The following is a 57671-nucleotide window of genomic DNA, read 5'->3' as shown; positions in this document are numbered from 1 at the left end:
CCTACGCCAAGCGAAGCGAGGGCGGAGGCTGTCCTCCGAAGCCTGGGCGAAGGAGGACATTTCACTTCCGCTCGCCCCCGAGTGGCTACGGCTGGCAGGCCAGCCCGGCATTCGTGGCTTTTTTACCCATGGCCCTCTTTTTACTAATCGGGGTTGAGTTTTGCCGCGGATGGCCAAAAGTCGCGCCACTCCTGTCCCGCCGCCCTTCCCTCCGTCACCTGTGCCCACACTCATTTCAGCCAAACGCATCGTCATCATCGAGGACCAGACCGCCATCCGCGAGATGCTGGCGGAAATCCTCCGCATCGACCCGGCCTATAAGATTGTCGGCGAAAGCGGCGACGGCCAGCAGGCCTGCCAGCTCTGCCTCGATCTGAAGCCCGACCTGCTCGTGCTCGACGCCCGCCTGCCGGGCCTCAGCGGCGTGGACATCCTCCGCCGCATCAGCAAGCAGCTCAAAAACACCCGCGTGCTGGTATTTTCCGCCTACGAGAGCCCCGCCCTCGTCCGCGAGATGCTCGAGGCCGGCGCCCACGGTTTTGTCGAGAAGACCGCCGGCCTGGGCGAGTTCAAGAAGGGCCTCGAGACCATTGCCAACGGCGGCACCTATTTCGGCCCCGGCGTGGCCGCCCTGCTTCGCACCGTCGTCGCCAACAACAGCCCGGCCTCCGGCGTCGACACCCTCACCGACCGCGAGCGCGAGATCCTCAAGCTCGTCGCCGAGAGCAACAGCACCAAGGAAATCGCCCAGAAGCTCGGCATCAGCGTCAAGACCGTGGACAACCACCGCACGAACCTCATGCGGAAGCTCAACCTCCACGACGTCGCCAGCCTCACCCGTTACGCCCTGGAGATCGGCCTCATCGACCACCGCGCCCAGACGTGGTGAGCTTGAAGATTCGTTCTTGCCCGCCCTCGGGGATTAACCAATAACGAGGCCACTCTTTCCCTGCACTTACATGAAGAACTTCGCCAAACTCCTCGGCCTCACGCTGGCCCTCTCCGCCCTCGTCCTTTCCGGCTGCAAAAAGAAGCCGGTCCGTGACGCCTCGACGCTCCCCGCGACGGGCGGCCCAAGCAACACGATCGACCCGAACGCGGTCGCCTTTGCTCCGGACCAGACTCCCATTCCTCAGCGCAACGAAGGCACCCCGGACAGCGAGAACAAGAGCGTTGTTGACTCCGTCTTCTTCGGCCTCGATCGCGCCGCCGTCGCTCCCGCCGAGCGCCCGAAGCTGGCTGCCGCCATCAAGTGGCTGAAAGACAATCCCGAGAAAAACATGGTGCTCGTCGGCCATTGCGACTGGCGCGGCACCGCCGAATACAACCTCGGCCTGGGTGACCGCCGCGCGAATTCCGTGAAGCGTTTCCTCGAGTCCATGGGCGCCGACGCCAAGCGCCTCGAGACCCTCTCGAAGGGCTCGACCGACGCCAAGCAGGGCGGCGGTGAATCCGAGTGGCAGAAGGACCGTCGCGTCGACTTCATCGAGCTCAAGAAGCAGTAAGCGTCGGGCGAGATCAAATTTCAAAGGCCGCGGAGCAATCCGCGGCCTTTTTATTTGGAGGGCCCGCGTCCCTGCGGGCCGGCTTCGTCTGTAGGGTCGCCGCTGGCGGCGACCTCACCCGCGGCATTCAAATCAAAGGTCGTCGCAAGCGACGACCCTACATCCGGAAAAACTACCCCTTCGCCAGCTCGGCCAGCACGCGCTCGGAGGTATCGATGCCCTTCTTCATCACGCCGAGGTGGAAGCTCTCGTTCGGCGCGTGCAGGTTGTCCTCCGGCAGGAAGAGCCCCATCATCACGGCGTCGAGCCCGAGCACTTCCTTCAGGTCGGCGAGCAGGCCGACGCTGCCGCCCTCGCGGAGATAGATCGGCGGCTTGCCAAAGACCTCGGTCGCCGCCTTGTCCACCGCGCGGAAGCATTTCGCCAGCGCCGGCGACTGGTTCTTCGGCGTGTTCGACCGGTCGGGCGGGATGACCACGTAGGGTGTGGCATTGTGCTGCGGCGTGATGGCCATCGTCACGCCCTTCGGGCAGCGCGCCTTGATGGCGTTGAAGACCGCTTCCTTCATGTTGTCCGGCGTCTGGTTCGGCACGAGGCGGCAGGTGATCTTCACCTTGGCCTTGCTCGGGATGACCGTCTTGGTCCCCTCGCCCTGGTAGCCGCCGCTGAAGCCGTTGAACTCGAGCGTCGGCAGGAAGCGGATGGCCTCGAACGGCGTGTAGCCGGGCGGCGTGTGGAATTCCTTGATGCCGAGAAAGGCCGCGTAGTCCTTCTCCTGGAGGCCCGCCTTGGCGAGCTGCTCGCGCTCCCAGGGCTCGGGCTGGACCACGGCGTCGTAGAAGCCCGGGAGGTTGACCCGCCCGTCCGGCGTGTGCAGCGAGGCGCAGAGCTCGGCCAGCGCCTGCAGCGGATTCATCAGCACGCCGCCGTGCATGCCGGAGTGCAGGTCCGAGTTCGGCCCGGTCAGCTCGATCTCGAAGGCCAGCATGCCGCGCAGGCCGACGGTGATGATCATCTGGTCGGGCGAAAGAATACCGTTGTCCGACATATAGATGAAGTCGCCGCGGAGCTTCTCCTTGTTCTCCTTGAGGAAGGTTTTGAAATTCTTGCTCCCGATTTCCTCCTCGCCCTCGACCATGAAGGTCAGGCGCAGCGGCAGGTGGGGGTTCTTCTCCAGCAGGCGCGCGACGGCCGTGATGTGCACCAGCAGCGGGCCCTTGTTGTCGGCCGTGCCGCGGCCGTAGATGCGCTCACCCCGGATGGTCGGCTCGAACGGCGGCGTGACCCACTTGTCGAGCGGGTCGGGCGGCTGCACGTCGTAGTGGCCGTAGATGATGACATGCGGCCAGGCCGGGTTGTCGCCGCGCTTGGCGAGCAGCACCGGATGCAGCGCGGTGGGCACCAGCTCCACCTTGAAGCCGATTTCCGTCAGCAGCCTGGTCAGGAACTGCTGGGCGCCCGCCATGCCCGCCTTGAACTGCGGGTCGGCCGAGACGCTGCCTTGGCGGACGTATTCCTTGAGCTTTTCAACAGGGTCAAACATGCCGCAGGTTGCACCAACTCTCCCCGCGGCGCTAGCCAATTAAAGGTGGAAGGATGAATTACGAATTAAGAAGTATGCTCGATCAGACAATCCAAAGCCGGGGTCTAATTTCCTAATTCTTCATTCTTACTTCTTAATTCCCATACTTCAGTTTCGCCGCCTCGTAGAGCGGCAGCACCTGCGGCATCCAGCCCTGGAGGTCGGCGACCCGCCGCTCATGCGTGGGATGCGTCGAAAGGAAGGCCGGCACCGCGCCGGACGAACCCTGCTTTTCCATTTTCTGCCAGAAACTGACCGCCGCGCGCGGGTCATAGCCGGCCTTGGCGGCGTAGCGGATGCCGATGAAGTCGGCCTCGCTCTCGTTGTCGCGGGAAAACTTCAGCATCGCGCCGCCGGCACCCACGCCGTAGGCGACCAGCAGCAGGTCGTGGTTCCGATTCTCTTTCAGGCCGACATCCAGCGCCACGCCGAGGAGGGCCGCCGCCACGCCCTTGCTCATGCGTTCGGCGCCGTGGCGGGCGGTCACGTGCCCGATTTCATGCCCCATGACGATGGCGATCTCATCGTCGGAATCGGTCAGCGCCAGCAGACCGGAATAGACGCCCACCTTGCCGCCCGGCAGGGCGAAGGCGTTGACGGTCTTCGGTGCGTCAAACACCACAAACTCCCACTTGGCGCCCGGCAGGGCGTCGCCCACGGCAGCCGCGATCCGCCGGCCGATCCGGGCGACGCGCTCGTTGGCCGCCGGGTCGTCCGAAATCTTTTCCCTGGCCTTGAGGTCGGTGAAAGCCGCCGTGCCCTGGGCCACGTCGTCGACAAAGGGCATGATAAAGGAGCTGCGGCCGGTTTCGGGCACCGTGTAACAACCCGCCAGCAAGAGGACTCCCGTCAGCAGACCCAGGCCCAAGCGCGACTTCATGCGCCGACCCTAGCCCATCCGCCGCCGGCTCCAAGGCAAAGTTCGCCTGCGCGTCCCGGTTTTTGCTTCCCACGCCGCCAAAGCCACCCGTAGCCTCTGCGCGATGACACCCAACTTGGCGGATGGCCTCCTCTGGTATGGCGTCTTTCTTTTCTCCACGATCTGTCACGAAGCGGCCCATGCCTGGAGCGCACTGAAGCTGGGCGATGACACCGCCGCGCGGGGCGGTCAGGTCTCCCTCAATCCGGTGCCCCACATCCGGCGCGAACCCTTCGGCATGGTGGTGGTGCCCATTCTTTCCTGGCTGGCCGGCGGCTGGCTCTTCGGCTGGGCGAGCGCCCCGTATGATCCCCAGTGGGCGCGGCAATATCCCCGCCGCGCCGCGCTCATGGCCCTGGCCGGGCCCGCCACCAACCTGCTCCTGGCCGCCAGCGCCGCGCTGCTGATCCGCGTCGGCTACGAATGGGATTTCTTCCGGGCGCCCTCCTCGCTTTCCGCCGCCCACCTGGCCGTGGCCGCACACGATGGTCCCGGCGGGATCCTGGCGCCGCTGCTGAGCGTCCTGCTTTCGCTCAACCTGCTGCTGGCCCTTTTCAACCTCGTGCCCCTGCCGCCGCTCGACGGCAGCAGCGCCCCGCTGCTCCTGCTGCCGCCCGCGGCCGCGGAGAAATATTCCGCCGTGATGCGCAGCCCGTGGCTCCGGTATGCCGGCATTTTGCTCGCCTCGCGGATCGTTTCGCCCATCCTGCCAAGGTTGCTGCTGGGGGCCGCCAGCGTGATCTATCCGTCGATCCATTATTGACCCATGAGAAACCTGCGTCTCGTCCCCGCCCTGCTCGGCCTTTTCGCCGCCAACGCCCTTTTCGCCGCGGACGCCCCGCCGCCCGACCCGGCCGCCGCCGCGGAAAAGGCCGGGAAACTCGCCGCCACGCTCAAGTATGAAAAGGGCGTGATCACCCTGCGCGACGGCCTCGCCCGGATCAGCCTGCCCGAGAATTACCGCTACCTCAACCCGGCTGACACCGAGACCCTGCTGACCAAGCTGTGGGGCAATCCCGGCGGCGGCGCCACGCTCGGCATGATCGTGCCGGCGGGCTTCGACCCGCTGGGCGGCGCCGACTGGGCCGTGGTCCTGAGTTTCAGCGACGACGGTTATGTGAAGGACGATGACGCGGCCAAGATCGACTACGCGGACCTCCTGAAGAAGATGAAGGAGGACACCACGGGCGCCAACAAGGAGCGCACCGAGGCCGGTTACCCGCCCATCGAGCTGATCGGCTGGGCGGCGCCGCCGCGCTACGACGCCTCGACCCACAAGCTGTATTGGGCCAAGGAAATCAAGTTTGGCGACGAGAAAGAGCACACGCTGAACTACAACATCCGCATGCTGGGGCGCCGCGGCGTGCTCGTGCTCAACGTCGTGGCGGTGATGCCGCAGCTGAAGGTGGTCGAGGCGGCCACCCCCGCCCTGCTCGCCATGGTGGACTTCCAGGAAGGCCACCGTTACGCCGACTTCAACACCAGCACCGACAAGGTCGCCACCTACGGCCTGGCCGCGCTGGTGGCTGGAGGCCTCGCGGCCAAGGCCGGGTTCTTCAAGTTGCTCTGGGTGGGCATCCTCGCGTTCAAGAAGGTCATTCTTCTCGCGCTGGTCGCGGCCGCCAGTTCCCTGAAGAAACTCTGGAACTGGATGCGCGGACGCAAAGCGGAGGAAGCCGCCGCGCCCACCCCGCCGCCCCCGGCTAGTGCTTGAAGTGCCGGACGCCGGTGAAGACCATCGCCAGACCGCGCTCGTCGGCGGCCTTGATGACCTCTTCGTCGCGCACCGAGCCACCGGGTTGAATCGCTGAGGTGGCCCCGGCTTCGGCGGCGGCGATCAGGCCGTCGGCGAACGGGAACAGCGCCTCGCTGGCCACGACGGAGCCCTTCAGGTCCAGCTTGGCCTCCCCCGCCTTCCACACCGCGATGCGCGAGCTGTCCACCCGCGCCATCTGGCCGGCGCCGATGCCCAGCGTCTGCTCGCCCCGGCAATAGACGATGGCGTTCGACTTCACGTGCTTGCCGACCTTCCAGCCGAACAGCATGGCGGCCATCTCCTCCGCCGTCGGCTGGCGCTTCGTCACCACTTTCCAGCCGGCGGGTTTTTCCATGGAGCGGTCGCGATCCTGCACCAACACGCCGCCGACCACGGAGCGCACCTCCTGCAGCGCGTCGGCGCCGAGGCCCTCCTTGGCGATCATGAGCCGCAGGTTCTTCTTCTTGCCGAAAATCTGCCGCGCCTCGTCGCTGAACCGCGGGGCGATGATCACCTCGGTGAAGATCTCGCTGATGATCTTCGCCAGCGCGCCATCGAGCGTGTTGTTGACGATGATGATGCCGCCGAAGGGCGCCTGCCGGTCCGTGGCATAGGCCTTCTCCCACGCCTCGAGCAGCGTATCGGCGCTGCCGACGCCACAGGGATTGGTGTGCTTGAGGATCGCGACCGTCGGGCGCTCGAACTCGCCGATCAGGTAGGTCGCCGCCGTGATATCGAGAATGTTGTTATAGCTGAGTTCCTTGCCCTGCAGCTGCGAGAAATGTTCGTGGAAGGTGCCGTAGAGCGCGGCCTTCTGGTGCGGGTTCTCTCCGTAACGCAGGCTCTGGGCCTTCTTGAGCGACAGGCTGAAGTTCGCCGGAAAGCCGCTGAGCGCCTCGAGATCGGGCTCGGCCTGCTGGCCCTCGAGATATTTCGCGATGGCCGTGTCGTAGGCGCCGGTGCGCTGGAAGACCTTCAGCGCAAGTTTGCGGCGGAGCTCGCTGAGTTTCGCCGGCTCCGCCAAGGCCGCTAGCACCGGATCGTAGTCCGCCGGGTCGCACACGACGGTGACGCTCTCATGGTTCTTGGCCGCGCTGCGCAGCATGGACGGTCCCCCGATGTCGATGTTCTCGATCGCCTCCTCGAACTCGACGTGCGGCTTGGCCACCGTCTGCTCGAAGGGATAGAGGTTCACCACCACGAGGTCGATCAGGTCGATGCCGTGCTGCTTCGCCGCGGCCAGATGGTCGGCCTTGTCGCGCCGGCAAAGCAAACCGCCATGGATCTTCGGATGCAGCGTCTTCACGCGGCCCTCCATCATTTCGGGGAAACCCGTATGCGCGCTGACCTCGGTCACGGGCAGCTTGGCCTCGGCCAGGAGCTTGGCGGTGCCGCCGGTGGACAGCAACCGGTAGCCGTGCTGCTTGACGAGGGCCGTGGCGAATTCCACCAAGCCGCGTTTGTCACTGACCGAAAGCAGGGCGAGCTTTTCCATAGAATCAGGCCTTTGTGCGCCCCGGGCTTTTCCGCGGCAAGCGGGAAAGTTTATCCCCAAGGCTTGGCACCACTAATCCACACTAATGAGGCACTAATCCCAGACTGCCCAACCCGGCTTAATTAGTGACTTATTAGTGTGGATTAGTGGTTAAAAAAGCCTGCCGGTATTTTCTTCGTGCCCTTCGTGCCTTCGTGGTTCAAGTCAGTCCCACCACATGTCTGCTCCGCTCGAACTGCCCGGCCTGAAGGTCGAATTGGACAAGCTCGTCTATCACCACGGGGGCAACCTGCCGCCCGACCAGCCGCATGCCTTCGTCTATTACCTGACCATCCGCAACGATTCGGAGCGCACGGTCACCCTGCTGGGCCGCAAATGGGTCATCGAGCACGCCGACGGCACCCGCCTGGTGGTCGAGGGCGACAAGATCGTCGGCGAGACCCCCACCCTGGCCCCCGGCGGACACTTCTCCTACAACAGCTACCACGTGTCCGGCCAGCCCGGTCGGGCCCACGGCAGCTTCCACGGCCTCGACGACCAGGGTCGCCGCGTCTTTGTTCGCATCCCAGCGTTTGAGATGGAGATTCCGCCGAGCGATTGAAATCACCAGGATGTGTCTTCAAACCTCCGAAAAGGACCACTAATGGAATTTCACCAAAGGTGAAATCCACGGAAACCGCTCCGGCTGATCGCCTGCACGGTGGGTTTCGGGGGCCCGCTAATCGCGGGCAGAGAGAGGGCGGCGATCAGCCGCCCCCTGAACCTGTCGGCGGAGGCGATTAGCCGGAGCAGTGAAAGTAGATTCCGCCGTTGGCGGAATCCCATTAGTGGCCTCTCAAAAACCACCTTTCTCTTGCACCCGCCAACGCATCCCGCCTGTCTCATCTTGACCTAATGAAGATTATCGACCTCAACGCGGACGGCGGCATCGGCGCCAATTCGCTCTACGTCCAACTGGGCGATTTCCACCTCGTCGTGGACAGCGGCCTGCACCCGAAGAAGATCGGCCGCGTCGCCGCGCCAAACCTCCGCCCGCTGCAGGGTGTGAAGCTGGACCTCATCCTCATCACGCACTGCCACCTGGACCACATCGGCTCGCTGCCGCTGCTGATGCGCGCCTACCCGAACACCCCGGTGATCATGACGCAGCCGAGCCACATGCTGATCGAGCGCATGCTGCACAACTCCGCCAACGTCATGCTGCGTGAGAAGGAGGAGAAGAACATCCCCGACTACCCGCTCTTCACCCACGAGGAAATCGACCGCGTCGCGCCGCGGATGTATCCCCTCGCCTTCAACAGTCCGAAGAAGTTCGCCGGCGCGCGCGATGAGATCGAGTTCACCTTCCATCCCGCCGGGCACGTGCCCGGCGCCGCCGGCATCGAGATCCACCACAAGCACCGCCGCATCTTCTTCACGGGCGACGTCCTCTTCCAGGTCCAGCGCATCCTCGCCGGCGCCAAGTTCCCGACCGGCAAGTTCGACACACTCGTCACCGAGACCACCCACGGCGCCACCGAGAAGCCGCCGGGCATCACCCGCTCCAAGGAGATGATCCGCCTCGTCGAAACGATCAACGCCACCATCCAGCGCGGCGGCTCGGTGCTCATCCCGGTCTTCGCGCTCGGCCGCATGCAGGAGATCATGGCCATCCTCCACGACGCCCGGAAATTCGACCGCCTCGCCGAGTGCCCGATCTTCGTCTCCGGGCTGGGCATGGACATCGCCGATTACTTCGACCAGATCAGCAAGAAGACGGGCATGGTCCACTTCACCCGCAGCATCCTCAAGGACCTCAAGGCCAAGAAAGCCCCCCGCGACCTCAAGCCCGGCAAGGAGCCGCCCATCCAGGGCATCTACGTCGTCAGCGCCGGCATGGTGGCGGAGAACACGCCCTCCTACACCATCGCTTCCTGCCTGCTCGGCAACGCCAAGCACAGCATCCTGTTCGTCGGCTACTGCGACCCCGACACCCCCGGCGGCCACCTGCTGGCGGCCAACAACGGCGACCAGTTCCTCTTCGACGCCGTCAACGTGAAGACCCGCGTCCGCGCCCACATCGAGCGCTTCGAGTTCAGCGGCCACGCCACGCGCGACGAACTCCTCAATTTCGCGGTGAAAACGCAGGCCCGTTCCATCGTCCTGACCCACGGCGACCCGCCGGCCCGCGCCTGGTTCATGGAGCAGCTCACCGCCAAGATGCCGAAGTCCAAGATCCTCGACCCGGTTCCGCTCCAGACGTATCAGGTATGACAGAGAAATCGCTCAGCACCGCTGGTCGGCATTCGCTGTAGGTTCAAGTTCCTCGGCCTGTCATTCTGAGCGCAGCGAAGAATCCAGTCCTTCGCTAAACCAATCAGTGCTCAGGTCCTTCCAATCGGGATTCCCTCTCTCGATCAGCTCAAGCTTTCGTTGCCGGTTCCATCCTTTGAGGTGCTTCTCGCGGTCGATGGCTCGGCGCACATCGCGAAATTCCTCATAGTAAAGCAACCTCTTCAATCCATACTGCTTGGTGAAACCCGGAATCGCACCGGCCCTGTGTTCCCAAATGCGGCGCTTCAGGTCGTTGGTTACGCCAACATAGAGGGTGCCATTCCAGCGATTAGTCAGAATGTAGATCCAGTAAGCATGCGTAGTCATTGCGTCGGCCCACGACTGGATTCTTCGCTTTCGCTCAGAATGACAAGGCAGGAGCTGATAGCTCCAGTCCCCCGAGTATCCTATCTCCCGATCACTTCCCGCAGCTTCGCCACCATCGCCGGATTGCCCGCGGCGTATTGGATGCGCTTGGCCTTGAGCGTGAACTCCGTCATCGGGAACGGCGGGTTTTCCAGGTAGTGGATCTCGACGCCGGCCTCCGTCAGCAGCGCGCAGGCGGCGGCGATGTCCCAGACCTTGTTGTTGTGGTCCACCACCCCGTCGAGCAGTCCGATGGCCGCATAAGCCAGGTGCAGCGTGCTGCTGCCGAGCCCGCGGATCTTGAAATTTTCGATGAGCTTCTTGCCTTCCGCCGCATAGACCTTTTCCACCGGGGAATGAAACCCAACCAGGCTGTGGCTGTTCGGCGCCTCCGCCCGGGCTTTCGCCGGCTTGTCGCCGTCCCACACGCCGCGGCCGGGACCGCCGTGGATGAGAACGCGCCGCGCCATGTCGTAGATGATGCCGTAGATGGGTGTGCCGTTTTCCAGCAGCGCGAGTGAGATGGCGCAGTAGATGATGCCGTTGGCGTAATTGTTCGTGCCGTCGATCGGATCGCACACCCAGCAGAAGCGGGACGTGAGCGGCACCGGCACCGCGGTGGGCGTCAGCTCCTCGCTGAAAAACTGGTCGGCGGGAAAGGCCTGGGTGATGGCGTCCTGCAGGTGCTGCGAGATGGCAATGTCCACCGGCGTGACCTTGGTGCCGTCGTGCTTGATGACGGGCTTGGCGTGCCCGAATTCCCGGTGCAGCAGCGCCGTCTCGGCCATGACGACCTGCTTGGCGGTGGCAATACGTTGATCTAGTTCATTCACCACCACGACACCACGGCACGACGCTCCTAAGACCAAGCTTAAAAGCTCGTGGTGACGTCGTGTCGTCGTGGTTAATCTTCTTTTTGTATTTGATGCCCGTGGCGGACGATGCCGGCCTGGCCCTTGGCGTTCAGTTTGTCCATGACCGCGGCCAACCGGCGTTTCTTCTCGTCGGTCTGGGCGAACATCTCGAGCTGGCTGCCCTTCTCCTCCACGCCGGAAAACCGCACGCTCACCAGGCGCAACGGCCGGCGCTGCGTCCACGCCGCCTTCAACAGCGGCTGCACCAGCGGATAAAACGGCGCCTCCAGGTCCGTGGCCTCGGCCAGGCTTCGGCCGGCCGTGCTGTTTTCCATGCCGGGGTAGCGCACCTTGACCGTCATCGTCTTCACCCGTTTCCCATCGCCGCGGATGGCGGGCATCAGCTCGTCGATCATTCGCTTGGCGATGCGCTCAATCTCGGCCAAGTCGCTGATGTCCTCGCCGAAGGTCTCCTGCACCGAATAAGACTTCGCGTCCTCGTGGTCGGTATGCACCGGCCGGTCGTCCTCGCCGCGGGCGGTTCGCAACATCTCCTCCCAGCCGCTGCCGAAGAGGTTCTTCAGTTCGCGCTCGCTCCGCGTAAGCACGTCGCTGACGAGCCGGATGCCGGACGCCGCCAGCCGTTCCTCGCTCTTCTTGCCCACGCCGGGAATCACACTGATCTTCAGCGGCGCCAGGAACGCCGCTTCCTCCCCGGGTGGCACGACCGTGAACCCGCGCGGCTTGCGGGCCTTGCTGGCGATGGCGGACACGAGCTTGTTGGCGGCGATACCGAAAGAGGTCGGGATCTGCAGGTCGTCCCAGATGCGCTGCTGCAGGGCGCGCACGCGCCGCTCGATCTCCGGCAGCGTCTTGAAGCCGCACGGCCCGATGTCGAGGTAACCCTCGTCGACGGAATTCCGCTGCACGACGGGCGTGAGCGTCTCGCACAGGTCGAACATCTCACGGGACTTCTTGCTGTAGATGCCGGCGGTGTGCGGCAGCAGGATCAGGTCGGGGCAGACCTTCAGCGCCAGCTTGGTGGGCATCGGCGTGTAGACCCCGCAAGCCCGCGCCTCGTAACTCGCCGAGGAGATGATGCCCCGCTCGCGGCCGCCCACGGCGCACTTGGTGCCGCGCAGCTCGGGCTTCAGCGACAGCTCGCACGACACGAAGAACGCGTCGGCGTCGAGGTGGACGATGGTCGGCAGCGGGAGCATGGAACCACTTTTGTAGGAGCCTGCTTGCAGGCGAATCAATAAACAATCGCCTGCAAGCAGGCTCCTACAAGGAGGCCAAAAACAAAGGCGGGGGCAGAGCGACCCCGCCCTGCACTGACTGGCCTTCGCAAAACTTGGCGTCCTTCGCGGATATCAAGGTAGGGCGGGCAGTCCCTTGCCCGCCGCGGCGCGGAACGGAGTCCGCGCCCTACCCATTAAAACCCGAGCTTCGCGAAGCGAAGGCGCCCTTTCACATCGGTGCCCGTGTGCTGCGCCACCAGTTCGCCCAGGGCGGTCGCGTCCACCGTGGTGGAGGCCACGACCATTTCCTTGTCCTTGACGACGGCCACGCAGATTTCCACCGGTTCGTCGTCGGCCAAGTCATTCTGGACGTAGACCAGCACGGTTTCCTTTTGGTCGACGACGCCCACCAGGCGGGACCAGCCGCGTTTTTGCATGGCGCGGTCGGTCTCCGTGAAAAGCCGCTCACGGGACCAGTCGGTTCCGCCGGAAGTGCGCTCATAGACCCCCACGCTGGCGTGTTGGACGGCGCGCAGGGCCAGCCGGGCGTCGGCCACGTCCTTGGCGTGGACAAAACGCAGCCCCTGCCCGATCGCGCCCAGGGTGGCCCGGCCGAGGCTCATCTGGACTTTGGTGTGCCAGCTGGCATCGGTCGCAGCCATCAGGTGCTGGCGCAGCACCCGCACGTCACTGTCCAGCGTCAGGTAGCTGAGGGCCACGGCGCCGAGCACCAGAAAGGGCGCGAGGCAGATGCCGACCCCGAGCAACACCCACCGCCAGACAGGGCGGCGGGGCGCGGGAGCTTGGGGCGGAGGATTCATGGTAGTGGGGAGAAACCTGAAACTTGAAACCTGAGACCTGAGGATGGCTTCAAGCGCGTCGCTCGGTGTAAGGAAAGTCAGGTTTCAGGTTTCTGAATTAGACTTCCTTCGCCTTCTTCTTGGCCTCGATCTTCAGGTGAAGCTTGCGCAGGGGCTCGATGTCGAACTTGTCGGCGATCTGCGCGAGCTGGTCGGCGTTGATGTTACCGACGATGTTCACGAAGACGGCCTCGCCCTTCTTGTCCAGCACGGTGACGACCAGGCCATCGATGGATTCCTCGCCGTGCTGCTTGACGTGGATGTCGACGTTGTCGCCGCCGTCCTGCTCGCGGACGGTGACCATCTTGGTCCAACCCTGCGTCTCCAGCTTGCGTCGGACACCCTCGATCTGCTCGGTGGTGGCGGCGCGGTTGGAGTCATCGAGTCCGACGACATTGACGCGGATGCTCTTGAGGTTGCGGATAAGCTCGGCGGTCTCGGGCTCCTGGCGGGCCGCGATGCGGGCCGCGAACTTGAGCAGGGCCGGGGAAAGGTTGATCTCGACGAACTTGCCCTTGGCGGAGGGCATCAGCTGGCCGATATCGATGGCGCCGGTTTCAACTTCGGCGGCGGAGGCAAACGCGGTCAAAGCCAGCGACAGGGTCGCGGCGGCAAAGGCGGAACGGATCAGGTTTTTCATGGCGGATTGGGTTGGGGAGAACGTTGCGACTCCCCTAGCACACCGCCGCCGGGCCCAAAGTTGCAGGGTTCTATGGGTAGGGCGAGTCGTCCTCGACGAGCCGCGGCTCATCCGGAGGATTCGCCCTACCCTTTCACCGCCCGCCCCGTCAGGGAGCGTGGCTCCTTCGCAAGTCCATCCACCGGCCCGGCATACACGATCTCGCCGCCGTCCGGGCCGCCGCCCGGGCCGAGGTCGATGACCCAATCGGCCAGCTTGATGACGTCGAGGTTGTGCTCGATCACGACCAGCGTGTTGCCGGCGTCGCGCAGCTTGAAGAGCAGGTCCATCAGGCGCTGGATGTCGGTCCAGTGCAGCCCCGTCGTGGGTTCGTCGAGGATGTAGAGCGTGGTGCCCTGCTCGCGCTTGCTCAGCTCGAGCGAGAGCTTGATGCGCTGCGCCTCGCCGCCCGAGAGCGTGGTGGCGGACTGGCCGAGCTGCAGGTAGCCGAGGCCGACGGCGTCGAGCGTTGCCAGCTTCTCTATGATGCGCGGCACGGCGCGGAACAGCTCCATCGCCTCGCGCACCGTCAGGGCCAGCACGTCGGCGATGCTCTTCCCGTGGAAGCGCACCTCCAGCGTCTCGCGGTTGAAACGCCGGCCGTCGCAGCTCGGGCACGGCGCGTAGGCGTCGGCCATGAACTGCATGTCCAACCTGATCTGGCCGTCGCCCTGGCAGCGCTCGCAGCGGCCGCCGCGCACATTGAAGCTGAAACGGTTCGCCTTGTAGCCGCGCACCTTGGCGAGGGGCAGCTTCGCGAACAGATCGCGCAGGAGGTCGAGCAGGCCGACGTAGCTCGCCGGATTGGAGCGCGGACTGCGACCAATGGGCTCCTGGTCCACCACCACCGCCTTTTCAAAATACTCGAGCCCGGTGAGGCCGCGATGGCGGCCCGGCAGCGTCTTCGCGCCGTTGAGCTTCCGCGCGGCGGCGGTGGCGAGGATGTCGTTCACGAGGGAACTTTTGCCCGAGCCGGAGACGCCCGTGACGCAGGTCAGCAAACCGACGGGAAATCTCGCCTCGGCATTCTTGAGGTTGTGCTCGGTCGCGCCCTTGACTGTCAGCCAGCGGTCGTCGGGCGGCTTGGTCTTGCCGTCTTTCACGACGCCGAGCTTGCCGGCCAGATAGGCGCCCGTGCGCGACGCCGACGCCGGCAGCTTCGCGCAGTCGGCCGGCGAGCCCTGGAAAAGGATCTGGCCGCCCTCGGTGCCCGCGCCGGGCCCGAGTTCGATCAGTTCGTCGGCGATGCGGATCGTGTCGGCATCGTGCTCGACCACCAGCACCGTGTTGCCCCGATCGCGCAGTTCGCGCAGCGTGGCCAGCAGCCGCTGGTTGTCGTGGGCGTGCAGGCCGATGCTGGGCTCGTCCAGCACGTAGATCACGCCGACCAGACCCATGCCGAGCTGTGTCGCCAGCCGGACGCGCTGCGCCTCGCCACCGGAGAGCGTGGGATATTCGCGGTCGAGCGTGAGATAGCCGAGGCCGGTCTCGTCCAGGAAGTGCAACCGCTGGGTCACACCGTCCAGCACCTCGCGCACGGCGTCGGTGGCCGGCAGGACGGTCCGCAGGCCTTGTGTGAATTGCAGCGCATGCCGGATATCGAGCGCCATGAACTGCGCGAAACCGATCCCTGTAGGGTCGTTGCTTGCGACGACCTTGCCTGCAGCTGGAAGCGCGGTCGGCGCAAGCGCCGACCCTACACCCAGGCGCACCGCCGCGCTGCGGGCGTTGAGCCGCAGGCCGTGGCACGACGGGCAGTCGCCGCTCGTCATGAAGGTCGCGAGGCGGGCGCGGTAGCCGTCGCTGCGCGATTCGCGCCGCCCGGCCTCGAGCAGCGCGATGACCCCGGGAAACGGCCTGGACTCGGCCCGCTGCGTGCGGCGCACCCGGAAGCTGAACAGCCGCTCGCCGGCGCCGTGCAGGAGCGTGTGCCGGATTTCCGCCGGCAGGTCCTGCCACGGCGTCTCCGGGTTGTAGGGCAGCTGTTCGGCGAGCTGCTTCAGAATGGAACTGTGGCGGATGATCAGGTTCCGGCCGCCGATGCGCCAGGGCTTGATGGCGCCCTCGCGCACGGACTTCTCCGGTTTCGGCACGATCAGCTCCTCGCTGAACGTCATCTGCCGGCCGAGTCCGCCGCAGGTCTCGCAGGCACCCTCGGCGTGGTTGAAGGAAAAATGCCGCGGCGTGAGCGGCTCGAACACGTCGCCGCAGATGGCGCAGCTGAGGCTCTGGCTGAGATTGATCTCGCGCCACGGCGCGTCGGGGCCCTTTTGCGCCAGCACGAGGGCGCGGTTGCCGCCCTCCCGGAAGGCCAGCTCGAGCGAGTCGGCCAGCCGGCTGCGCTGCTCGGCCGTGACCTGCACGCGGTCGACGACGAGCTCCACCACCAGCTCCTCCGCGCCGTTGGGCACGAGGCGCGGCTCGTCGAGGGACCTGATCTCGCCGGCGATGCGCACGCGTTGGAAGCCCCGCTGGTGGAGGCGCGGCAGTTCGTCGCGCAACACCGATGGCTTGGCGGTCATCCACGGAGCGAGGATGATGGCGCGTTCGCCGGGAGCGTCGCGGAAAAGCTGGTTGAGGCAGTCGTCGAGCGAGCGTTTCTCCACGCGGCCGCCGTCCTTCGGGCAGCGCTGTTCGCCGCAAAGCGCCCAGAGCAGGCGCGCGTAGTCGGCCACCTCGGTGACCGTCGCCACCGTGCTGCGGGGCGAACCGCCGCCGGTGCGCTGCTCGATGGCCAGCACGGGCGACAGGCCGTGGATGAAGTCGACATCGGGCCGCTTGAGCTGCTCGAGGACCTGGCGCGCCGACGCGGAGAGGCTCTCCATGTATTTGCGGTAGCCCTCGGCGTAGATCGTGTCGAACGCCAGCGACGATTTGCCCGAGCCGCTGGGCCCGGTGAGCACGACGAGCCTGCCCCGCGGGATGCGCAGCTCCAGGTTCCGGAGATTGTGCTCCCGGGCTCCCTTGATGTGGAGGTGCGTCGTGGCGTCCATGGCCTCCCAAGGTTGTCGTTTTGAGCCGGGCGTCAAAAGGCTAATCAAAAAAGAAGCCCCTGCCTGGCTGCGGTTTAGCACTTGAAGTCACGGTCTAAAGCCAGCTTCATGGCCGCCAGCAAAATCCAAGCCGCCGGTCGGCTTGTTCCCCACCCCACCCTAACCCCGCCTCCCCTGAGGCGCATTGTGTAATCCGCTATGAACCTACGCAAAGCCACCCCCCGTTGCCTGCGCCTCCCGGTCGCCGTCAGCCTGATCCTCGCTCTCGGCATCGCGCCCACCGCCCGGGCGTTTCTCTTCGAGCTCGGCGAGGCCAAAGGCAGCTTCGACACGACCATCTCGGTCGGCAGCCTCTTCCGTTTGAATGCCCCCGACCCGAACTTCTACGGCCTCGCCAACGGCGGCCTCCAGCGCTCGGTCAACGCCGACGACGGCGACCTCAACTACAAACAGGGCTTTGACTCCTTCCTGGTGAAGGCCAACCACGACCTGCTCATCAAATACCAGCAGGCCGGCCTGTTCGTGCGGGGGTTTTATTTCAACGACCTCATGAACTCCAACGGCGTCCGCCCGCACACGCAGCTGACCGATCAGGCGCAGAAAGTCGTCGGCGCGGGCGCCGAGCTGCTCGACGCCTACGCCTACTTCAACGCGAATATCGGCAGCATGCCGGTGAGCTTCCGCGTCGGCCGCCAGGTGCTGAGCTGGGGCGAGAGCACCTTCATCCCCAATGGCGTCAATTCCATCAACCCGATCGACGTCGCCAAGCTCCGCACCCCCGGCTCCGAGCTCAAGGAGGCACTGCGCCCCCTCATGATGGCCTCCGGCTCGATCACCCTGACGGAATCGCTCAGCGCCGAGGCCTTCTACCTCTTCGACTGGCAGCGCACCCGCATCGATCCGCCGGGCACCTATTTCAGCACCAACGATTTTGTCGCCCAGGGTGGCACGAAGGTCTACCTGGGCTTCGGGGCCATCGGGGACAGCTCCGGCCTTGGCGCCATCTATCGCGGCACGGACCGCGAGCCGGGCAACGCCGGCCAGTATGGACTCAACCTCAAGTGGCTGGCCCATGGCCTCGGCGACACGGAGTTCGGCCTCTACTACATGAACTACCATAGCCGTCTGCCGGTCATCTCCGCCATGACGCCGACAGTGCCGGTCAACGGCGCGAAGGTCGTGTCCGATTCGGCCGCGGCCCTCCTGGGCAACGCCGCCTTCATGGGCGGACTGGTGCCGTCCGCCACCGCCGCGGGCGTGCCGCCGGCCCTCGCGCTCCAGGTCCTCATCGGCGCCTCGCTCGGTGATCCGACCGCGACGCAGACGCTCGCCGTGCTCACGCCCCTGCAGGCGCTGCTGCCCACGGTCGCGGGCGTCACCGGACAGATCGGGCAGCGCGAACTGCTCGTCGCCGCCGCCACCGGCCAGTACATCATCGAATTCCCGCCGGACATTCACCTCTGGGGCGCCAGCTTCAACACCAGCGTCAAGGGCGTCGCGATCCAGGGTGAGATCAGCTACCGGGACAACCAGCCGCTGCAGGTGGATGACGTCGAACTCCTCTTCGCCGCGCTCTCCCCGCTCAGCGCACGCTTCGGCGCCAACAACCAGCTCGGCGCCTATGCCCTCAACACCTACATCCCCGGCTTCCGCCGCACCAAGGTCTGGACCGGCCAGATGACGGCCACCAAGGTCACCCGCGGCTTCTTCGGCGCCGACCAGAGCACCTTCATCGGCGAGGTCGGGTTCGTGAAAGCCGACCTGCCGAGCAAAAGCACGCTGCGCTTTGACGGCTCCGGCACCTTCGTCGGCGGCGACATCAACTATATGAACAACTCGGGCAGCAACGCCTCGGGCGTCCTGCCGCTGTCCGAGCCGGCCTCGGCCTTCGCCGACACCTTCTCGTGGGGCTACCAGCTGGTGGGCCGCCTCGACTACAACAACGCCTTCAAAGGCGTGAACGTATCGCCCCTGCTGGTCTTCAGCCACGACGTCGGCGGCAACACGCCGCTGCCGATGGGCAACTTCATCCACGGGCGCAAGACGATCACCCTCGGCGCGGACTTCAACTTCCAGGACTCTTGGGGCGTCGAGCTGCGCTACGTGAGCTTCTTCGGCGCCGGCCGCTACAATCTGCTCAGCGACCGCGATTACGTCTCCTGCAACCTGAAGTATTCGTTCTAACCCGCCGACCCCTCACTACATGAAAACGAAAAATCTTCTGTCCGTCCTCTGTCTTCTGCGCAGCCTCGCCGTAGCACTCCTGTGCGTAGGCGGGTCCGTCGCTCTCAGTTTGCACGCCGGCATCTCCGCCGCCGACGCCAGCCGCCTCGGCAACGACCTTACGCCCCTCGGCGGCGAGAAGGCCGGCAACGCCGATGGCTCCATCCCTGCCTGGACCGGCGGCATCACCACCCCGCCCGCCGGCTACACCCCGGGCATGCACCACCCCGATCCCTACAAGGACGACGCGGTGCTCTTCACCATCACGGGGGCCAACGCGGACAAATATGCCGACAAGCTCACCGCCGGCCAACTCGCCCTGCTGAAGGCATATGCGGACTACAAGATGCCGGTCTACCCGACGCACCGCAGCGCCTCGAACCCACAGCGCATCTACGACGCCACGAAGCAATACGCCACCACCGCCGCGCTCACCGCGGGCGGCAACGGCATCACCGGCGCCGTCATCGGCATCCCGTTCCCGATCCCGCAGAACGGCCTCGAGGTGATCTGGAACCACCTCACCCGCTACCGCGGCGTCGCGGCCAGCCGCCACATCAGCCAGGCGGCCCCGCAGCGCAACGGCAGCTACAACCTCGTGAATTTCGATGACGAGTTCCTTTTCAACTACGTTCGCGATGGCATCCACGAGAAGGACCTCGACAACGTCCTCATCTACTTCAAGCAGGCCGTCATCGCGCCCGCCCGCCTCGCCGGCTCCATCCTCGTCGTGCACGAGACGATGGACCAGGTGAAGGAGCCGCGCCGCGCCTGGCTCTACAACACCGGCCAGCGCCGCGTCCGCCGCGCGCCCAATGTCGCCTACGACAATCCCGGCACCGCCGCCGACAACATGCGCACGTCCGACCAGTTCGACATGTTCAACGGCGCGCCCGACCGCTACGACTGGAAGCTCGTCGGCAAAAAGGAAATGTATGTGCCCTACAATTCCTACAAGCTGCACAGCGATTCGCTCAAATACAGCGACATCTTGAAGCCCCTCCACATCAACCAGGACCTCACCCGCTATGAGCTCCACCGCGTGTGGGTCGTGGACGCCACCCTGAAGGCCGGCACCAACCACGTTTACAGCCGGCGCACCTTCTATGTCGACGAGGACAGCTGGCAGATCCTCGCGGTCGACCAATACGACAGTCGCGGCCAGCTGTGGCGCGTCTCCGAGGCCCACTGCATCAACTACTATGATGCCCTGACCTTCTGGAGCACGCTGGAGGTCCACACCGACCTGCTCGCCGGCCGCTATCTCGCCATCGGTCTCGACAACGAGGCCAAGATGTATGACTTCAGCCTGGTCCGCACCCCGGCGGATTACACCCCGGCCACCCTGCGCCAGGAAGGTGTGCGCTGACCCAACTTAAGCCCAAGGGCGGCCCTCACCGGCCGCCCTTTTTCTTGTGTGTCATTCGGCCCCACGGAGAATCATTCACTCAGCCATGCCGAGCCAGTCGAATCCTGTAGCGGCGGTCTGTGACCGCCGTTTCCGTTTGTCGGCGGTCATAGACCGCCGCTACAGGGCATGGCTGTTTCTCACCCTTACTCTCACTTTCACTCTCACTTCGGGCGCCGCCGAGACCTCGGAGTTGGCCCCGCTGGCCTCGAAGTCACTCCTGCTCGCGGTCGCCTACGCCGGGGACCGGCTCGTCGCCGTCGGCGAGCGGGGGCACGTGCTGCTCTCGGCCGACCAGGGCCGCAGCTGGACGCAGAGCCTCGCCCCGACCCGCGCCCTGTTGACCGGTGTCTCCTTCCCCGACGCCCAGCACGGTTGGGCCGTCGGCCATGATGGCGTCATCCTCGCGACCGGCGACGGCGGCTTGACCTGGACGCGACAGGACACTGGCAAGGACCTCGAGACCGTCTACCTCTCCGTGCTTTTCCGCAACGCGACCCATGGGTTTGCCGTTGGGGCCTATGGCAAGTTCGTCGCGACGACGGACGGCGGAAAAACCTGGACCACGGCCAAGCCATCCGCAGACGAGGTGCACTACAACCGGATCACGGAGGGCCTTGACGGTTATCTCTACCTCGCGGGTGAGGGCGGCTTGTTGCTGGTGTCCCATGACGGAGGCAAGGCGTGGATCAAATCCGAGGTGCCTTACGAAGGCTCGCTCTTCGGCGCCCTGCCCCTCGATAACGGCCGCGTGATCGTTTACGGCCTGCGCGGTCACATCCTGCGCTCGGAGGACCACGGGGCCAGGTGGGAGCCGCAAAACAGCGCCGTGCAGGTCCTCATCATGGGCGGCGTGCGGCTGCCCGCCGGCCTCATCGTGCTCGCCGGCCAGGGCGGCAACTTCTTCGTGAGCCGCGATGGCGGCCGCGTGTTCAGCCCCTGGCAGCCGGCCGATTTCGGCACCAGCGTGGCCGACGTCATCGATGCCGGCGATGGCACCCTGCTCACCGTCGGCGAGGCTGGCGCGATTCGCGTCACTGTGCCATGAGTTCGCCGACACCAAACGGAGAAAACTCTGTAGCGGCGGTCTATGACCGCCGTTCGATAGCCACGTTACGCTCAACGGCGGTCATAGACCGCCGCTACAGCCCATGATCGCGCGCCTTGAGGAATTCGTCTTCCGGCACCGCCCGGTCACCCTCACGGTGTTCGTGCTGATCACCGCCGTGCTCGGCTTCTTCGCGGCGCGCACGCGGATCGACGCCAGCTTCGACAAGCAGCTGCCCACCGGGCACGAATACATCAAGACCTTCAAGAAGTACCGCACCCAGTTCGGCGGCGCGAACCGCGTGGTCATCGCCCTCGTGGCCCGGCAGGGCGACATCTTCACCCCGGAATTCTTCAAAACCCTCAAGGCCGTCACGGACGAAACCTATTACCTGCCGGGCGTCGACCGGGCCCAGGTCACCTCCCTCTACACGCCCAATGTCCGCTACATCGAGGTCGTCGAGGATGGCCTGGCGGGCGGCAATGTCATCCCGGCGGACTTTTCCCCCAATGCCGCCGGCCTGGCGCAGGTCCGGCAGAACATCATCAAGTCCGGCCACGTGGGCATGCTGGTGGCCAACGATTTCACCGGCGCGGCCGTCATTGTATCCCTCCTCGAGGTCGACCCGTCCACCGGGCAGAAGCTCGACTACGCCCAGGTCGCGGCGGCGCTGGAAAAGAACATCCGCGACAAATACCAGAGCGACCGGATCAGCATTCACATCATCGGCTTCGCCAAGGTCATCGGCGACATCACCGAGGGCGCCGAGGGCGTGCTGGTGTTCTTCGGCATCGCGCTCGTGATCTCCGCGATCCTGCTTTTCTACTTCTCGCAGTCGCTGATGCTCACGGTGCTGCCGCTGCTGACCTCGTTTTGCGCCGTCGTCTGGCAATTCGGCATCCTCAACCTGCTCGGGTTTGGCATCGACCCGCTCTCCATCCTCGTGCCGTTCCTGGTGTTCGCCATCGCGCTGAGCCACGCCACGCAGATGCTGCGGTCGTTCCGCTACGAGATCAACCTGGGCAAGGACGGGCTCGCCGCCGCCCGCGCCTCCTTCAGCAATCTCTTTGTCCCCGGCTGCGTGGCCATCCTGACCGGCACCGTCGGCTTCAGCACCATCTACCTGGTGACCGTGCCGACCATCCAGGAGCTGGCCATCACCGCCAGCCTCGGCGTGTTCCTGATCATCTTCACCGACCGCTTCCTGCTCCCGGTGCTCATCTCCTACCTCCGGGTGCCCCCGGAATTCCGGAAGCGCGTCAACTTCCGGCGCTTCGCCCTGCAGCCCTACTGGCGCCGGCTGGCGAATTTCACGACCGGCCCGCGCAGCTCCGTCGTCATCATCGTCGTCTCGACCATCCTGCTCGCCTACGGCTGGGTCGCGTCGCACGAGGTCAAGATCGGCGACCTCTACGCCGGGGTGCCCGAACTGCGGCAGGATTCCCGCTACAACCGCGACAGCGCGGTCATCACGCGCGAGTTCAGCATCGGGGTCGACGTCATCACCGTGCTGGTGGAGACCGTGCCCAACGCGGTGATCGATCACGACATCATGGCGCTGGTGGACCGCTTTGGCTGGCACATGCGCAACGTCGAGGGCGTCCAGTCCACCCTGTCGCTCGCCGACCTCGCGAAAACCATCAACGCCGGCTGGAACGAGGGCAGCCTCAAGTGGCGCGTCATCGCCCGCAACCCGGCCGCGCTCGCCCAGTCCGTCTCGCCGGTGGAGACGGCCAGCGGGCTGCTGAACAACGACGGCAGCGTGATCCCGGTGATGATCTACCTCCAGGACCACAAGGCCGAGACCATCAGGCGCGTGGTCGCCGCCGTGAAGGAGTTTCGCGCCATCCACGACTCCGACCGCGCCCGGTTCAAGCTCGCCACCGGCAACGTCGGCGTGATGGCCGCCACCAACGAGGTCGTGGCGGCCGCGCAGACGCCCATGGTCCTGTGGGTCTACGCCGCCGTGATCGTGCTCTGCCTGCTCTCCTTCCGTTCGTGGCGCGGCACGGTGTGCGTCATTGCGCCACTGATCGTCGTTTCCTACCTCGGCTACGCGATGAAGTATCACCTGCACATCGGCTTGAAGACCTCGACCCTGCCGGTGATCGCCCTCGGTGTCGGCATCGGCGTGGACTACGGCATCTATCTTTTCTCGGCCATCCGCGAACGATTGCGGATCGGGGATACCTTCGAAGACGCGCTCTGCTTCGCCTTCGCCACCATGGGCACCTCGGTCATGTTCACCGGCAGTGCGCTGGCCGTCGGCGTGGGCACCTGGGCGTTCTCCGCGCTGAAGTTCCAGGCCGACATGGGCATCCTGCTCTCCTTCCTCTTTTTCTTCAACATGCTCGGCGCGATGCTGCTCATGCCCGCCCTCGGCCGCTGGCTGTTCCGCGACAAGCTGGCCTGCCGGCTCAAGCCGGCGGCGCCGCCGGAAAGCTGATGCAGGGTCGCCGCTTGTCGGCGGACCGTCTTTTGGCGGGCCCTCGTCCCTGCGGGCCGTTTCTGGCGGACCCACGCTCGTCATACCAATTACGGTTTGAGATAATATTTTACACCAAGATCGCAAAGGACGCAGAGCAGATTCATGCTCAAACGATTGAGCGCTTTGTGTCCTTGGCGACCTTCGTGTGAAAAATCCGATACCGATTGTTATCAAGTAGGGTGACGCTTGTCGGCAGACCGTCTTTTGGAGGGTCCGTGTCCCTGCGGGCCGTTTAGCTGGAGCTGATACCAATCGCCTCAAGCTACTACACTCTACACCAAGGTCGCCAAGACCGCGAAGCAGATTCTGCGATGGGAAATATCTCTGCGTTCTTTGCGGCCTTCGTGTAAAAGCTTTGGGTGTTTGGTATGAGCCCTCCATACCAGACCTGTCCTTTGCTCACTTCCACGTTTCGACCCCACCGCTGGCCGTAAACGTGAACGCCAGATCCAGCTTGGTCTCCGTCTTGGTGCTGCGCGCGATCCGCTGATAGGTGAAGTCCCCGGACCTGGCCGTTTCCATCTGCAGGATCTCGGCCGGCGCGAAGCGCCACTGGCGCACCGCCACCCTCACCGCTTCGTGGAAATCCTCGGCATAGGGGCCCGGTGTATTGTAGGTCAGGAGGCTCGGCCCGATGTCTGTCACTCGTCCGGCCGTGTCCACCGTGACCTGCACGCCCACCGTGGCCCGACCGGCTTTTGCTTTGAGCGCCTTGGCCGGATAAACGGGCAGCACGACCGTCGCTTTCAGCGGCACCGCCTGCCGGAAATCCTCCGAGTACTTTGCCGCACTGGGCTCACCGACATCGCCCACAATGACCTTGTCCGACGCCACCCGCTGCGCCTCGACCACCACGAAAGAACTCGCCCCCGTGTCCGGCGGCGGCACATGCCGGCAGCCGGCCGCTGAAAGCAGAACCACCGTCAGCCCCACTCCAGGCGAAGGATTCCTCGGCATGCCTCTCAGTCTGCCACTTTCACCCTCACTTTCACTCTTAATCTCACTCCGCCCGCAGGGCAATCACCGGATCAACCTTCGCCGCCCGCCGGGCGGGCAGCCAGCAGGCGAGCGCGGCCACAACGCCGAAAAGGAGGGAAACGCCGAGGAATGTTCCGGCATCGGTCGGACTCGTGCCGTAGAGCCAGGCCTGCATGCCCCGCGTTACCAGTGCCGCGACCGACAGACCGAGCGCGAGGCCGACGCCGAACACACTCATTCCCTGGCGGAGCGTCAGCCATTGAACGTCCTGCGGGCGCGCTCCGATCGCGATCCGCACCCCGATTTCTTTGGTTCGCTGCATGACCGAATAGGCCAGCACCCCGTAAAGTCCGATCATGGCCATCACGATGGCGCCGCCGCCAAGCACCGTCAGGACCTGCATCAGCCCTCGCTGGCCGGCGAGCGACTCTGCACGGATGTGCTCCAGGCTGTCCGTGCGGACAAGCTTCACCGTGGTATCCATGGCGCTGAGCTCGTGCTGCAGTTGAGTCACAAGCAACTCCAGCGGGCGCTCCAATTTCAACAGCAGGATGAAACTCCGGTCAGAAGAGAACCGGAACAGCTCACTACCCGACAACAGCCCGAAAGACACCTGCGGCTCCGGCTCCTTGCCCAGTTGCAACATGCGGATATCACGAACGACCCCGACCACCTCCGCCTTGTTGATATGCTTGCCGAGAGGGTTCTGGTTCGGCCAATAGCGTCGCACAAAACTCTGGTTGACTACGGCCACCGGTCCACGGCTGGCCGTGAGATCCTGCAGATCGAACTCCCGACCGGCCACCAGCGGAATCCCCAGCAGACGAAAATAGCCTGGGCCAACTGCGCTCATTATATAGGAAATACGTTCCCCCGGCCGGAGTTCGAAGCCTTCCAGTGTGTCGAGCCCTCCCATCGCATATTGCCCTCCGAGCGGCAGCACTTCATCCGACGTCGCGCAGGCCACGACACCGGGCAGCGCACGCATTCGCGCGATCAATTGCTCGATAAAAGCCGCGGTAGCCTCGTTGGAGTATTTTTCCCGTTCCAATGCCACTGTCGCCACCAGCACGTGCTGCGACTCAAACCCGGCGTCGACGGAAACGAGTTTCCCGAAACTGCGCCCGCAGAGCCCGGCGCACAACAGCAGGACAACACAGGCCGCCACCTGGCCGACGAGCAGAAAGTTTTGCAACGTGAACCGGCCCCGCCGCCATGTTGTCGCACTCACCGCATCGGTTTTCAGACCCGGCGCGAGTTCAACACGGAACATCTGCCAGGCCGGCACCAGGCCAAACACAAGGCCGGTCAAGCCCGACAGGCACAGGGTGAAACCTAGTGCCCGTCCGTCCAGCCGAACTCCCTCGACGGGCAGATATTTCAGCGCACCCGTTCGCAAGGCCAGCAGGGCATCGGTGCCCCAGTGAGCGAGCAGCAGCCCGGTCGCCGCGCCGAGCAGAGAGAGCAGCAGGCTTTCGATCAGCAGCTGGCGCGTGAGGCGGCCGCGCGTGGCGCCGAGCACCAGCCGGACGGCGATCTCCCGTCGCCGCCGGAGCGCCCGCGCCAGCAGCAGATTCGCAGCGTTGCCGCAGGCGATGAGCAGCACCAAACCCACCGCCGCCAGGAACAGCGTGGCCAACCGTGCGACTTGCTCGCGTCCACCAAACTGCAGGCCCATGTTTCCCAGGGCGGATCTGAACAGGAATGTGCGGTATCTGGCCGGCATGATGCCATACCGTTCGTAGCCCACCGGCGCCTTCTGCTTATACTCTGTGCTCAGGCGGAGCGTGATCGCATCGAGTTCCGCCATTGCCTGCTCCGGGCTGGTTCCCGGAGTCAGACGCCCAGCCATTTGGTATACCGGATCAGCCTTGATCAGCTTCCACAGGCTCGCCGGAGCCCAGAACGCGGGGCGCACCCCCCCGAATGCATTAAGTCCATCGAACTCCGGCGGCGCGACGCCGACGATAGTCAGCTTCACATCATTCACCACCAATGGCTGCCCCAGCACCTCGGCCGAGCCCGCCCAGCGGCTTTGCCAGAGCTCTTGGCTGATGACCGCCACCATGGTGTGCTCCGGCGTCTCATCGTCTTCTTTAACAAGGAGCCGACCGAGCGCGGGCGTTACGCCAAGTCCCGAAAAATACCTGCCCGTCACCAATTGTGCGTAGACCGGCGTGCGCTCGGCGCCTTCGCGCAAGGACACCCGGGCGCCCGCAAACCCGAAGAATTCCGCGAATGTCGTGGTGCCGTCCCGATACGCGCAATAGAACGGGTAGGAAATGTTTTGATTAAGCGCGCCGCGTTCCGGATCGCGAAACCCGATGGACCACACTTCCGATGCCGCCCGCACTGGCTTGGGGCGCAACAGCAATGCGTCAACGATGCTGAAGACCGCGGTGTTGACCCCGATACCGAGGGCCAGGGTGAGCACAACCGCCACGGCAAACCCAGGGCTCCGCCACAATTGCCGCACCGCGTAGCGCAGATCTTGCCCGCACTGCTCCAGCCACACCCAGCCCCTTCCCTCCCTTGCCTGCTCCTGGATGACGGCTACGTTGCCGAACTGTCGCAGCGCGGCATAGCGCGCTTCATCCGGGCTCATACCGGTCTTCCGGTTCAGCTCCGTCTGTAAATCGACATGATGCCGCATCTCCTCGGCCATTTCGGTGTCGAGTCTTCCCTTGCGGAACAACAGGCGGAGTTTCGCGAGGAAGTTCATGCCATTATTCAGCGCGCAGCGCGATGGTGGGATCGACTTTCGCAGCCCGGCGGGCGGGCAGCCAGGATGCGATACCCGCTACCACCAGCAGGACGACCGTGGCGGCCAGGAAAGTGAGCGAATCGGTCGGGACGACCCCAAATAGAAACGGGCTGACTAGGTGGGTCAGCGCGAATGCGCCGCCGATTCCGATCAGGCAGCCCAGCACGGCGAGTCCCAAACCGCGTCGCATGACGAGCCCAAGAATCTCATGCAGCTGCGCGCCCAGCGCCCGCCGGATGCCAATTTCCTTGGTGCGGGCCGTCACCTCGTGGGCCAGCAGGCCGTAAAGGCCGATACAGGTGAGAACCAGGGCGAGTCCACCAAACAACGACGAAAGCACTGCAAAGAGGCGTTCCTGCGCAAAGAGGCGGTCAACCTGTTCCTCTTGTGTGCGCAGGTCATAGGCCGGCAGGGCCGGTTCAACCTCGCGCACCGCGGCCCGAATGGCGTCTGCCAGTGCTTCCGGAGGAATCGTCGTGCGCACCGCAAAACAGGCGTCGCCGCCCCACGATACTTGGGCAAAAGCCGTGAAAACCGTCGGCGCAATCTTCGTGCGCAGCTCGGCGGAATGGGCGTTGCCGACCACGCCCACGATTTCGGCCCTTAGATCCGTTGAACCAATTGACGCCCGGCCGGGAAACGTAATGCGGCGGCCCAGCGGACTTTCTCCGGGAAAATAGGTCCGGGCAAACTCTTCGTTGACGAGCACGACCGCGCGGCCGCCGCCCCGGTCGACTGCGGACAGGTCGCGGCCCAGCAGAAGAGGAATCCCCATGGTCCGCCTATATTCAGGACTGACGCTGTTGGCCGTGGCGCCGTGATACAGGCCCGCCGGCAGCCGCGGGTTGTCGACCACGATCGAACCGCTGGACTCTTGTCCGGTGAGCAGGCCATAGTTCGAGAAAGCCACCGCCTCCACCCCCGGAATGACCTGGATCCTTTCCCGGATCCGTTCGAAAAGGCCCGCCGCCTGCGTATCCGAATATCCCGCCGGCCCCGCACTGGCTTGAAAAAGTACCAGTCCGCTCCGGTCAAACCCGGCATCAATGCTGCGCAGGTTGCGCAGGGTGCCGAGGAACAGACCCGCGCCGATGAGCAGGAGCATCGAAAGCCCGACCTGGGCCACCGTGAGACCTCCGCGCAAGGCGGGACGCGTCCGCCGGTCTTCATTTCCGCCGGCTCCCTTAAGCGCAGAATTCAAATCCACGCGGGTCGATCCCCAAGCCGGGGCCAGGCCGAAAAGCAGTCCCGTGACCAGGGAAAGCCCGACCGTGAAACCAAGAATCCGGCCGTCGAGAGAAAGCGCCCCGCCGTCGCCCACCGGCCACAGATGCAGCAAGCCGGCCCGGCCCCACCAGGCGATCAGCACGCCGAGTGCTCCGCCGGCCAGCGCCAGCACCGCGCTCTCGGTCAGCAACTGCCGGATGATCCGCCCGCGACTGGCACCTACGGAAAGACGCACCGCCATTTCCCGGCGACGGGTGGCCGCCCGGGCGAGCAGGAGATTGGCGACGTTGACGCACGCGAGAAGCAGAACGAGGCCGACCATTCCCACCAGGATCGCCAGCGGCCGGGCGTAGGAGCGCCGGCTGTCCATCAACCCCTGCCCGCCGGGCTCGAGCCGAAGGCGCGGCATGTCGCGGCGCTCGGCCTTTCCCGCCTGCTTCGCCCCGCCCTGGTTCCAGGCATCGCGGGCGGCGGCGATCAGGACGGGTTCGAGCTGCGCCTCGGCCTGGGTAATGTCCACGCCCGGCCGGAGCCGGCCCATGACATGCAGCCACCAGATCAACGGGCGCCCGAAAAACGAATAGACGCCGCTCCGCAGTCGCGGTTCGCAGTTCAGTGGCAGCGTGACATCGGGCGCCTCCCCGGCCTGCAGCGCCCCGATGAAGTCCCGCGGCATGACGCCCACGATGGTGGCTGCAACCTGATTCACCTTGATCACCTTGCCGAGCACCGCTTCGTCGCCGCCCAAATTTTGCTGCCAATAGCGAAAAGACAGCACCGCAACCGGGGCCGCAGCGGCGCGATCATCGTCCGCGGTAAGCATTCGCCCCCGGAAGGCCAGAACGCCCAGGGCGGAAAAATAATTTCCCGTGACAAGCTGGCCGGCGGCAGGTTTGGTCCGATGGTCGACCGTCACGGTGATGCCGTAGAGCGGCGCGAAGGCGAAAAGCTCGCTCATCATCGAGGCGCGACTCCGCAATCGCTCGAAAATCGGGTACGAGAGTACCGTGTCGCTGTTCAAGCCCGTCTCCGGATCGCGCTCGTGGCGCCCCACAAGGCCCTCGAATGGCGCGTTGTTGGAAAGCCAACGAAAGATCACAAGTTCCTGCGGTTTTCCGACCGGCAGGGAACGGAGCAGAACCTCGTCAACGAGACTGAAAAGGGCGGTATTGGCTCCGATGCCGAGGCCCAGGGAAAGCACCGCCACCGCGGCAAAGCCCGGACTCTTGCACAACGAGCGGACCGCATACCGGAAATCCTGCGCCAATTGCTCCAACCACACCCCGCCGCGCACTTCCCGCGTCTGCTCCTGGATGTTTGCCACATTGCCAAATTGCCGCAGCGCGGCGTAACGCGCCTCTTTCGGCGACATTCCCGCTTTGCCGTTCAGCTCCGTCTGCAGCTCCACGTGGTGCCGCATCTCCTCCGTCATCTCGGTCTCGAGTTTATTTTTAGTGAACAGCGAACGGAGTCTGCGAACGAGGGTCATGAGTCTGGATTTCAGGTCGTTCTCATTCTCTTGCTCGTAATCGTTCTCCCCGTTCGTTGCTCCGTTTTGAGAAAGAGAAAGATTAGGAGAACGTGAATGAGTGGCGCTCAGGCGCCGCCCAGCACGAGGTTGATCGCCGTCGAGAGCTTGGCCCAGCTCTGCTCCTCGGTCGCGAGCTGTTTCCGGCCCGCGGCCGTCAGCGCGTAGAATTTCGCCTTCCGGTTGTTTTCCGAGACGCCCCACTCGGCCTTGATCCACCCTTGGTCCTCGAGCCGGTAGAGCGCGGGATAGAGCGAACCCTGCTCCACCGTCAGCATGTCCTTCGACATCTGCCCGATCCGGACGGCGATGCCAAAGCCGTGCATGGGCTCGTTCTGGAGCGATTTCAGGATAAGCAGGTCGAGGGTGCCCTGCAGGAGGTCGGCTTTGTTGTGAGTCATGGGCGCTTGCCTAGAGTTTCTAGGAGAGAGCCGCCTCTCCCCTAGATTGTCAAGGCGAGAAGGTTTCGACCACGGATGACACGGATATTCACGAATACACCACCTTCTCACTTTGCTTGTCATTCTGAGCAGAGCGAAGAATCCAGTGCACTGTCAGTCGGCCTGCGTCATTCTGGATCCTTGTATGTCTTGGGCGATGAAAGTTGAAAAGGGTTTGGCCCGAGCCGGGCTCCGAGAATGGGCCCGATGGCTCGTCGGAGGAGGCCGGCTTGGGCTGGGTTGCCAAGTCAGTCCGGGTGGATTGACTGGAGGCCGCCCACCAGGGCGTTCGCCGTGCAGGCCGCACGGTGGACGGCAAGACCGACAGATCGCTGGATCCTTGGGCCCTCGAGCCCGTAGTGAAGCCGGGTCGCGGTCTTGTGCCTGGTCAAACCTCGAACCGCTGAAAGAGTCATGAACTCGTATTACAAGGTAGAGTCGACCGAACCTGTGCGGTACGTCAGCTTGGATATCTCCAAGGCGCGCCTGGACTACACCATTGCCGGCCAGAAGTGCCGGCAGGTCCCGAACACGGCAGCGGGCATTGCCACGCTGATCACCCTCGTCCAGCCGCTGCCGGGAGTGCGCGTGGTATGCGAAGCGACGGGCGGGTATGAACGCCGGTTGCTGGAGCAGCTGCACCAAGCGAGCGTACCGGTCTGCCGCTTGCAGCCCGGGCGGGTGCGTAACTTCGCCCGGGCGGAGGGCACGCTGGCCAAAACCGACAAGATTGATGTGGGGCTGATCTATCGCTACGCTTGCGCGATGCATCCCCGCGTGGAGAAGCCGCCGCTGCCCGAGGTAACCGCGTTGCGCGAGCTGCTGGATTATCGCCGGCAGCTGGTAGATCAAGGCACGCAAACGGCCAACCGGCTGGAAACAGCAGGCCCGACCTTGCAGGCCTTGCTGCAGGCGCAACGCGAGCAACAAGCCGCCGCCCTGGCCAAGGCCGACGAGTTGGTGGCGCAGCAGGTGCGGGCGCATCCCGCCCTGCGGGCCAAGGCAGAGCGGATGCAGCAGTTGCAAGGGGTCGGTCCGGTGCTGGCGACGACGCTGTTGGCGTACCTGCCGGAACTGGGCGAAGAGGACGACAAGCGCATCGCCGCCTTGGTCGGAGTGGCCCCGCATGCCCACGACAGCGGCGAAACCTCCCGGCCGCGCCATGCCCGCGGTGGCCGCGTGGAGGTCCGCAACGTCCTGTACATGGCCGCAGTCAGTGCCTCCCAGCACAACCCGGTCCTGTCGCTGTTCTATCAGCGACTCCAGGCCGCCGGCAAACCCGCCAACGTCTGCCTGCTCGCCGTCATGCGCAAAATGATTGTCGTGCTCAACCGCATGCTCAAAGACCCACACTTTACCCTTGTCGGCTGACACCGCTGCTTCTCTGCGCTCAGGATGACAGGCATCGGGGTCATCCGTGTTCATCCGTGCAATCCGTGGTCAAATAATCGGCCGCCTTTCCACCATCCCCGGGCTTGCTGCCTCTTCCGTCCTCTGTTCTCTGTCATCCGTCCTCCGATGTCTTCCGAGCCCACCCCCCTCCTCTCGCCCGCCCAGCGCAAACTGGTGGGTTTCGCGCTGGGTTTCACGGCGCTCTGCGCCATCGGCTGGCTGCTCTACGTGCTGCTGGCGGGCGTCGCCAGCTTCATCAGCGCGTTCTCGGTCGTCATCTGGCCGCTGGCGGTCGCGGGCATACTCGCCTTGCTCATGCGGCCGGTGGTCACGGTCTTCGAGCACCGGCTCAAGGTGAAGCGTCCGGTGGCCGTCGTGCTGCTCTACCTCGTCTTCCTGCTGCTGGTCGCGGGGCTGCTGGTCACTTTCCTGCCCGTCCTCGTCTCCGAAATCCTCGAGTTCATCGCCTACCTGCCGACCCTGTGGCAAAAGACGGTGGCATGGAGTGAACAGCATTTCCCCGAATGGCTGGCAATCGTGCGACCCTATCTCGACAACCCCACCGTCAAGGCCACGCTCGACGGCCTGACCCATCAGGCGCAGGACCTGCTCGGCAACCTGGCCCCCACCCTCAAGTCGGCCGGCGCGGGCATTTTCGGACTCTTCGGATTCGCGGCGTCGCTCGCCATCATCCCCGTCTACCTGTTCTTCTTCCTGCTTTCAAACGACGACCCGACGCAGGCCCTGCCCGAGCACCTGCCCTTCCTGCAAAAGGAACACCGTGACGACGTCGTGTTCCTCGTGCGCGAGTTCCTCGGCATCTTGGTGGCGTTTTTCCGTGGCCAGCTGCTTATCGGCCTGATCATGGGCCTCTTCTTCGCCACCGGGTTCTCCCTCGCCGGCCTCAAGTTCGGTCTGGCGATCGGCCTGCTGATGGGACTGCTCAACATCGTGCCCTACCTCGGCAGCATTCTCGGCCTGAGCGTGGCATTGCCTCTCGCCTACCTGCAGCCGGACGGCGGCGGCCTGACCATGCTGGGGGTCTGCCTCGGCGTCTTCGCGGCGGTGCAAGCCATCGAAGGCTGGTTCCTCACGCCGCGCATCATGGGCAAGCAGACCGGGCTGCACCCGGTGGTGATCATCGTGGCCGTGTTTTTCTGGGGCAAGGCGCTCGGTGGCGTGCTCGGCATGATGCTGGCAGTGCCGCTCACAGCGTTCTTCGTCACGGCCTGGCGCTTTGTCCGGCGCAAGTATTTCGCCGCGTAGGCGACCGCAGACCCGCCTTCCCGGGCGCCGGACAGACAGTCGGGGCGGCATCGAGGCCAATCATCAATTGGCCGGTCGTTGCCGCTGCATGAGGCAGGGCGGAGCGGCCCGCTCCGTCGCGAGCGTAACAGCCCATCCCTCGGCGCACCGGGCCGGTGCGCCCTACCGTCAGGCTGATGCGCGAAGCTCAACAGTTCCTTCGCTCTTCCTTACTGCATCTTACTGCATCCTTGCGCTATCTTGGCGCTGCCCTTGCGCTATCCTTGGGGGTGGCGGCAGCGTTCATTCTTACTGGTGGGCCGGAACCGACCGCCGCGCAGCGGCGTGGGGTTTGCCCGGCGACCGTTCAAATCCAAGCCCCGGCTCCGACCCGTTACCTGCCACCTGGTTCCCCCATTTTGAAAAACCCGCCTTATACCAATTACGATTTGCGATGAGATTTTACCCCAAGATCGCAAAGAACGCGGAGCGGATTCATGCCCAAACGATCAGGTGCTTTGTGTCCTTGGCATCTTCGTGTGAAAAATCCGATGCCGTTTGGCAATTGATATTGGTCCGTCCGGCTTAAATGGCGTCTCCGGGCAGCCGGCAAAAGAGGTCCTCATTTCCATCGGCCAAGCCTGCGCCCGCTCATCCCGACGCCCGGGCAGAAAACCTCTCCTGACAGGGGTTGTCAGCAGGGCCGGGCCGCGGCTTTGACTTCACCTCGGTTGCCGCCTTGCTGGGAGGCCTCATGTCCTGGGTGGTCAATTTCAAGCACGGCGTCCATCTGCCCCAGATTGGCTGGTGGCTGGACGCGCAGAAATCCCAGGCCCGCTCCTTTGTTTCCCACGCCCACTCGGATCACATCGCCTCGCACCGGGAGATCCTCGCGACCCGCGAGACGGCCAGCCTGATGCGGTTGCGGATGGGCGGCAAACGCCAGGAGCACATCCTCGCCTTCGACCAGGCTTGGACGGCGGACTTCGGCTGCGAGGTGAAACTCCATCCGGCGGGCCACATCTTCGGCTCCGCCATGTTTCACGCCACCACCGCGCACGGCCGCCTGCTCTACACCGGTGACTTCAAGCTCCGCCCGAGCCCCGGCGCGGAAACCTGCGTCGTGCCGCGGGCCGACGTGCTCATCATGGAGACCACCTTCGGCCTGCCGCGCTACGTCTTTCCGCCACAGCATGAGATCGAGCGGGACATCGTCGACTTCTGCCGACAGGCGCTGGCGGACAAGGTGACGCCCGTGCTCTATGCCTACAGCCTGGGCAAAACCCAGGAGCTGCTGCAGATCGTCGGCGGCGCCGGCCTGCCCGTCATGCTGCACGCCACCAGTTACAAGGTGACCCGGCGTTACACCGAGCTGGGCATGAAACTGCCGCCCTATGCGCTGCTCGAGACCAAGGGGCACGCCGGTCACGTCGTCATCGCCCCGCCCATGATGAACCACCTCGAGCCGCTGACCTGGATCCACCCGAAACGCACCGCCGTCGCCACCGGCTGGGCGATGGACCACGGTGCCATCTATCAAAACAAGTGCGATGCCGCCTTCCCGCTGTCCGACCACGCCGATTTCCCGGACCTGCTGGCCCTCGTGGACCGGGTCCGGCCGAAGCTCGTCTACACGTTGCACGGCTTCGCCAAGGAGTTCGCCGCCACCCTGCGCGCCCGCGGCACCGAGGCCTGGGCCATCGGCCAGCAGAATCAGATGGACCTGGCGCTCTGAGCGATTAACCATGAATGGACACAAAGAGGCACGAATTTTTTGAGCAGAGCCTCCAGGCCGACCCAGCCAAAAATACGTTCCGCTGCTGATCTGTGGCTTGGGTCATATTCGTGCTCATTGGTGTCCATTCGTGGTTTCGTTCAGTCCCCCCGGCAAACACTCGACGCCGGCCGCACTTTCGCTCATTGGTGCTGTCCTTCTACCCTGTGAAATTTCCCGCCTTCCTCCTCCTTGGCCTGCCGGCGCTCGCCGGCGCCGCACCGTTCACCGCCTTCCGTGACGGCGAAACCTTCACCTACAAGGTCGGTTTCGCCATCTTCGGCCGCGCAGGCGACATTGTCATCTCGGCCCACGACGAAAAGAAGGATGGGGCGGACGTGGTGCGGGTGACCACGGACACGAGGTCGCATGGATTTGTCCGCGCCGTCTACGCGTTCGACAACAAGGCCGAGGTCCTCATCGACAAGGCCTCGGGCCGCATGCTGCACGTCAAGGAAAGCGGGGCCGACCCGAAGCGCGCCACCGACACGGAGATCACCTTCGACTACAAGGCCCGCGTGGCCCAATACATCGATCGCGTCCGCTCCGACCGCTCGGAAGTGGTTCCCATCCCGGAGGGAAATCCCGTCGACCTCATCAGCGCCCTGGTGCAGACGCGCGACTGGAATCTGCAGCCCGGGGAAAAGCGGGACGTGATCGTGCAGTTCGGCAGCGATTTCTACCCGCTGAGCATCAAGGCCGAGGCCTACGAGGAGGTGCGCACGCCCCTCGGCACCTACCGGACCCTCGTGCTGGTGCCGCGCATGGAGAAGGACCCCAAGGGCCTCTTCAAGAAGGGCGGCGAGATCAAGGTCTGGATTTCCCAGGACGCCAGCAACCTGCCCGTGAAGATGCAGCTCAAGCTGAACTTCGGCACCGCGACCCTGCTGCTGAGCGATTACAAGGCTCCGGCGACTCTCTCGGCCGCGACGAAATAGGTAGGGGCCGTTGCCCTCAACGGCCCGGGCGCTTGGGGGCAAGCGCCCCTGCCTCCATCCAAAACCGCCACGGCTTCCGCGCCCACACCGGCCCGGCATAGTCCACGCCGATGCGGGCGCTGACCCGCAATGCTCTACGCGGCACCTTGAAGCCGTCATCCTCGAGCCAGAGCCCCGAGACTCGCGCCGCCGCGGCTCCGTTCAACTGCCGGCCGATGCTCAACCGTTTCGTCAGCCGGCCCGGGCCGCTGATGTCCTCGACTCCACGAATCAGGACTGCGGCCGGATAGTCCGCCGGACCGGTCACGAGATTCAGCATCTCGTGCATGCCGTAGCACAGATAAACATACCAGATGCCGCCCGGCCGATACATGACCTCGGTGCGTTTGGTGCGGCCCTTGCTAGCGTGGCAGGCGAGATCCCTTTCCCCGTCATAAGCCTCCACCTCGGTGATGCGATGCCGCGTGACGGCGCCGTCGGCGTGACGCCGGGCGAGCACCTTGCCCACCAAGCCGCGCGCCAGCGTCACGGTCCGGCGGTCCTGGAGAGATTTCGCTTTAACGGTGCGGCGCATGGCCTGATATCTGCGAACGAACTACATGAACGCAACTCCCGCCCGGCCCTCGCTGGCCCAGAATCGCGCGATCCTGCGGCAGGGCCTGCGGGCCAGCGTGGCGGAAGGCGTGCTGGCCACGCCGGTCGTGACGATGTCGCTCCCGGTGAATATTTTCATGACGGCGCTGGTCGCGAAGGGCTTCCCGCTGTCCAAGCCGGACATCGGCGGCGCCAGCTCGCTGCCGTTTGCGTGCAATTTCCTGCAGGTGTTCATCACGCCGCTCGTGACCCGCCGGGCCCGGGCCAGGCCCACGGCCATCATCGCGGCGGCCCTGCACACCGGCTGCTGGGCCTGGCTCGGCTGGAAGCTGCCGTTTCTCTCCCCCGCCGACCCGGTCGCCACCGGCCGGTTTCTGCTCCTCTGGGTCTTCATCGCCTCGCTCTTCAACGCCGTGCTGAGCGTCGTGTGGAACGGCTGGATGCATGAGATCGTGCCCGCGCGGCTGCGCGGCCGGTATTTCGGCCAGCGCAACCGCCTCATCCAGGGCGCGACGCTCGTGTTTGTCCTCGGCACCGGCTGCGCGCTGTCGTGGGGCGGCTATTCGGCCCGCACCTTCCAGGCGATCATCGCCGTCGCGTGTCTGTGCCGGGTCGCGTCGCTGTTCTACTTCGCACGGATGCCCGACCGCGGGCCGCAGACGCACGCGCCGGGACCCGCCACGCTGCCGTTGCGGCAGCAGGTCGCCGTGGTGCGCCGGTCGCACTCGCTGCTGCTCTTCATCGCGTTCGGCGCCGTGTGGAACTTCGCCTCGAACTGCTTCGGCCCGTTCTACCACGTCTTCATGTTCGAGCAGCTGGATTTCTCCGGCCTGCAGGTCGGCCTCCTGGCCACGCTGACGGCCTTGGGCGGGATCATTTCCCTGCCCATCTGGGGCGGCCTGCTCGACCGCTATGGCAACAAGGCCTGCATGGCGGTGGCGCTCGGGTTGTGGCAGGGGCCGAATTTCCTCTGGTGCTTCCTGACCCCCGGCAACAGCGCGATCCTCTACGGCATGTGGTTCTGGGGCGGCGCCCTGAGCGCGGGATTCATCCTCGGGCAGTTCACGATCCTGCTGAAATTGATCCCGGCCGAGGCCCGCAGCCTGGCCATCGGCCTGAACCTGGCGGTCACGTCGATCGTGGCGGCGGTATCCCCGATCATCGGTGGCGAAGTGCTGGCCCGGCTGTTCGCCCAAGGCTATGCGCCGCTCGATGTCTATCACGTGGTCTTTTTGCTGCAGCCGGCCGTTTCCCTGCTTGGTTGTATCTTGTTGCTGCGCATAGAGGAGCCCGCCTCCAGTCCGCTGGGCAGCGTGGTCGGAGCCATGCGCAACATCCGCACCCTGAGCGGGGTGCTGGGCTTGAGTTTTTTCGTCAATTATCTCTTTGTGAGGCCGGCGGATGCCGATTCGCGCCGCCGTTTAAAATAAAGCCTTGATTACCCTCCGCCGACTCCCCTTATTTCGCCCCTTTGAACTTATGAAAGCCACTATCAAAACACAGGGGAAGCAGTTCTCGGTCAGCGAGGGCGATATCCTCATCGTGGACCGCTATCCCAAGACGGAAGCCGGCTCCACGGTCGAAATCAACGAAGTCCTCGCCGCGGGCGAAGGCGAGAATTTCAAGGTCGGCACCCCCTTCCTCACCGGCGCCTCGGTCAAGGCCAAGGTCCTCGAGAACAAGCGCGGCAAGAAGGTCATCGTTTTCAAGATGCGCAAGCGCAAGGGCTCGAAGCGCAAGCGCGGCCATCGTCAGGAGCTCTCTGTCATCAAGATCGAGTCCATCAAAGCCTAAGGAACCACTGCCATGGCACATAAAACAGGTCAAAAATCCTCCAGCAACGGCCGCGACAGCGCGTCCAAGCGCCTCGGCGTCAAAATTTTTGGCGGCCAGAAGGTCCTCGCCGGCGGCATCATCATCCGCCAGCGCGGCTCCAAGCACCACGCCGGCAAGGGCGTCGGCACCGGCCGCGATTGGACGCTCTTCGCGCTCCGCGACGGCACCGTCGAGTTCGACAAGGCCCACCGCAAGGTGAACGTCGTCTGAGCTGACGATCCCGCATCAATTCCAAGGCGCACCGCAAGGTGCGCCTTTTTTGTATCCTGTAGGGTCGCCGCTTGCGGCGACCTGAACGCAATCGAGGTCGTCGCAAGCGACGACCCTACACCCCATCCTTGCACGCCGGGACACTTTCCCCTTTCCTTCCCCCGTGTCCGACCGCCTCTCCGAACTCCAACGCCAGCGCGCCCTCGCCCAGGAGCAGCTTGCATGGCTGGACCGCGAGATCGCCCGGGAATCGGGCCAGGCCCCGGCTGCGCCGGCTCCGCTCCCCGCGACGCCCGCCGCCCCGGTGGCTGCTGCGCCCAGGGAAATGTCCGCGGCCGCGGCCCGCGCCGCCGACGAGATCATCGCCCAGTATCAAACGCCGCCGGGCAGCACGGCGAAGAACGTCAAGCGCGGTTGCTACGCCTATTTCTTCGTGGCGCTGGGCACCTTCCTGCTGGTTGTCGGGACGATCTACCTTTTCTATCTCCGCCGGCAGTAGGCGTGTGGGGCGGGATCACCGCATCCCGCCTTCGTTCGAAAAGGATATCGCGTTCGAGGCGGGATACGGTGATCCCGCCCTACAGCGTCACGCGCCAGCGGCCGTTGCTCCACGACTCCCAGACGGCCTCGGTGAACTGCATGTATTTCACGCCGGTCTCGAAATCCGTCAGCCGGACCGGCTTCCCGTCGCGGATGCTGTCGATGAAATCCGCCTCGACCCGCCAGGCGCCGCGCTTCTCCGGGGCGATGACCACCGGTTTTTCCGCCTCGCCGCGCAGGCGCAGCCAAAGCTCGCCCTTGGCCAGATCCAGCCGCAGGCCGCCCTTGCTGCCGTTGACCCGGATCTCGGCGCGCGGCGCGGAGGTTTCCACGCCGCTGAAATGGGCGACCAACCGGGCCCCGGTGGGCTGCCAGTTGACCGCCCAGGGAGCATTGGTGGCCGCCGTGGGCGCCGTGGCCGCCGCGTAACTGCCCAGCACCGTCACGCTTTCCGGAATCGTCGTGGCTTGCGGGACGCCTTCCTCGTCCTTCCGCTCCTTGGAGAAGATGGCCGCGTCGGCCACCAGCGAGGTCACGGCGCGCCCCAGCCAGCGCAGGATCATTTCGTAATAGATGCCGAGGTAGAGGGTGTTTTTCCCGCTCAGGGTCAGGTTCTGCCGCCAGCTGAGCGGCAGCGCGCTGTCGGCCAGCCCGTCCGTCGTCGCCGTCAGGAAAACCTCCCGCAGCGTGCCGAGCGTGCCGGCCTGGAGCAGATCGATGATCGTGGCGTCAAAGGGCAGCGATAGCGGCGCCGGCACGATCTGCGCCACGAGCCGGGGATGCAGTTTGGATTCGGCCAGCATCAGCTCGGCCTCGGCCAGGTTGCGGGCCATCCGCGCCTCGGTCAGCACGTGCTTGCCGGCGCGCAGCGCCGCCACCGTCAGCTTGCCGTGCAGATTCGGCCACGTGCCGATGCAGATGGCATCAATGTTCGGCGCCTCGACGATCTCCTTCCAGTTGTCCGTAACCTTGGGAATGCCGAATTCCTTGGCGACCTTTTCGCCGGACGCCAGGGTCCGGTTGCACACCGCCACCACCTCGACCCCGGGGATGGCCTTGAAACCGGGAATGTGCCGCGTCCGCGTGTTGCCCCCGGCGCCGATGACCCCGATGCGGACGGGCTTGCTCATGAGGCCGGTTGCTCCGGCGCCGCCGCCTGTTCGAGCGACATCTGTTGCTCCTCGGTCTCGTCGAGCCCCATGTCGGCGTCACCGGCCGCCCGCGGGTTGTTCGAGGTCTGCAGCCAGGCGTCAATCTGCCGGGGCGAGAGCACGTCCGAGGCCGGCAGCTCGTCGAGGGACTTGATGCCGACAAACTCGAGGAAGGCGTCGGTCGTGCCGTATTGGATCGGCCGGCCCGGCAGGTCGGCGCGTCCGACGATGTAGACGAGGTCGCGCTCGAGCAATTTGTTGAGACCGGCCTCGGCGGACACGCCGCGGATCTGCTCGATCTCGGCGCGCGTCACCGGCTGACGGTAGGCGATCACGGCCATGGTCTCGAGGGACGACGGGCTCAGCTTGACCGGCGGCGGCTCGTTGCGCAGCAGGCGCACCCAGCGGGCGAAGCGCGGGTGCGTGACCAGCCGCCAGCCGTTGTGACCCTCGACCAGCACGATCTCGCTGGCCGCAGCCTGCAACTCCAGCGAGATGCTGTCGATCGCCTCGCGGATCTGGGCGGTCGTGACCAGGGCCGGCACGTCGCGGTAGAATTCATCGTCTTCGACCGCGGCGGGCAGCACGGGCTCCTCCGGCTCGGCAGGGGCCGGAGCGGCGGCTTCAGGGTTGTCCCGCTGCTCCCCGCTCCCTGCTCCCGGCTCGACCAGCGGCAGCGTTGTTGCCTGCTCGTGGAAACGGCTGATCGCCGTCTGGATATCTTTCACCGAAAGCGGCCCGTTCGAGGCGAACAGCATCACTTTCAAGACACGTTTGAGATCAAAGGCCATGCTTTAAGCCCTTAGTGATTGGGCCCCCGCGTCGCCCTAGCAATCCCGAAAACATGGTTCGATTGTGTAGGGGCGCCGCTTGTCGGCGCCCGCGGGCGTCCACAAGGGTCGCCCCGACGAAGCGCCCCGCGCTTAGGCCGTTTTTCGGGCTAGCTCCCGCCCCGCCCTGCCGCTACTTCTATCCACCTATGACCTGGAACCGCTTCAAGTCACTCTACTACACCCACCCGAAGCTCGGCCTGTCGCTCGACGTCAGCCGCATGCCTTTCCCGGATGATTTCCTGGGCTTGATGGAGCCCAAGCTCAAGCAAGCCTTCACCGACATGGCCGCCCTCGAGGCCGGCGCCATCGCCAACCCCGACGAGAAGCGCATGGTCGGCCATTACTGGCTCCGCGCGCCCGAGCTCGCCCCGACGGCGGAGCTGCGCACCGCCATCACCTCGACGCTCGCCGCCATCAAGGACTTCACGACCAAGGTGCACCAGGGCACCCTCACCGCGCCGGGCGGGGCCAGGTTCAAGGAGGTCCTCGTCATTGGCATCGGCGGCTCGGCGCTCGGGCCGCAGTTCGTCAGTCACGCCCTCGGCCGGCTCAAGGGCGGCCGCGACAAGATGGGCGTCTCCTTCTTCGACAACACCGATCCGGACGGCATCGACTACGTCCTGAAGACGCTCGGCCGCCGCCTGAAGCAGACGCTCGTGATCGTCATCTCGAAATCCGGCGGCACGGCCGAGACCCGCAACGGCATGCTCGAGGCGCAAGCGGCCTTCAAGGCCGCCGGGCTCGACTTCGCGAAGCATTTTGTCGCCGTCACCGGCGAGGGCTCGAAGCTCGACCAGGTCGCGCAGCAGGAAGGCTGGCTCGCCCGCTTCCCGATGTGGGACTGGGTCGGTGGCCGCACCTCGGAGCTCTGCGCCGTGGGCCTGCTGCCCGCCGCCCTGCAGGGCATCAAGATCGACCAGATGCTCGCCGGCGCCGCGGCCATGGACGCCGTCACGCGCAAGAAATCCTCCCGCGACAATCCCGCCGCGCTGCTGGCGCTCATGTGGTATTGGGCCACCGACGGCCGCGGCACGAAGGACATGGTTGTCCTCCCCTACAAGGACCGCCTGCTGCTCTTCTCGCGCTATCTCCAGCAGCTCGTCATGGAGTCGCTCGGCAAGGAGACCGACCTCGCCGGCCATGTGGTCAACCAGGGCATCGCCGTCTACGGCAACAAGGGCTCGACCGACCAGCATGCCTACGTGCAGCAGCTCCGCGAGGGCGTGAACAATTTCTTCGTCACCTTCATCGAGGTCCTCAAGGACCGCAGCGCCGACACCTCGCTCGAGGTCGAGCCGGGCGTCACGAGCGGCGATTTCCTGCAGGGTTTCCTGCTCGGCACGCGGGACGCGCTCAGCGAGAAGAACCGCCACTCGATCACGATCACGGTCAATGAGGTTTCACCGAAGACCATCGGCATGCTGATCGCCCTCTACGAGCGCGCCGTGGGCCTCTACGCCTCGCTCGTCGGCATCAACGCCTACCACCAGCCCGGCGTCGAGGCGGGCAAGAAGGCCGCCGGCGGCGTCATCACGCTCAAGCTCAAGATCGATGCCGCCCTCCAGGCCGCCCCGGGAACCGGTTTCACCGCCGAGACGCTCGCGGCCAGGCTGGGCGCCCCTGACCGGACCGAACTCGTCTTCAAGGTGCTCGAGCATCTCGCGGCCAACCCGGGCGGCAAGGTGGTCAAGACCGCCCAGAAGCCCTGGTCCGACTCGACCTACACCTGGCAAGGTTGATTCTTCTCTTTGTAGGAGCCTGCTTGCAGGCGATTCAGAACGTAAACCGGCAGCGCACATCCAATCGCCTGCAAGCAGGCTCCTACACCTGAAAACACCGTCATGAATGCCCGCATCTACGCCGTGATCGCCAGCCTGGTCGCCCTCGGACTGGTTATCGGCCTATGGCGCGAACATGCTGGTCACCGCGAACTCGCTGCGCAGGTCACCCGCCTGACCCGGCAGAACGCCGACCTGCGCTACGAGGTGAAGCAAGCCAGCAAGCAGGCGACCGAAGTCGGCCAGCGCGCGATCGAACTCGATTCCCAGCTCGGCACAACCAAGGCCCGCACGACGGCCACCGAAGCCAGAAGCGTCCAGCTCACCCGCGAGCTGACGGAGACCAGGAGCCGGCTCACCGAGCGCGAGCAACGCGCGGTCGCCCTCATGGCCGAGCTGACTGATTTACGGCAGAAAGTGACGCCGGCCGCCGCAGCGACATCCCGCGGCGAGGTCGCCGCGGCTCCAATTGGAGCGCGGGCGACCCCGCCCGCGAGCATGCCGGCTCCGATTCCCGTCCCCGAGCCCGCCGTTGATGTCAGCCCCTACCGGGAACGGATCGCCCAACTCGAGGAGCAATTGACGCAGCTGTTGACCCGCGCCCTGACCGAGCCGGCGGTCGCTCTCCCGCCGGAACCCGAACCGGTGCAACACCAGGTCGTTCGGGTGGGAGCCGCCAGCACCTTTGTCGTGCTGGACTATGGCGCGGAGCATGGCGCCCGGCCCCAGGCCATTATTCGTTTGCAGCGGGGAACTTCCGAGCTGGCGCAGGTTCAAATCAGCGATGTCCGCCCCCGTTTCTCCCTCGCCCAGGTGTTGCCCGGCACCCTGAAAGGACAGTTGCAGAGCGGCGATTTAGTCGTATTCAACCCCTAAGCATGCCCTCTTCTCGCAAAGCTCTTTTTGTGTTCTTGCTGTCCCTCCTGGCGCTCGCCGGCCTGACCGGCTGCGGGCCCTCCAAGCAGGACTCCTCGATTCCGTGGAGCCGCCCTGCCGACTGGGAAGGCCGCATCCCCGGCATGGGCAAGTAAGGCCGCCCCTGCGGTCCTTCCGGCGACGTCATGACCACGCCAGCCGACAACCCCTCGCTGGTGCCCTTGCCCGGCCACCTCTATGTCGTGGCCACGCCCATCGGCAATCTCGCCGATCTGACCGACCGGGCTCGCGCCATCCTCGGCGCCGTCGATGTGGTGGCCTGTGAAGACACCCGCACCACCGGCGCCATGCTCACCCGCCTCGGCCTGCACCGGGAACTCACGCCCTACCACGAGCACAACGAGACCGAGGCCGCCGAACGCCTGGCCGAACAGATCTCGCTCGGGAAATCGGTCGCCGTCGTGAGCGACGCCGGCACGCCCGGCCTGAGTGATCCCGGTTTCCGCGTCGTCCGCGCCTGCCGCCGCCGCGGCCTGCCCGTCGTGCCCGTGCCCGGGCCCAGCGCGCTCGTGGCGGTGCTCAGCGCCAGCGGCCTGCCGACCAACGGCTTTCTCTTCGCCGGTTTCCTGCCGCCCAAGTCCGCCGCGCGCATCGCCTTTCTCCAGAAGCACCGCGACTTCGACTACACCCTCGCTCTCTACGAAAGCTGCCACCGCATCGACAAGTTCGCCGCCGAGATCGTCGAGGTGCTCGGCGCCGACCGCGTGATCTGCATCGCCAAGGAAGTCACCAAGCTGCACGAGACGTTCCTCGTGGGCCTCGCCGGCGACGTCTTGGCCCGGTTGCTGAAGATGAGCCTCAAGGGCGAGTTCGTCGTGCTCATCGCCCCGAGAGACTTTGTGCCTTGAACGAGGCCTTTTTTGACCACGGATTGCACGGATGATCACGGATGAAATCAACGCTGTCTGTCATCCTGAGCGTAGCGAAGGATCCAGCATCATGTTGGCCCGCGGAAATCATTCTGGATTCTTCACTCCGTTCAGAATGACAACCAAACCGTGTGGGGCATTTATCCGTGTCCATCCGTGAAATCCGTGGTCAATAACACTCCCACCGTCGCGGTCATCGACATCGGCAGCAACTCGATCAAGGTGCTGGTCGCGGCCCGCGACAAGTCGGGCGCCGTCACCGAGCTCACATCCAGGACCATCGACGCCCGCATCAGCGCCGGCATCGGCAAGGCCAAGCCGCAGCTCACGGAGGAAGGGATGGCCCGCGGCCTCGCCGCCGTCCAGGAATTGCTGGCCGATGCGGCGCCCTTTGCTCCCGCCAAGACCATCCTCGTCGCCACCAGCGCGGTGCGTGACGCCGGCAACGGCGCCGACTTCCGCCGCCGGGTCAAGGCCGCCACCGGCTACGATATCCGGATCCTATCCGGCGACGAGGAGGCCAATCTCATCGGTCGCGGCCTGACCTGCGACCCCGCGCTCGCCGATCTGAAGGATTTCTATGTTTTCGATCTCGGCGGCGGCAGCCTCGAGTGCCTCTTCTTTCACGACCGCCAGATCCAACAGGCCATGAGCCTCCAGCTCGGGTGTGTGCGGTTGACCGAGCGTTTCATCCAAGACCCGGCCGGTCCGTTGCCGCCGCACGAAGGCCAGGCCCTGGCCCGGCATGTGTGGGACGAACTCAAGCGCAGCGGCTTTCGCTTTCCCGTCATCGCCCCGGCCGCGGTCTTCGCCGGCGGCAGCATGACCACCGTGCGCGCCATCAAGGGCGCCCGGCACGGCCTGGCGCTCGAGAATACGCCGGCCATCATCGGCACCGACACGCTGAGCCAGCTGCTCGACGAGGTGGCACCGATGACCCTTGAGGAACGCAAGGCCATCCCGGGCCTGCCCGCCGCGCGCGCCGACGTCTTCCCCGCGGCGTTGATCACCATTGTCACGGTGGCCGACTACGCGCATATTGCGCGCTTCCACCATTCGCTCCACAATCTCCGCTGGGGACTCGCCGCCGAGGCCCTGGCTTCCCTTGGCTAACCGCATCCACCCATGACATCCCCCCGCCTGTTGGTTCTGCTCTCCTGCGTCGCGGCTCCCCTCCTGGCGGCCGAACCGGCGCCCGGCCTGCTCGGCTTCCTGCCCGAGCATGCTGCCGCCCAAGCGGGCCTTGAGACGAAATTCGACGCCCAGCTCAATCCCGCCGATCTCCGCGGCTGGCTCGAGACGATGGCGGCGGAGCCCAATCACGTCGGCTCCCCGCACGACAAACTCAACGCCGAGTTCACCCTCGCGAAGTTCCAGGAATGGGGCTGGGACGCCCACATCGAGACCTTCTACGTGCTCTATCCGACGCCGCTCACCCAGAAGCTGGAGCTCGTCGCACCGACCACGTTCACCGCCAGGATCCACGAGCCGGAGATCGCCGGTGACCGGACCTCCGGCAAGACCAAGGATGCCCTGCCGCCCTACCACGCCTATGGCGCCGACGGCGATGTCACCGCGGAACTGGTCTACGTCAACCGCGGCATGCCCGACGACTACAAGGAACTCGAGACGCACGGCGTCAGCGTGAAGGGCCGCATCGTCATCGTCCGTTACGGCGGCGGCTGGCGCGGGCTCAAGCCCAAGCTCGCCTATGAGCACGGCGCGGTCGGCTGCCTGATTTACTCCGATCCGGCCGATGACGGCTATGGGGCCGGCGATGTTTATCCGAAGGGCGGCTACCGCCCGGCCGACGGCGTGCAGCGTGGTTCCGTCGCCGACATGCCGGTTTATCCCGGTGATCCGCTGACGCCCGGCATCGGTGCGACGAAGGATGCGAAGCGCCTGCCCCTCTCCGAGGCCAAGACCGTGCTCAAGATTCCGGTCATGCCGATTTCCTATGCCGACGCGCAGCCCATGCTCGCCGCCCTCGCCGGTTCGGTCGTGCCGCCCGCTTGGCGCGGGGCGCTGCCGATCACGTATCACATCGGACCCGGCCCGGCGAAGGTTCACCTCGCCATCACCTCCGACTGGAGTCTCAAGCCCGTCTATGACGTCATCGCGACCATCAAGGGCCGCGAACTGCCCGACCAGTGGGTCATCCGCGGCAACCACCGCGACGGCTGGGTGTTTGGCGCGTGGGATCCGCTGTCGGGCCACGTCGCGATGATGGCCGAGGCCAGGTCCATCGGCGCGCTCGTGCAGTCCGGCTGGAAGCCGAAGCGCACGCTCGTCTACTGCAGCTGGGATGGCGAGGAGCCGGGCCTGCTCGGCTCCACCGAATGGGCGGAGACGCACGCCGACGAGCTGCAGAAAAAGGCCGTCCTCTATCTCAACTCCGACACGAACAGCCGCGGCTTCCTGCAGGTGGCGGGCAGCCACGCGCTGCAGAGCTTCGTCAACCAGGTCGCCGGCAGCGTGCGCGATCCCGAGATGAACGTCAGTGTGCTGGCCCGCCTGCGCGCCAGCCTGCTCGTTGACGGCAGCAAGGACGGCGCCTCGGCGCCGGAGCGCGCCATCGCCAAGCAGCTCGCCGCCGGCCAGGAAGTGCCGATTGGCGCGCTGGGCTCCGGCTCGGACTTCACGCCCTTCCTCCAGCATCTCGGCATCGGCACGCTGAGCATCGAGTTCGGCGGCGAGGACCAGCAGGCCGGGGTTTACCACTCCATCTACGACTCCTTCGACCACTACGACCGCTTCGGGGACCCGGGTTACCACTACGGCATCGCCCTGGCGCAAACGGTCGGCCGCGTGATGCTGCGCATGGCCGACGCCGATGTGCTGCCGGTGCACGAGACGGATTTCAGCGACACCGTCGGTCGTTACCTGGAGGAGATCCACACGCTCGCCGACAACCTGCGCAGCAGCACCGAGGAGAAGAACAGGCTGATCGACGCCAACGCCTACATCCTCGCCTCCGACCCGACCGAAACCTACGTGCAACCGGCCAAGGAAGGCGTCGTGCCTTTCCTCAACCTGGCCGCGCTCGACAACGCCGTGCTCCGCCTCAAGCAGAGCGCCGCGACCTGCGACCGGGCCGGCAGCCAGGCCCTCGCCGAGGGACTCAAGCTCACCGCAGCCCAGCGCGCCGAGGTCGAGACGCTCCTGCAGGGCATGGAACAGGCGCTCACGGACAACACCGGGCTGCCCGGCCGCGACTGGTTCCGCCACATGATCTATGCGCCGGGCCTGCTCACCGGTTACGGGGTGAAGACCCTGCCCGGCGTGCGCGAGGCCATCGAAGGCCGGCGCTGGGCGGAGGCGGAGAAATATTCCGCCATCACCGGCCACGCGCTGGATGTCTATAGCGACCGCCTCGACCGGCTCAGCGCCATCCTGAAGCCGGTGCCGCCGAAGAACTGAAGGATCAAATTGTAGAGGCGCTCTATGAGCGCCGTCCGGCGGTCACAGACCGCCGCTACAGCTTCCGCAACGCCGTCAGCATCTTCTTGAAATCGGACGGCAGCGGCGCGTTCAGATCCATGGTCTTGCCGCTCACGGGATGAGTGAAGACCAGGTGCTCGGCATGGAGCATGACGCGTGGCGGCGTGGGCAATTGGGGGTTCTGTTTCCAGCCGTAGGTGGCGTCGCCGAGAATCGGGTGGCCGAGCGACTTGAGGTGCACGCGGATCTGATGCGTCCGGCCCGTGTGGATGCGGCAGCGCAGCAGCGCCGCCTGGCTGCCGAATTTCTTCTCCACGGTCCAGTCGGTGCGCGACGGCCGGCCGCCCTCGCCCGTCGTCATGCGGTGCCGGTGCACGGGATGACGGGCGATGCTCCGGTCAATGCTGCCGCTGTCGGTCTTGGGCACGCCGGACACGAGCGCCACGTATTCCTTCGTGAGGGCGCGCGAGGCGAACTGGTCGGCCAGCGCGCGGTGCGCCGTGTCGTTCTTGGCGACGACAAGCAGGCCGGACGTATCCTTGTCGAGCCGGTGCACGATGCCCGGCCGCTCCACGCCGCCGATGCCGCTGAGCTCGCCGGCGCAATGGGCGAGCAGCGCGTGCACCATCGTGTCCTCGCCCGTGCCGGTGCCCGGATGCACCACCATGCCCGCGGCCTTGTTGAGCACGATGAGGTGCTTGTCCTCGAAAATCACGTTGAGCGGGATGTCCACCGCCCGCAGCTCTGCGGCGACGGTCTCTGGCAACGAAAACTCGAGCGTCTGGCCGGGCAGCACTTCCTGGCTCTGGTCTATGACCTTGCCATCCGCCTTGACCAACCCGGCTTCCATGGCGCGCTGGATGGCCGCGCGGCTGTGCTCGGGAAAGGCCTGGGCCAGCACCTTGTCGGCGCGCTCGCGGCGGCTGCCTGCGGGAATTGTGTAGGAGCTTGCTTGCAAGGGACCGGATGTTGCACGGCAATCCATCGCCTGCAAGCAGGCTCCTACAATAATACAGGTAGGGCGCGGACTCCGTTCCGCGCCATGGCGGTGAGCGGAGTCACCGCCCTACCTCGAGGCCGCGTCGAGCTCGCCAAGCCACAACTTCTTCTGCGCATCGCTCAACAACGCCACCTCGAAACCGTTGCGGGCCAACTGGACCAGCTCCTGGCGGCTGAAGCCGCTGCGCTCGGCCAGTGCGATGTATTCGTCCGTGACCGTGTTGCCAAAAGAAATGGGATCGTCGGTGCTGACGGTGACCTTCACCCCGGCATCAAACAGGCGGCGGATGGGATGGTTGCCCAGGCTGATCCCGGGCATGAGCTTGTGATTGCTGATCGGGCACATATCGAGCGCGATGCCGCGCCGCTTGATCTCGGCCACGACGGCGGCGTCCTCGACCGATCGCGTGCCATGCTCGATGCGCTGGGGCTGCAGTTCGCCCAGTATCCGGCGGATAAAATCCGCGCCCATGAATTCGCCGGCGTGCGCCTTGGTGTATTTGCCGGCCTGACGGGCCGCGGCCCAATAGGGCGCGGTCCACGCCTCGACCGGCGCATCTTCGAAACCGTGCAGGTCCACCCCGGCCAGATCCTTCCAGGTAAGCGCCTCGTCCAGCACCGGCTTCATCTTCGGTCCGGCGCCGTTGTGGTGGATGCCGAGAAAAACGCGCACCTCCAGGCCGGCCGGCACGGCGGCCCGGATGGCCGCCAGCACCTCGCGGCCGTTCAGGCCGCCGAACTCGATCACGCCGGAGGCAAAGCTGGTCTCGACGTATCGGACGTTCTGCGCGAGGTGCTGCGCGAAGATGATCTTCGCCGCCTCGTGGTAATGCTCCGGTGAGGTGAACCACGAGAACGCCATATCGAGCAGCTCCTGCTCGAAATGGCCGAAATCGCGGAACTTGAAATTGTGCGCCCAGGAGGCCGGGGGCGACGTGAACTCCGGACGGACGCGCTGCAGCAATTCGAAGGGCAGCGCCCCCTCGAGATGGAGGTGGGTCTCCGTCTTCGGGAGGGACTGGACGAACGCGAGGAGGGTGGAATCGGGAGGCATGTTTTTAGGCACGGATTAAACGGATGAATACGGATAAATGCCAAGACTCCCGATCCCTGTCATTCTGAACGGAGCGAAGAATCCAGTTGGACGATGCCTACTGATCGAAAGAACGACTGGATTCTTCGCTTCGCTCAGAATGACAAGACTTCTGCGGGTGACTGCATGATCCGTGATCATCCGGACAATCCATGGCGCTCAAACCTTGAGCAATTGGTCCGGATTGAGCTTCTTCAGCGCCGGCAGCGTGAAAAGGCCGTCCTTGCGGATAAGCTTGCCGTCGAACCAGATTTCGCCGCCGCCATATTCGGGGCGCTGGATGTTGACCATATCCCAGTGCACGGTCGATTTGTTGCCGTTGCCTCCCTCCTCGTAGGCCTGGCCGGGGGTGAAATGGAAGGAGCCCGCGATCTTCTCGTCGAAGAGGATGTCGCGCATCGGTTCGAGGATGTGCGGGTTGAAGCCGATGGCGAACTCGCCGATGTAGCGCGAGCCGGCGTCGGTATCGAGAATTTCGTTCAGGCGCTTCGTGTTGTTGCTCGTGGCCTCGACGATCCGGCCCTTCTTGAAGACGAGCCGGATGTTGTCGAACGAGGTGCCCAGGTAGACCGTGGGTGCGTTGTATTGGATCACGCCCTCGACGCTGTCCTTCACCGGGCAGGAGAACACCTCACCGTCGGGAATGTTGCGCAGGCCGCCGCACGGCACGGCGCCAATGCCCTTGATCGAGAACCGGAGGTCGGTGCCCGGACCCTGCAGGTGCACGCGGTCGGTCTGGTTCATCAGGCCGGCCAGCGCCTTCATGCCCGGGCCGTAGCGCCGGTAGTCGAAGGTGCAGACGCGGAAATAGAAATCCTCGAAAGCCTGCGTGCTCATGCCGGCCTGCTGGGCCATGGCGGACGACGGCCAGCGGAGCACGACCCACTTCGTCTTGTTCACGCGGTGGTCGAGCACCGGCTTCATCACCTTGGACATCGCCTGCACCCGGTCGGCCGGCACGTCGGAGGTCTCGAAGATGTTGTCCGAGCCGCGCACGGCGATGTAGGCCTGCATGTGCTTCATGCGCTGCAGCTCGACCTCGGCGGTCGTGCCGTATTGCTCAATGGTCGCGCCCTTGAGCAATTCGCGCGTGATCCGGGCCCGCTGCACATTCACGTAGGGCAGCGCCCCGCGCTCCTGGGCGGCCCGCACGAGGGCGATGGTGAAGGTGTCGGGCACGTCGAAAGCGTCGATGAGCACGCGCTCGCCCTTCTTCAGGTCGGTGGAGAAACCGGTCAGCACCTCGGCCAGCCGGGTAAAACGGGGATCACTCATGTTCAGACGCTCGCGAGAGGGTGAATTCCGGGCAATCATAAAGGTAGGGCGAGTCGTCCCGACGAGCCGCGGCTCATCCGGAGGATTCGCCCTACCTCACACCGGCGGATTCGAGGCGATGGCGGGCTCGCCCCGCGGGAAGCAGATCTTGCCGACCGCCTCCTGGAAGTCCGCCGCCCCGCGCAAAATCTCGATCTCGAGCCGGAGGTAGTAGCAGGGCATGGGGAACTTCTCCCCCGCCTCGATGCGCACGGCGTCCTTCTCGGTCGTGACCATGATCTCGACGCCGGCCTCCTCCGCCTCGCTGAAGACGTCGCCCAGATCCTCGTGGGTGAAGCGGTAGTGGTCGAGGAACCGGCGCGTGTAGACGAGCTTGGCACCCGTTTCCCGCAGGAACGCCTCGAAGCTCTCCGGTGCCGCGATGCCGCTGAGCGCGCCGACCCGGCGGCCGGCCAGCGCCGTGAGCGGCAGCCGTTCGCCCGTATCGATGCGCTGGAGGTATTGCGGCTTGTGGGCGCACTCGATGATTTCCGCCGTCGGATTGAACTTCGCGATCATCGCCTCCAGCTCCTCGTCGCGCACGCCCTTCGACTTCGTGAGGAACACGTAGGAAGCGCGCTGCAGGTGCTTCACCGGCTCGCGCAGGATGCCGCGCGGCAACAGGAAGCCGTTGCCAAACGGGTTCGTCTTGTCGACCAGCAGCAGGTTGAGCCGGCCCTTCAGCGGCAGGTATTGGAAGCCGTCGTCGAGCACGAGCGTGTCGCAGCCGAATTCCTTGATGGCGAAGGCGCCGGCCTTCACGCGGTTCTTGTCCACGAGCACGACCACCCCGGGCAGGTTGCGCGCCAGCATGAACGGCTCGTCGCCGGCCACCTCGGAATCGAGCAGCACCTTCGCGCCGTCGCTGACGATGCGCGGCGGCGGCTCCGCGGTGTGGTTGAGCCAGAACCACCACTTCTGCCACAGCGGCGGGGCCTTGCTCTTGTAGCCGCGGGAAAGGATGGCGACCTTGCGGCCGCGGTCGCGCAGGGCCTTGGCGAACATTTCCACGACGGGCGTCTTGCCCGTGCCGCCGACGGTCAGGTTGCCGACCACTACCACGAGGCAGCCGAGCGGCTGGTCGCGCAGGATGCGGTTGCGGTAGAGCCAGAGCCGGAGCTGCACAATGCCGCTGAAGAGATACGAGCACAGCTGGAGGAACGCTCCGAACAGCGCCGCCAGCGTCCCCTCGCGCCGCCCCATGATGACATCGATCGCGAACTGCTCGAATTCATCGGCTTTATGACGGAACCAGCGGTTGGGCATGAGCAAATTGGCTTTGACGCGACGAAGGTGGCGGTTGTGAGTCAGTGCTAGCCATTGGTTTTGCCACATGCAACACCGGCTTCATCACCCGACATGAGCTACAAACTTTTCATTCCCGGCCCGATCGCCGTCTCGGAGAAAACCTTGCGCGCGATGGCGCAGCCCATGATCGGCCACCGCAGCACGGATTTCGTCGCGCTCTACCAGTCGCTCACGCCGCAGCTGCAGGCGGTTTTCTCCACCAAGGACCCGGTCTACCTCAGCACCAGCAGCGCCTGGGGCGTGATGGAGGGTTCGCTGCGGAATGTCGTGAAGAAAAAGGTGCTCTGCTGCATGAACGGCGCCTTCTCCGACAAGTGGCTCGACGTCGCCCAGCGCTGCGGCCTGGCCGCCGGCGCGCTCAAGGCCGAGTGGGGCCAGCCCGTCGACCCGGCCGCCTTGCGCGCCGCGCTCGCCACCGGCGAATACGACGCCGTCACGCTCATCCACAACGAGACCTCCTGCGGCTGCATGAGCGACCTGCCCGCGCTCATGGCGGTACTGCGCGACTTCCCGGACGTCACCAGCATCGTCGACACCATCAGCTCCTGCAGCGCTCTGCCGATCAAGAAGGATGAGCTCGGCATCGACGTCATGATCACCGGTTCGCAGAAGGCTTTCGCCATGCCGCCGGGCCTGTCGATCTTCTCGGTCTCCAAGCGCGCCCTCGCCAAGGCCGCCACCATCACCGGCCGCGGCTATTATTTCGACTTCCTCGAGTTCCAGAAGAACCACGAAGGCGGCATGACCCCGAGCACGCCGGTCATCCCGCTCATCTACGCGCTCAAGTCCAAGCTCGAGGACTTCGCCGCCGAGGGCCTGGAGAACCGCTACGCCCGCCACGTCCGCCTGAACCAGAAAGTCCGCGACTGGGCGTTCGCCAAGGGCTTCAAGCTGTTCCCGAAGGAAGGCTACGGCTCGGTCACGCTCAACTGCTTCGCCAACACGCTCAATGTCGATCTCGCCGCATTGAACAAACTCCTGAAGTCGAAGCATCACCTCGTGATCGACGGCGGCTACGGCAAACTCAAGGGCAAGACCTTCCGCATCTCGAACATGGGCGACGAGACTGACGAGACCATCGCCGCGCTGCTCAAGGCGCTCGATGCGTCGCTGGCGGAATTGGGCGTGAAGTAAGGGGCGCAATTCTTAGTTTTGTAGGCCGGGGTTTATCCCCGACACTCATCGTTTTTGTCGGGCCTAAAGCCCGGCCTGCACCAAGCCGAACCGCATTCACTTTAAAAGTATTGCTTGAAATTCTCCGGGGGCCGGCTAACGGCTCGTCCCCCGCATGAAGTGTCTCATCATTGCCGAGAAGCCCTCCGTCGCCGCCGATCTGGCGCGCGCGCTCGGCAAAATCCCGAAGAAGGGCGATCATTACGAGAACGACGAATACGTGATTTCGTCGGCGGTCGGCCATCTGGTCGGGCTCCAGATGCCGGAGGACATCGACAAGAAGAAATACGGTTTCTGGCGCCTCGAGACCCTGCCCATCATCCCGGAGGAATTCGAGCTGCAGCCCCTGCCCGAGGGCAAGGAGCGCTTCGGCCAGCTCAAGAAGCTGCTGGCCCGCAAGGACGTGACGACCGTCATCAATGCTTGCGACGCCGGCCGCGAGGGCGAGCTGATCTTCACCTATATATACCAGCTGACGAAGTGCAAAAAGCCCTTCCAGCGGCTCTGGATGTCCTCGATGACCAACGAGGGCATCAACGAGGCCTTCAAGCATCTCCGCAGCGCCGCGCAAATGCAGGGTCTGGCCGACGCCGCCCGCTGCCGCAGCGAGAGCGACTGGCTCATCGGCATCAACGGCACCCGCGCCCTGACCAAGCGCATGTTCGGCTCCCGCGCCGGCAACGTCGCCTCCGTCGGCCGCGTCCAGACCCCCACCCTCGCCATCGTCTACAACCGCGAGCTCGAGATCCGCAATTTCAAGCCGCGCGGCTACTGGCGCATCACCGCCAACTTCGGCATCACCAAGGGCAGCTACGAGGGCAGCTACCAGCGGCCGGATTTCAAGAAGAACGACGACGAGCACGACCGCATTGACCGCCTCTGGGTCAAGCAGACCGCCGAGGCCATCGTCGCCGCCTGCTCGGGCCAGCCGGTCGCCAGCGTCACCGAGGAAAAGAAAGGCAGCACCTCCGCCCCGCCGCGCCTCTATGACCTGACCACCCTGCAGCGCGAGGCCAACGGCCGCTTCGGTTTCCCGGCCAAGCGCACGCTCCAGATCGCCCAGGCCCTTTACGAGCGGCACAAGATGATCACCTACCCCCGCACCGACTCGCGCGCGCTGCCGGAGGATTACATCCCGCTCGTCCGCCAGACGCTCGGCAACCTGCACGGCGACCTCAAGCCGCACGCCGAGCGCGTGCTCGAGTCGGGCTGGGTCCAGCCGAACAAGCGCATCTTCAACAACGCGCAGGTCTCCGACCACTTCGCCATCATCCCGACCCAGCACGAGGCCAAGCACCTCGACGAGGCCGAGGCCAAGCTGTTCGACATGATCGCCCGGCGCTTCGTCGCCACGTTCCACCCGGTGGCGGAGTTCGACATCACGACCCGCATCAGCACGGTCGCCGGCCACGCCTTCAAGACCGAAGGCAAGGTGCTCACGGCGCCCGGCTGGCTCGCGGTTTACGGCAAGAACACCGTCGACGAGGACTCGCCCGATTCGAAGGCCCTGCCCGCGCTTTCCCCCCAGGACAAGGCCAAGGCCAGGACCCTCGACGCCACCTTGCACGAGGAAAGCACCCGTCCGCCACCGCGCTACACGGAAGCCACGCTGCTCTCCGCCATGGAAGGCGCCGGCAAGCTGGTGGACGACGAGGAACTCGCCGAGGCGATGAAGGAACGCGGCCTGGGCACGCCGGCCACGCGCGCCGACACCATCGAGGGCCTGGTGAACCAGAAGTATCTCGACCGCAACCAGCGCGAACTCGTCCCCTCGACCAAGGCCGAGCAGCTCTTCCAGTTCCTCGGCGCCGTCAAGGTCGACAACCTCACCAGCCCCGCCATGACCGGCGAGTGGGAGTTCCACCTCCGCGAGATGGAGCACAACAAGTATTCCCGCGAGAAGTTCATGGCCGAGATCGTCAAGGAGACGAAGGGCATCGTGGAGCGCGTGAAAGGCTTCGAGGAGGACGACTCCGTCGCCCGCGTAACCGACATCATTTCGCCGACCGACAACAAGCCGCTGAAGGAAACCCTCCGCGGCTACAAGTCGCAGGACGGCGCGCTGATGGTCTACAAGATCGTCGGCGGCCGCCGGCTGGAGGAATCCGAGGTCCGGACCCTGGTCGAGCAGCGCGCGGTCGGTCCGCTCGACGGCTTCATTTCCAACAAGACCCGCAACCGCTTCTCCGCCGTGCTCAAGCTGGAGGTGGTCGAGGAGACGAAGAAGGACAAGGCAACCAAGAAGGACGTCACCACCAGGAAATGGAAGACCGCCTTCGACTTCGGGGACAAGGTGGACATCGCCACGCTCACGCCCTTCTGGACCGACCCGAAGACCGGCGCCGAGATCTGCGAGAGCGGCAGCAGCTTCATCGTCCGCGAGAAAAAGCCCGACGGCACCTGGGAGCAGACCTTCCGCGTCGGCCGCATCATGTGCCAGAAGCAGATCCCGCCCGAGCAGGCCATCAAGCTCGTCGGCGAGGGCAAGACGGACCTGATCGAGAATTTCATCTCGAAGAAAGGCCGGCCCTTCAGCGCCTTCCTCAAGCGCGACGGCGGCAAGTTCTCCTGGGAGTTTCCGCCGCGCGCGCCGAAGCTCGACAAGGACGGCAACCCGGTCGTCCGCAAGGCGCGGGCCAAGGCCGACCTCTCCAAGGCCACCGTGCTCGGCGAAAGCAAATCGCCCGCGGGCCAGCTGGTGGAGCTCGGCGACGCCTACTATGTCCGCAAGCCCGACCAGGACAACCGCCAGGTCTTCAAGCTCTCCAAGAAGCTGTGCGAAATCGACATCCCGGTCGAGCAGGTGCGCAAGCTGCTGGAAGACGGCCGCTCCGACCTCATCGAAAATTTTGTCTCCAAGCGCGGCAACAAGTTCAGCGCCTACCTCGTGCTCTCGCAGAAGCAGGACAAGGCGGAGTTCGAATTCCCGCCGCGGTGATTCCCTGGAGGCGGGACTATCAGTCCCGCGAATCTGGAGCAGCGAAACTGATATCCCGCGGGACTGATAGTCCCGCCCCTCCAGAAGATGCCCCCTATGACACCCCTGCCCAACAATAGGCTTGTGGCAGCTTTCCTGCCGGCGCTAAGTGTTCCCTCCCTCCATCTCCCATGATCGTCACCACTGCGCAGCTCTTCAAACACGCCTACGGGAAATACGCCGTCGGGGCCTACAACATCAACAATGCCGAGCAGGCCATGGGCTTGTTCAAGGGCGCCATCGCGTCGAAGGCTCCCTTCATCATCCAGATTTCCAAGGGCGCGCGCAAATACACCGACAAACGCATGCTCGAGGCCATCATCCGCGCGGCCAGCGAGATCTTCCCCGAGGCCATCTTTGCGGTGCACCTCGACCACGGCGATGAGGAGACCTGCTACGATTGCATCAATTCCGGCTTCTTCAGCTCCGTGATGATCGATGCCTCCCACGACCCGTTCGCCAGGAACGTCGAGATCACCAAGCGGGTCGTCGACAAGGCGCACGCCAAGGGCATCTCCGTCGAAGCCGAGCTCGGCATGCTCGGCGGCGTCGAGGAGGACATCAAGGTCGATGAAGGGCATGCGATGCTCACCAATCCGGACG

The 57671-nt window shown here is 65.1% G+C and carries 47 protein-coding genes (1 of these 47 cut by a window edge); 27 read left to right on the top strand and 20 right to left on the bottom strand.

Annotated elements, in window-relative coordinates:
- Window positions 1-220: 220 nt before the first annotated feature.
- Complete coding sequence (locus tag BLU29_RS16150) at window positions 221-889, top strand: response regulator transcription factor (protein WP_231962255.1); 669 nt, start codon at window positions 221-223, stop codon at window positions 887-889.
- A gap of 70 nt (window positions 890-959) precedes the next feature.
- Window positions 960-1505 carry an OmpA family protein gene (locus BLU29_RS16145; RefSeq protein WP_091060083.1) on the top strand — a complete coding sequence of 182 codons (546 nt, stop codon included), beginning with the start codon at window positions 960-962 and terminating at the stop codon, window positions 1503-1505.
- A 172-nt stretch (window positions 1506-1677) separates the two neighbouring features.
- Here the strand turns inward: BLU29_RS16145 and BLU29_RS16140 are convergent, their stop codons facing one another.
- Together BLU29_RS16140 and BLU29_RS16135 are read right to left on the bottom strand one after the other, a co-directional pair.
- Window positions 1678-3048 carry a M20/M25/M40 family metallo-hydrolase gene (locus tag BLU29_RS16140; protein WP_091060080.1) on the bottom strand — a complete coding sequence of 457 codons (1371 nt, stop codon included), beginning with the start codon at window positions 3046-3048 and terminating at the stop codon, window positions 1678-1680.
- 133 nt (window positions 3049-3181) lie between these two features.
- Window positions 3182-3967: a M48 family metallopeptidase gene (locus BLU29_RS16135; RefSeq protein WP_091060077.1), complete on the bottom strand. Its 786-nt coding sequence runs from the start codon at window positions 3965-3967 to the stop codon at window positions 3182-3184.
- Between the two features lie 103 nt (window positions 3968-4070).
- Between BLU29_RS16135 and BLU29_RS16130 the strand changes: the two genes are divergently transcribed.
- Together BLU29_RS16130 and BLU29_RS16125 are read left to right on the top strand one after the other, a co-directional pair.
- Entirely contained in the window at window positions 4071-4769 is a 699-nt protein-coding gene (locus BLU29_RS16130) for a site-2 protease family protein (RefSeq protein WP_091060075.1), read from the top strand.
- A gap of 3 nt (window positions 4770-4772) precedes the next feature.
- Window positions 4773-5720 carry a DUF2167 domain-containing protein gene (locus tag BLU29_RS16125; protein WP_091060072.1) on the top strand — a complete coding sequence of 316 codons (948 nt, stop codon included), beginning with the start codon at window positions 4773-4775 and terminating at the stop codon, window positions 5718-5720.
- Here the strand turns inward: BLU29_RS16125 and purH are convergent.
- Entirely contained in the window at window positions 5710-7257 is a 1548-nt protein-coding gene (gene purH / locus BLU29_RS16120) for a bifunctional phosphoribosylaminoimidazolecarboxamide formyltransferase/IMP cyclohydrolase (RefSeq protein WP_091060070.1), read from the bottom strand. The two genes, BLU29_RS16125 and purH, sit on opposite strands and share 11 nt — an antisense overlap.
- Before the next feature lie 217 nt (window positions 7258-7474).
- Between purH and BLU29_RS16115 the strand changes: the two genes are divergently transcribed.
- The gene (locus tag BLU29_RS16115) at window positions 7475-7858 is read left to right on the top strand and encodes an ApaG domain (RefSeq protein ID WP_091060067.1); all 384 of its coding nucleotides are present in this window, start codon (window positions 7475-7477) and stop codon (window positions 7856-7858) included.
- Between the two features lie 293 nt (window positions 7859-8151).
- Window positions 8152-9510 carry an MBL fold metallo-hydrolase gene (locus BLU29_RS16110; RefSeq protein WP_091060064.1) on the top strand — a complete coding sequence of 453 codons (1359 nt, stop codon included), beginning with the start codon at window positions 8152-8154 and terminating at the stop codon, window positions 9508-9510.
- Between the two features lie 60 nt (window positions 9511-9570).
- Here BLU29_RS16110 and BLU29_RS16105 read toward each other — a convergent pair whose 3' ends face one another.
- The 6 genes from BLU29_RS16105 to uvrA form a co-directional block, all read right to left on the bottom strand.
- A complete protein-coding gene (locus BLU29_RS16105; RefSeq protein WP_091060062.1) occupies window positions 9571-9897 on the bottom strand; it encodes a GIY-YIG nuclease family protein in 327 nt (108 codons plus the stop codon).
- Window positions 9898-9977: 80 nt separating this feature from the next.
- Window positions 9978-10769 carry an inositol monophosphatase gene (locus BLU29_RS16100; RefSeq protein WP_231962254.1) on the bottom strand — a complete coding sequence of 264 codons (792 nt, stop codon included), beginning with the start codon at window positions 10767-10769 and terminating at the stop codon, window positions 9978-9980.
- 71 nt (window positions 10770-10840) lie between these two features.
- Window positions 10841-12010 carry a DNA polymerase IV gene (locus BLU29_RS16095; protein WP_091060058.1) on the bottom strand — a complete coding sequence of 390 codons (1170 nt, stop codon included), beginning with the start codon at window positions 12008-12010 and terminating at the stop codon, window positions 10841-10843.
- A gap of 215 nt (window positions 12011-12225) precedes the next feature.
- Window positions 12226-12852 carry a hypothetical protein gene (locus BLU29_RS16090; protein WP_157693941.1) on the bottom strand — a complete coding sequence of 209 codons (627 nt, stop codon included), beginning with the start codon at window positions 12850-12852 and terminating at the stop codon, window positions 12226-12228.
- A 97-nt stretch (window positions 12853-12949) separates the two neighbouring features.
- Entirely contained in the window at window positions 12950-13531 is a 582-nt protein-coding gene (locus tag BLU29_RS16085) for a DUF4252 domain-containing protein (RefSeq protein WP_157693940.1), read from the bottom strand.
- Between the two features lie 125 nt (window positions 13532-13656).
- A complete protein-coding gene (uvrA, locus tag BLU29_RS16080; RefSeq protein ID WP_091060051.1) occupies window positions 13657-16563 on the bottom strand; it encodes an excinuclease ABC subunit UvrA in 2907 nt (968 codons plus the stop codon).
- Window positions 16564-16761: 198 nt separating this feature from the next.
- Between uvrA and BLU29_RS16075 the strand changes: the two genes are divergently transcribed.
- The 4 genes from BLU29_RS16075 to BLU29_RS16060 all read left to right on the top strand — a co-directional run bounded on the left by BLU29_RS16075 (window position 16762) and on the right by BLU29_RS16060 (window position 23688).
- A complete protein-coding gene (locus tag BLU29_RS16075) occupies window positions 16762-18747 on the top strand; it encodes a DUF1302 domain-containing protein (protein ID WP_091060049.1) in 1986 nt (661 codons plus the stop codon).
- Window positions 18748-18766: 19 nt separating this feature from the next.
- Window positions 18767-20155, top strand: coding sequence for a DUF1329 domain-containing protein (locus BLU29_RS16070; RefSeq protein ID WP_091060047.1), 1389 nt, complete (start codon window positions 18767-18769; stop codon window positions 20153-20155).
- Window positions 20156-20240: 85 nt separating this feature from the next.
- On the top strand, window positions 20241-21242 hold the full coding sequence (locus BLU29_RS16065) for a YCF48-related protein (RefSeq protein ID WP_091060045.1): 1002 nt from the start codon (window positions 20241-20243) through the stop codon (window positions 21240-21242).
- 103 nt (window positions 21243-21345) lie between these two features.
- Entirely contained in the window at window positions 21346-23688 is a 2343-nt protein-coding gene (locus BLU29_RS16060) for an MMPL family transporter (RefSeq protein ID WP_091060043.1), read from the top strand.
- 441 nt (window positions 23689-24129) lie between these two features.
- Here the strand turns inward: BLU29_RS16060 and BLU29_RS16050 are convergent, their stop codons facing one another.
- The 4 genes from BLU29_RS16050 to BLU29_RS16035 all read right to left on the bottom strand — a co-directional run bounded on the left by BLU29_RS16050 (window position 24130) and on the right by BLU29_RS16035 (window position 30628).
- The gene (locus BLU29_RS16050) at window positions 24130-24663 is read right to left on the bottom strand and encodes a hypothetical protein (RefSeq protein ID WP_091060037.1); all 534 of its coding nucleotides are present in this window, start codon (window positions 24661-24663) and stop codon (window positions 24130-24132) included.
- A 67-nt stretch (window positions 24664-24730) separates the two neighbouring features.
- Window positions 24731-27430, bottom strand: coding sequence for an ABC transporter permease (locus BLU29_RS16045; RefSeq protein WP_091060035.1), 2700 nt, complete (start codon window positions 27428-27430; stop codon window positions 24731-24733).
- Between the two features lie 4 nt (window positions 27431-27434).
- On the bottom strand, window positions 27435-30188 hold the full coding sequence (locus BLU29_RS16040) for an ABC transporter permease (protein ID WP_091060032.1): 2754 nt from the start codon (window positions 30186-30188) through the stop codon (window positions 27435-27437).
- A gap of 107 nt (window positions 30189-30295) precedes the next feature.
- A complete protein-coding gene (locus BLU29_RS16035) occupies window positions 30296-30628 on the bottom strand; it encodes a PadR family transcriptional regulator (RefSeq protein WP_091060030.1) in 333 nt (110 codons plus the stop codon).
- Between the two features lie 453 nt (window positions 30629-31081).
- Between BLU29_RS16035 and BLU29_RS16030 the strand changes: the two genes are divergently transcribed.
- From BLU29_RS16030 to BLU29_RS16015, 4 genes are all read left to right on the top strand, one after another.
- Complete coding sequence (locus BLU29_RS16030; RefSeq protein WP_091054872.1) at window positions 31082-32038, top strand: IS110 family transposase; 957 nt, start codon at window positions 31082-31084, stop codon at window positions 32036-32038.
- A 147-nt stretch (window positions 32039-32185) separates the two neighbouring features.
- Entirely contained in the window at window positions 32186-33325 is a 1140-nt protein-coding gene (locus BLU29_RS16025) for an AI-2E family transporter (RefSeq protein WP_231962253.1), read from the top strand.
- Window positions 33326-34058: 733 nt separating this feature from the next.
- The gene (locus BLU29_RS16020; protein WP_091060027.1) at window positions 34059-35039 is read left to right on the top strand and encodes an MBL fold metallo-hydrolase; all 981 of its coding nucleotides are present in this window, start codon (window positions 34059-34061) and stop codon (window positions 35037-35039) included.
- A 206-nt stretch (window positions 35040-35245) separates the two neighbouring features.
- A complete protein-coding gene (locus tag BLU29_RS16015; protein WP_157693939.1) occupies window positions 35246-36016 on the top strand; it encodes a DUF3108 domain-containing protein in 771 nt (256 codons plus the stop codon).
- Window positions 36017-36032: 16 nt separating this feature from the next.
- Here the strand turns inward: BLU29_RS16015 and BLU29_RS16010 are convergent, their stop codons facing one another.
- Window positions 36033-36590 (bottom strand): DNA-3-methyladenine glycosylase, encoded by a 558-nt coding sequence (locus BLU29_RS16010; RefSeq protein WP_091060023.1) that lies wholly within the window; start codon window positions 36588-36590, stop codon window positions 36033-36035.
- Window positions 36591-36615: 25 nt separating this feature from the next.
- On the opposite strand from BLU29_RS16010, the gene BLU29_RS16005 reads away from it, so the two are divergent.
- The 4 genes from BLU29_RS16005 (at window position 36616) to BLU29_RS15990 (ending at window position 39155) form a co-directional block, all read left to right on the top strand.
- The gene (locus tag BLU29_RS16005; protein ID WP_091060021.1) at window positions 36616-38040 is read left to right on the top strand and encodes an MFS transporter; all 1425 of its coding nucleotides are present in this window, start codon (window positions 36616-36618) and stop codon (window positions 38038-38040) included.
- A 49-nt stretch (window positions 38041-38089) separates the two neighbouring features.
- Window positions 38090-38404 (top strand): 50S ribosomal protein L21, encoded by a 315-nt coding sequence (gene rplU, locus BLU29_RS16000; protein ID WP_091060019.1) that lies wholly within the window; start codon window positions 38090-38092, stop codon window positions 38402-38404.
- Window positions 38405-38416: 12 nt separating this feature from the next.
- Window positions 38417-38656 carry a 50S ribosomal protein L27 gene (gene rpmA, locus BLU29_RS15995; protein ID WP_091060017.1) on the top strand — a complete coding sequence of 80 codons (240 nt, stop codon included), beginning with the start codon at window positions 38417-38419 and terminating at the stop codon, window positions 38654-38656.
- A 163-nt stretch (window positions 38657-38819) separates the two neighbouring features.
- Complete coding sequence (locus BLU29_RS15990; RefSeq protein ID WP_091060014.1) at window positions 38820-39155, top strand: hypothetical protein; 336 nt, start codon at window positions 38820-38822, stop codon at window positions 39153-39155.
- Window positions 39156-39234: 79 nt separating this feature from the next.
- Here the strand turns inward: BLU29_RS15990 and BLU29_RS15985 are convergent, their stop codons facing one another.
- Together BLU29_RS15985 and scpB are read right to left on the bottom strand one after the other, a co-directional pair.
- Window positions 39235-40326, bottom strand: a complete 1092-nt coding sequence (locus tag BLU29_RS15985) for a Gfo/Idh/MocA family oxidoreductase (protein ID WP_091060012.1) — start codon at window positions 40324-40326, stop codon at window positions 39235-39237.
- Entirely contained in the window at window positions 40323-41138 is an 816-nt protein-coding gene (gene scpB / locus BLU29_RS15980; protein ID WP_091060010.1) for an SMC-Scp complex subunit ScpB, read from the bottom strand. Before scpB ends, BLU29_RS15985 begins: the two co-directional genes overlap by 4 nt.
- Window positions 41139-41326: 188 nt before the next feature.
- Between scpB and BLU29_RS15975 the strand changes: the two genes are divergently transcribed.
- The 6 genes from BLU29_RS15975 (at window position 41327) to BLU29_RS15955 (ending at window position 48183) form a co-directional block, all read left to right on the top strand.
- Entirely contained in the window at window positions 41327-42919 is a 1593-nt protein-coding gene (locus BLU29_RS15975; protein ID WP_091060007.1) for a glucose-6-phosphate isomerase, read from the top strand.
- Between the two features lie 102 nt (window positions 42920-43021).
- Window positions 43022-43834: a hypothetical protein gene (locus BLU29_RS15970; RefSeq protein ID WP_091060004.1), complete on the top strand. Its 813-nt coding sequence runs from the start codon at window positions 43022-43024 to the stop codon at window positions 43832-43834.
- Window positions 43835-43836: 2 nt separating this feature from the next.
- A complete protein-coding gene (locus BLU29_RS18340) occupies window positions 43837-43989 on the top strand; it encodes a hypothetical protein (RefSeq protein ID WP_172830286.1) in 153 nt (50 codons plus the stop codon).
- 30 nt (window positions 43990-44019) lie between these two features.
- The gene (gene rsmI / locus BLU29_RS15965) at window positions 44020-44742 is read left to right on the top strand and encodes a 16S rRNA (cytidine(1402)-2'-O)-methyltransferase (RefSeq protein WP_091060002.1); all 723 of its coding nucleotides are present in this window, start codon (window positions 44020-44022) and stop codon (window positions 44740-44742) included.
- A 186-nt stretch (window positions 44743-44928) separates the two neighbouring features.
- Window positions 44929-45876, top strand: a complete 948-nt coding sequence (locus tag BLU29_RS15960; RefSeq protein WP_231962252.1) for a phosphatase — start codon at window positions 44929-44931, stop codon at window positions 45874-45876.
- A gap of 12 nt (window positions 45877-45888) precedes the next feature.
- On the top strand, window positions 45889-48183 hold the full coding sequence (locus BLU29_RS15955) for a transferrin receptor-like dimerization domain-containing protein (RefSeq protein ID WP_091060000.1): 2295 nt from the start codon (window positions 45889-45891) through the stop codon (window positions 48181-48183).
- 55 nt (window positions 48184-48238) lie between these two features.
- Here BLU29_RS15955 and BLU29_RS15950 read toward each other — a convergent pair whose 3' ends face one another.
- The 4 genes from BLU29_RS15950 to lpxK all read right to left on the bottom strand — a co-directional run bounded on the left by BLU29_RS15950 (window position 48239) and on the right by lpxK (window position 52876).
- Entirely contained in the window at window positions 48239-49162 is a 924-nt protein-coding gene (locus tag BLU29_RS15950; RefSeq protein ID WP_231962251.1) for an RluA family pseudouridine synthase, read from the bottom strand.
- A gap of 108 nt (window positions 49163-49270) precedes the next feature.
- Complete coding sequence (locus tag BLU29_RS15945; protein ID WP_091059995.1) at window positions 49271-50257, bottom strand: hypothetical protein; 987 nt, start codon at window positions 50255-50257, stop codon at window positions 49271-49273.
- A gap of 198 nt (window positions 50258-50455) precedes the next feature.
- Window positions 50456-51571 carry an aminopeptidase gene (locus tag BLU29_RS15940; RefSeq protein ID WP_091059992.1) on the bottom strand — a complete coding sequence of 372 codons (1116 nt, stop codon included), beginning with the start codon at window positions 51569-51571 and terminating at the stop codon, window positions 50456-50458.
- A 96-nt stretch (window positions 51572-51667) separates the two neighbouring features.
- Window positions 51668-52876: a tetraacyldisaccharide 4'-kinase gene (lpxK, locus tag BLU29_RS15935; RefSeq protein WP_091059990.1), complete on the bottom strand. Its 1209-nt coding sequence runs from the start codon at window positions 52874-52876 to the stop codon at window positions 51668-51670.
- Window positions 52877-52969: 93 nt separating this feature from the next.
- Here lpxK and BLU29_RS15930 point away from each other — a divergent pair, with 93 nt between their 5' ends.
- From BLU29_RS15930 to BLU29_RS15920, 3 genes are all read left to right on the top strand, one after another.
- The gene (locus BLU29_RS15930) at window positions 52970-54052 is read left to right on the top strand and encodes an alanine--glyoxylate aminotransferase family protein (protein ID WP_091059988.1); all 1083 of its coding nucleotides are present in this window, start codon (window positions 52970-52972) and stop codon (window positions 54050-54052) included.
- Between the two features lie 154 nt (window positions 54053-54206).
- Window positions 54207-57029 (top strand): type IA DNA topoisomerase, encoded by a 2823-nt coding sequence (locus tag BLU29_RS15925; RefSeq protein ID WP_091059986.1) that lies wholly within the window; start codon window positions 54207-54209, stop codon window positions 57027-57029.
- 170 nt (window positions 57030-57199) lie between these two features.
- A protein-coding gene (locus tag BLU29_RS15920) for a ketose-bisphosphate aldolase (protein WP_091059984.1) crosses the window boundary here: on the top strand, window positions 57200-57671 show its 5' portion. Its footprint extends 479 nt past the window's final position; the window shows 472 of its 951 coding nt (coding positions 1-472); it begins with the start codon at window positions 57200-57202; its stop codon lies off the right edge, out of view.

This window comes from Opitutus sp. GAS368 (assembly GCF_900104925.1).
In the GTDB taxonomy this organism is placed as follows: domain Bacteria; phylum Verrucomicrobiota; class Verrucomicrobiia; order Opitutales; family Opitutaceae; genus Lacunisphaera.
Note: the sequence above shows the minus strand (reverse complement) of the source record. Positions and strands in the feature narration are given on the sequence as shown.

Bases quoted from the DNA above. Each gene is read 5' to 3' on its own strand.
- BLU29_RS15945 (WP_091059995.1), bottom strand. From the start codon at position 50,257: ATGCCTCCCGATTCCACCCTCCTCGCGTTCGTCCAGTCCCTCCCGAAG.
- BLU29_RS15925 (WP_091059986.1), top strand. From the start codon at position 54,207: ATGAAGTGTCTCATCATTGCCGAGAAGCCCTCCGTCGCCGCCGATCTG.
- BLU29_RS16005 (WP_091060021.1), top strand. From the start codon at position 36,616: ATGAACGCAACTCCCGCCCGGCCCTCGCTGGCCCAGAATCGCGCGATC.
- purH (WP_091060070.1), bottom strand. From the start codon at position 7,257: ATGGAAAAGCTCGCCCTGCTTTCGGTCAGTGACAAACGCGGCTTGGTG.
- rsmI (WP_091060002.1), top strand. From the start codon at position 44,020: ATGACCACGCCAGCCGACAACCCCTCGCTGGTGCCCTTGCCCGGCCAC.
- BLU29_RS15970 (WP_091060004.1), top strand. From the start codon at position 43,022: ATGAATGCCCGCATCTACGCCGTGATCGCCAGCCTGGTCGCCCTCGGA.
- uvrA (WP_091060051.1), bottom strand. From the start codon at position 16,563: ATGGACGCCACGACGCACCTCCACATCAAGGGAGCCCGGGAGCACAAT.
- BLU29_RS16145 (WP_091060083.1), top strand. From the start codon at position 960: ATGAAGAACTTCGCCAAACTCCTCGGCCTCACGCTGGCCCTCTCCGCC.
- BLU29_RS16025 (WP_231962253.1), top strand. From the start codon at position 32,186: ATGTCTTCCGAGCCCACCCCCCTCCTCTCGCCCGCCCAGCGCAAACTG.
- BLU29_RS15985 (WP_091060012.1), bottom strand. From the start codon at position 40,326: ATGAGCAAGCCCGTCCGCATCGGGGTCATCGGCGCCGGGGGCAACACG.
- BLU29_RS16130 (WP_091060075.1), top strand. From the start codon at position 4,071: ATGACACCCAACTTGGCGGATGGCCTCCTCTGGTATGGCGTCTTTCTT.
- BLU29_RS16070 (WP_091060047.1), top strand. From the start codon at position 18,767: ATGAAAACGAAAAATCTTCTGTCCGTCCTCTGTCTTCTGCGCAGCCTC.
- BLU29_RS16105 (WP_091060062.1), bottom strand. From the start codon at position 9,897: ATGACTACGCATGCTTACTGGATCTACATTCTGACTAATCGCTGGAAT.
- BLU29_RS16035 (WP_091060030.1), bottom strand. From the start codon at position 30,628: ATGACTCACAACAAAGCCGACCTCCTGCAGGGCACCCTCGACCTGCTT.
- BLU29_RS16135 (WP_091060077.1), bottom strand. From the start codon at position 3,967: ATGAAGTCGCGCTTGGGCCTGGGTCTGCTGACGGGAGTCCTCTTGCTG.
- BLU29_RS16010 (WP_091060023.1), bottom strand. From the start codon at position 36,590: ATGCGCCGCACCGTTAAAGCGAAATCTCTCCAGGACCGCCGGACCGTG.
- BLU29_RS16045 (WP_091060035.1), bottom strand. From the start codon at position 27,430: ATGAACTTCCTCGCGAAACTCCGCCTGTTGTTCCGCAAGGGAAGACTC.
- BLU29_RS16065 (WP_091060045.1), top strand. From the start codon at position 20,241: ATGCCGAGCCAGTCGAATCCTGTAGCGGCGGTCTGTGACCGCCGTTTC.
- BLU29_RS16060 (WP_091060043.1), top strand. From the start codon at position 21,346: ATGATCGCGCGCCTTGAGGAATTCGTCTTCCGGCACCGCCCGGTCACC.
- BLU29_RS16075 (WP_091060049.1), top strand. From the start codon at position 16,762: ATGAACCTACGCAAAGCCACCCCCCGTTGCCTGCGCCTCCCGGTCGCC.
- BLU29_RS16115 (WP_091060067.1), top strand. From the start codon at position 7,475: ATGTCTGCTCCGCTCGAACTGCCCGGCCTGAAGGTCGAATTGGACAAG.
- BLU29_RS15975 (WP_091060007.1), top strand. From the start codon at position 41,327: ATGACCTGGAACCGCTTCAAGTCACTCTACTACACCCACCCGAAGCTC.
- BLU29_RS15930 (WP_091059988.1), top strand. From the start codon at position 52,970: ATGAGCTACAAACTTTTCATTCCCGGCCCGATCGCCGTCTCGGAGAAA.
- BLU29_RS16110 (WP_091060064.1), top strand. From the start codon at position 8,152: ATGAAGATTATCGACCTCAACGCGGACGGCGGCATCGGCGCCAATTCG.
- BLU29_RS16095 (WP_091060058.1), bottom strand. From the start codon at position 12,010: ATGCTCCCGCTGCCGACCATCGTCCACCTCGACGCCGACGCGTTCTTC.
- scpB (WP_091060010.1), bottom strand. From the start codon at position 41,138: ATGGCCTTTGATCTCAAACGTGTCTTGAAAGTGATGCTGTTCGCCTCG.
- rplU (WP_091060019.1), top strand. From the start codon at position 38,090: ATGAAAGCCACTATCAAAACACAGGGGAAGCAGTTCTCGGTCAGCGAG.
- lpxK (WP_091059990.1), bottom strand. From the start codon at position 52,876: ATGCCCAACCGCTGGTTCCGTCATAAAGCCGATGAATTCGAGCAGTTC.
- BLU29_RS16090 (WP_157693941.1), bottom strand. From the start codon at position 12,852: ATGAATCCTCCGCCCCAAGCTCCCGCGCCCCGCCGCCCTGTCTGGCGG.
- BLU29_RS16085 (WP_157693940.1), bottom strand. From the start codon at position 13,531: ATGAAAAACCTGATCCGTTCCGCCTTTGCCGCCGCGACCCTGTCGCTG.
- BLU29_RS16125 (WP_091060072.1), top strand. From the start codon at position 4,773: ATGAGAAACCTGCGTCTCGTCCCCGCCCTGCTCGGCCTTTTCGCCGCC.
- BLU29_RS16020 (WP_091060027.1), top strand. From the start codon at position 34,059: ATGTCCTGGGTGGTCAATTTCAAGCACGGCGTCCATCTGCCCCAGATT.
- BLU29_RS15955 (WP_091060000.1), top strand. From the start codon at position 45,889: ATGACATCCCCCCGCCTGTTGGTTCTGCTCTCCTGCGTCGCGGCTCCC.
- BLU29_RS15940 (WP_091059992.1), bottom strand. From the start codon at position 51,571: ATGAGTGATCCCCGTTTTACCCGGCTGGCCGAGGTGCTGACCGGTTTC.
- BLU29_RS16040 (WP_091060032.1), bottom strand. From the start codon at position 30,188: ATGACCCTCGTTCGCAGACTCCGTTCGCTGTTCACTAAAAATAAACTC.
- BLU29_RS18340 (WP_172830286.1), top strand. From the start codon at position 43,837: ATGCCCTCTTCTCGCAAAGCTCTTTTTGTGTTCTTGCTGTCCCTCCTG.
- BLU29_RS16140 (WP_091060080.1), bottom strand. From the start codon at position 3,048: ATGTTTGACCCTGTTGAAAAGCTCAAGGAATACGTCCGCCAAGGCAGC.
- rpmA (WP_091060017.1), top strand. From the start codon at position 38,417: ATGGCACATAAAACAGGTCAAAAATCCTCCAGCAACGGCCGCGACAGC.
- BLU29_RS16030 (WP_091054872.1), top strand. From the start codon at position 31,082: ATGAACTCGTATTACAAGGTAGAGTCGACCGAACCTGTGCGGTACGTC.